Source organism: Stenotrophomonas geniculata, assembly GCF_034508895.1.
Taxonomy (GTDB): domain Bacteria; phylum Pseudomonadota; class Gammaproteobacteria; order Xanthomonadales; family Xanthomonadaceae; genus Stenotrophomonas; species Stenotrophomonas geniculata.
The window spans coordinates 1,962,501-2,020,171 of sequence record NZ_CP140571.1 but is presented as its reverse complement, the minus strand read 5'-3'; the positions used below and the strand labels follow the sequence as shown (position 1 = coordinate 2,020,171).

The window sequence follows — 57,671 nt, the reverse complement described above, 5'->3', positions numbered from 1 at the left end:
CTGCAGCTGCGCATCCACCTCTTCGGCGATGCGGTGGCGATGTACGTCCCAGTAGCGCACCACATGGCGCAGGAAGCGGCGCTGGTCGGCCTCGTCGAGGCTGCACCACAGCGCCTGCCCGTGCGGACGGATGCGGTCCATCACGCCCTGCCACGGCAGGCCATCGGCCTGCGCTTGGCGGGCGAAGCCACGCAGCGCACGCAGGCGCTGGCGCAGGTTCATCGGCAGCAGCGTGGCCGGGTCGAACGTGGGCAGGCCGCCGTGTGCGTGCGGCAGCGGCAGCAGGCCGTGACGCGAGATCACATGCAGCGGGCCGGTGTGACCGGCAGCAACCAGCGCCAGCACGGTGTCGGCCATGCTCAGGCCGGAGCCGACAATGGCCACGGCCTGTTCGCCGGCCAGGGTACGCACACCGTCGTAGTCCCAGGCCTCGATCACATCATCGGCAGGCAGCGCGTCGGCACCGGCCACGGGCAACGGGCGCATGCTGTTGCCGGTGGCCAGCACCGCCTGCGCAGCATGCAGCGTGCTGCCATCGCCGAGTGTCAGCTGGTAGCCATGGTCATCCGGCTGCAGGCCCAGTACCGGCTGCGCGATCACCTGCAGCTGTGCGGGGCTGGCGGCCACGGCCTCCTGCAGGCGCTGCTGCAGGTAGGCAGCAAAGTAATGGCGACACACGTAACGCTCGCCCAGCACCTCGCGCGCCTCGCCCGGGTAGGCGTTGGCGGCCACCAGATAGTCGAGGAAATCGCCGGGCTGGTCGGCAAACGCACTCATCTTTGCCGCCGGTACGTTCAGCAGGTGCTCCGGCCATGGCGTGGCATAGGCGATACCCTGGGCCAGCTGCGAGGCGGGTTCGAAGATGGCCAGCGCCAGCGGCGCGTGGACCTGGCGCAGTACCTGGATCGCCACCAGCACCCCGGCCGCACCACCACCGATGATCGCCAGGTCCAGTTCGCCATTACGCGGTGAATCAGTCATGTGCCGATTGTAGGCCATCGGCGATGACAGGCCGGATTGCCGGAATGGGCGGCCGGCATTGCCTTACATCAACGCATCGGCCAAGCGTGCGATGCCCTCGCGGCTGCGCCGCCAGGCAGGACGCTTGCGCCATTGCTGCAGATCCAGCTGCCGCGATTCACGCAGGTAGCCATCCTCGATCCCGCACAACTGCTTCACCAGCGCATGGTCGTAGCAGATCAGGCCGATCTCAGCATTCAGCGCAAACGAGCGGATATCCATGTTGATCGAGCCGAGTACGGCGATGTCCTCGTCCACGCTCATGTGCTTGGCGTGCAGGAACTGCGGTTCGTACAGCGCGATGCGCACGCCACAGCGCAGCAGCTCGTCGTAGTAGGCCTCCTGCGCCCACGAGGTCAGCCGCTGGTTGTTGCTGGCCGACAGGATCAACTGCACCTGCACGCCGGACAATGCGGCGATACGCAGCGCGCTCAACGTGGCCTCGTCGGGCACGAAATACGGGGTGACCATCACCAGCCGGCGCCGCGCCAGATGAATCAGCGCCGCAACCGCATCGCGCGCGTTGCTGTACGGGTAGGCCGGGCCGCTGGGCAGCAGCTGGGTGGCGATGTCGTCGCCGCATTCGGGAACATCGGTGATCACATCCAGGCGCTGGCCGGTCTCCATGTACCAGTCGCTGGCGAACACCGCTTCCAGATGCGCCACCGCCGGGCCGCGCACGCGCGCCACCAGCTCGCGGTTCGGGTGGCCAGGCACGAACTGCGGGCCGGCCAGATTCTGCGAACCGACATAGGCCACTTCGTTGTCGATCACCGCGATCTTGCGGTGGTTGCGCAGGTCCATGCGGCCGCTGCGGCGCCAGCGCAGGCCACCGGGCAGCATCGCACGCACTTCGATATCGCGAGCTTCCAGGCGTTTGCGATAGGCGCGCAGGCCACGCTTGGCACCCACCGCGTCGAGCAGCACACGGCACTGCACGCCCCGTGCAGCCGCACGCTGCAGGGCCTCGACGATAGCCTCGCCCACCGCGTCGTCGAACATCAGGTAGTACAGCAGGTGCACCCGGTCTTCGGCCTGGTCGATGTCGGCGATCAGCGTGTGCAGCGATTCGTCGTAGTCGGTCAGCAGATCGACGGCGTTGCCGTGCACCGGCATGAAATCGCCCTGGCGCTGCACCAGCGGCACGATCTCGGCGCTTGCGGTATCCGGCTGCGGGGTCCAGCGCAGGCGGTGCTGCAGCGCCTGTTCCTCGCGGATGACCTGCGAGGCCTCGGCCTGGCGGCGGATGCGTTCGCGTGACAGCCACGGGTGGCCAAACAGCAGATACAGCGGCAGGCCCAGCAGCGGCACGAAGCCGACCAGCAGCAGCCAGCTGCGCGCCGCACCCGGCGTGGTGCGGGTGGGAATCCAGCACAGCGCGACCAGCCGGATCAGCCAGTCGATCAGCAGCAGATACGAACCCAGCAACCACTCGAACAGCATCGCGTCGCCCGTCGGGAGGTGATGGGCCATTCTGCCCAGCAGGATTTGTAGAGTCGAGCCATGCTCGACTGCCTTTCGAACCGACGGCAGAGAGCCAGCGTGTCGACCAGGGTCGACAGCTACCGGGTGCGGGGAGAGCGTGCCGACCAACGGTCGGCACCCACCACCTGGATGCCAGGCATGAAAAAACCCGCCACAAGGGCGGGTTTCTTCGCGGGGATCAGCAATCCTTGCGGATTACTTGATCTTGCCTTCCTTGTACAGGACGTGCTTGCGCACGACCGGATCGTACTTCAGGAATTCCATCTTCCCCGGGGTGTTCTTCTTGTTCTTGTCGGTCGTGTAGAAGTGGCCGGTACCGGCCGAGGAAATCATACGGACCTTATCGCGCTTGCCTGCCATGATGCTTTACTCCTCAGACCTTTTCGCCGCGCGCACGCAGCTCAGCCAGAACGGAATCAATGCCGTTCTTGTCGATGGTGCGCAGTGCATGCGCGGAAACACGAAGCTTGACCCAGCGGTTCTCGCTGGCCACCCAGAAACGGCGCTCGTGCAGATTCGGCAGGAAACGACGACGGGTCTTGTTGTTGGCGTGCGAGACGTTGTTACCCGTCTGCACTCGCTTGCCGGAAACCTGGCATACGCGGGACATTGCGCACCTCGATAGTAGTAGTAGTTGTCAGCCCGTAGCCCGGGAGACGGCGGCCTCGATGGTTGCCCACCACACGTCAAGAGAATCAAAGGGTTACGCTGGCGTTGGGCGGCCGGGGACGTGCTCCCGGGGGCGCCGCCCGGTAGAAAACCGGACACAGCGAGCCGCGCATTATGCACGGGTTCAAGCACTTGCGCAAGTTACCCACAGGCCGGGGCTGAACACGACGGCCCCCTGTAGAGCCGGACCGGCTTAACGCAGGTGCGGAATGACCTGGGCCAGCAGATGGGCGTCCTTCAGTGCGCCATGCACGCCACGCGTCCCTGGAATGCGCAGGCGCTGCAGCACGTCGTCCAGCTTGTTGCCCTGACCGGGCCAGCGCCCACGCGCCAGCTTCAGGCTGCAGGTGATGCGGCAATGCTGGGCCAGCGTGCCGGGGATGCCAGCCAGGCGCAGCTCGTTGTCCAGGAAGCCCACGTCGAAGGTGGCGTTGTGCGCGACCATCTCGCTGCCGCGCAGGAAGTCCAGCAGTTCGGCGGCCTTGCTGGAAAACAGTGGCTTGCCCACCAGCATCGCATCGCTGATGCCATGCACGCGCTGTGCGCCCCAATCGACCCTGCGCTGCGGCTGCAGGTAGGTGTGGAACTGGCGACCGGTGAGCTGGCCATCGATCAGTTCGACGGCACCGATTTCGATCACCCGGTGCCCCAGGCGGTGGGAGATGCCGGTGGTTTCGGTATCCAGTGCGACGATGCGACTCATGCGTGAGGCTGTTTCCTGTTGCGTGCTGTGGTGATTTTCGCACGCCCGGTGTGTGTCACCCCAACACCTCCACCACCCAATCAATGAACACCCGCAGCCGCTGGCTCATGTGCCGGTTCGGCGGGAACATCACGTGCATCGGCATCGGTGGCAGCTGCCAGTCCTGCAGCAGCGGCAGCAGCTCGCCACGCGCCACGTGCGGCGCGGCCATGTAGCTGGGCAGCGCGACCACGCCAAGCCCCGCCAACGCAGCGGCCAGATAGGCATTGCCGTCATCGAAGCCAACCGTATAGCGGCCCTGCACTTCTACGCGCTCCTCGCCGCGCTGCGCGCTGAACACTCTCGCCCGGCCACTACGCGGGCTGAGGAAGCCGACCATGTGATGATCAGGCCCTTCCAGCGCGCGCGGGTCGGTCGGCATGCCGAAGCGCTGCACATAGCCTGGACTGGCGTGGAAGCCGATCGGCAGTGCAGTCAGCGGCCGCGCCACCAGCGCCGGGTCGGCCGGCGTGCCACCACGGATCACGCAATCGACGTTGTCGGCGATGACATCGACCTCGCGATCACTCACGCCGACGTCGAGCTGGATCTCCGGGTAGCGCGCCTGGAAATCCGGCAGCACCGGTACCAGCCGCAGCCGCGCGTAGGGCCCTGGCACATCTACGCGCAGGCGGCCACGCGGCTGGGCGGCCGCGTCGCCCAGCCCGCCTTCGACCTCGTCCAGTTCGGCCAGCAGGCGGGCGATGCGCGGGTAATAGGCCGCGCCGTCGGCGGTGACGCTGACCCGCCGGGTGGTGCGGTTGAGCAGGCGCAGCCTTAGGTGCGCCTCCAGCTGCTGCACCAGCTGGGTAACCGTGGTGCGGCTGATCTGCAGGGTGTGCGCGGCGCGGGTGAAGCTGCCGGTTTCCACTACCCGGGCAAAGGCCCGCATCGCCTCGAAACGGTCCATGGCCGGCCGTGATTATTTGGGATTGGCAATCAATCTAGGCCGATCATCGCGGTTTATCCAGACAGCGCTCGCGAGGAGGATCGCGTTCTCTCCCACGGGATCTTCCCCATGTCACAGCGTGATGTCGTTTTCCCCGCCGGGCGCCAGGCCCTGTACGAGCGCAACCGCTACTCGCCGGCGATACGGTCCGATGGCTTCCTGTTCGTTTCCGGCCAGGTCGGCAGCCGCGAGGACGGTTCGCCCGAGCCGGACTTCGAGACGCAGGTGCGCCGCGCCTTCGAGAATCTCAATGCGGTGTTGGCTGCTGCGGGCTGCACGTTCGATGACGTGATCGACGTGACCGTGTTCCTGGTCGATCCGGAAACCAACTTCGAGAAGGCCTGGGCGATCGTGCCCGAGTACTGGGGCGAGGCGCCGCACCCGACCCTGACCGGTATCGGCGTGACCTGGCTGTATGGGTTCCAGTTCGAGATCAAGGTGATCGCGAAGCTGCCGTGACCGAGCCCATGCTCAGCTGGTCGTGCGAAAGCAGCCGAGCGTAGGCTCGGCTCTACAGACGCGCAGCCCGGTGTCCGACCCCACGGGCCGAAAAGCGTGCCGGCCAAGGTCTGCACCCGCCAGGGCAGAAGGCCCCAGGCCGCCCACCTGAACGGGAGGTTCCGACGTATTCCCGAAGCGGCCATTGATATTGTATCCGGCGAAAACCGCTTGCTAGCCTCCCCTTCATGCGCTGGATCACCCGCCACCTCCGTTCGACCCTGCTGATGCTGCTGATGGCGGCATTCGTGGTCGTGCCGGTGGCCGATGCCCTGGCGTGCACGGTGGAACCGCATGCCAGCACGGTGCATGTGGAATCCGCACCGGATGCCGATGGCGATACCGACGGCAAGCATGTCGGTGCCTGTGGCCACAACCACTGCCACCACTCCAACCTGAGCCTGCCGGCGCACACGATCGCCGCCTTCGGGGCGCCACTGCCGGCGCGCTGGATGAGTGCGGGCGATGCGGCGACCTATGCGGTCGCCCAGGATGAATTGACGCGTCCACCCCGGGCGTGAGTTGAGCGCGTCCCGCGATTGCGGGCTCCCGTTTCACTCACAACCGGAATCCCCCTATGTCGATCCTGACACCTCGGTCGCCGCGTGCGGCCGGGCTGGTCGTCGCCGTGTTGCTGGGCCTGGCCCCGGCGGCATCGGTGATGGCGCAAGCCGCCCCCTCCTACGACACCCTGCTTGAACGCCTGGACCAGCTGCCCGGCACTCGTGTGGGCACGGCACTGGCCGAGGCCGCCGATGCGCGCGCCGACCAGGCCCGTGCGCTACCCAATCCCTCCCTTTCCTGGTCGGCCGAAAACGCCTGGGGCTCCGGCACCTACCGCGGCATGGGCAAGGCCGACACCGTACTCACCCTGTCCCAGCCGCTGGAGGTCTGGGGCCAGCGTGGCGCGCGCGTTCGTGCCGCCCGTGCCGAGGCCCAGGCGGCCAACCTGCGTGGCGCGCAGAGTCGCAGCGACGTGGCCAGCCAGCTGGCGGTGGTCTATGCACAGGCGGAAAGTGCACTGCGCCGCTACACCCTGGCCGAGGAAGCACTGTCACTGACCCGCGATGACGCCAACGCCGTCAACGCCATGGTCAAGCAGGGCCGCGAACCACAGCTGCGCGCGGTGCAAGCGCAGAGCGAAGTAGCCAATGCCATGGCGTCGCTGGATGAAGCACAGGCGTTCCGCGATGCCGCGCTGGCCCGCCTGGCCGGCACCGCGCTGCTGGATGCGCCGGTGCAGTCGATCGACAACAGCCTGCTCGACCGCGCACCGCCGCTGCCGCGCGGTGCCACCGATACCGCACTGGCAGTGCGCATTGCCGAAGCCGAAGCCGATGCGGCGGGCAAGCTGGTCGACGTGGAGCGCAAGCGCGCCCTGCCCGACCTCAGCGTCACCGCCGCACAGACCCGCTTCCGCGAAGGCGGCGAGCGTGCCTACAACCTCGGGCTCAGCCTCAGCATCCCGCTGTTCGACCGTAACCGCGGTGGCATCCGCGCCGCCAATGCCGACCAGCGCGCGGCCGAGGCACGCCTGGACCAGCAGCGCCGCGACAGCGAGGCCGCACGCCTGTCCGCCGTGGCCGGGCTAAAGGCGGCCGGCAGCCGCACCCGTGCCGCCGATGAAAGCGTGGTCGCCGCCGAAGAGGCCTACCGCCTTGCACGCATCGGCTTCGACGCCGGACGCATCTCGCAGCTGGAACTGCGCAGCACGCGCAGCGCCCTCATCGCCGCCCGCGGCGCCGCCGTGGATGCGCGCCTGTCGCGCGTCGGCGCGGAAATCGATCTTGCCCGCCTTGAAGGGCGCGCACCTTTTGTGGAGGCCCCATGACTCTCTCCCGTACCTTCCCGCTGATCGGCGGCGTGCTGCTGACCGTGCTGCTGGCCGGCTGCGCAGGCAACGCGCAGACACCTGCAAATGAAGACCCCGCCGCGGCCAAGGCGGGCACCGACGATGGCCATGGCCACGCGACCGACAGCAAGGAAGCCAAGGCGGAAGCCGCCAAGGCGCCGGCTGACGCCGATGAAGGCGTGGTGCCGCTGACCCCGGAGCAGATCAAGGCGTCCGGTATCGAGGTGGTCGCCATCGGCCGCGGTGGCGGTGGCTCGACGCGCCTGTCCGGCCGCGTCGAGCCGTCGGTGGGCGCACGTGCCTCGGTGGCGTCGACCGTGACCGGCCGCGTCGAACGCGTGCTGGTCGCACCGGGCACCGCAGTGAAGCAGAACCAGGCCTTGGCCATCGTGGTCAGTGGCGAAGCGGCGGTGTTCCGCGCCAATGCGCTGGCCGCCTCGGCCGAAGCCGAGGCTGCGCGCCTGGCCTATGGCCGCGACAAGGCGCTGGTCGACCAGGGCGTGGTCGCGCGCCAGGAAATGGAAGCCTCGCGCGCACGCTCGCTCGCGGCACAGGCCCAGGCCGCCGCCGCGCAAGCGCAGGCCGCCGCCAACGGTGCGCCCGATGCCAGTGGCCGCGTGCGCATCACCAGCCCGGTGGCCGGCATCGTCGGCAACGTGCAGGTCACCCCGGGTGGTGTGGTCGCTGCCGGCAGCGCAGTCGCCGATGTCGCCGACCCGTCGATGAACGAGCTGGTGTTCACCGCACCGCCGGCGCTGGCCGCGCAGGTCACGCCGGGCATGAAGCTGGAAGTGAGTGTGCCGGGGGGCAGCTTCACCGCCACCGTCACCGGCTCGGCCGCCGATGTCCGCCAGCAGGGCGGCGTCGCGGTGATCCGCGCCACGCCAGTGGATGCGTCGCTGCCGCCGGCCGGTTCGCCGGTGTCGGCCGTGGTGGTCACCGAAGGTCAGGACGGCTCGCTCAGCGTGCCCGCCGATGCGGTGCAGAACGTCGATGGCAGCAGTGTGGTGTTCGTCGCCGTCGAAGGCGGCTTCAAGGCGCAGCCGGTCCTGGCCGGGCGTCGCGCCGGCGACCGTATCGAGATCCTCGGGGGCCTGACCGGCAACGAACGCATCGTCGGTGCCAACGCCTTCCTGCTCAAGGCCGAACTGGCCAAGGGCGAAGCCGAGCACGGCCACTGAGGAGGCGACCATGTTCAAGCTGATCATTGAAACAGCGGTGCGCCACCGCTGGCTGGTGGTGTTCATGGCCGCGCTGATCGCCGCCGTGGGCCTGTTCCAGCTCGGCAAGCTGCCGATCGACGCGGTGCCGGACATCACCAATCGCCAGGTGCAGATCAACACGGTGGCGCCGGCGCTGACCCCGGAGCAGATCGAGCGGCAGGTGACCTACCCGCTGGAAACCGCGCTGGCCGGCATTCCCGGCCTGACCACCACGCGTTCGCTGTCGCGCAATGGCTTCTCGCAGGTCACCGCGATCTTCACCGATGCCACCGACATCTACTTCGCCCGCCAGCAGGTAGCCGAGCGCATGCGCGAAGCGTCGGAAGACCTGCCCGATGGTGCATCACCGATGCTGTCGCCGGTCACCACCGGCCTCGGTGAAGTGCTGATGTGGACGGTGGACTTCACCACGTTCGACCCAGCCAAGCTGGCCAAGCCCGGTGAAGCCGGCTGGCAGGCCGGTGAGGTCTACCGCACACCGGAAGGCAACCTGCTGCGCACGCCGGAGGAACGCGCGACCTACCTGCGCACCGTGCAGGACTGGATCATCGCGCCGCAGATGCGTTCCAGTCCGGGGCTGGCCGGCGTCGATACGGTTGGCGGCTACGTCAAGGAGTACGGCGTGCATCCGGACAGCGCCAAACTGGCCGCGCACGGCCTCGGCCTGGCCGACCTGGTCACTGCCCTGCAGCGTTCCAACGTGCAGGCCGGTGCCGGTTTCGTGCAGCGTGCCGGCGAGGGCCTGGTGGTACGTGCCGACGGCCTGGCGCTGACCACCGACGACCTGGCGCAGGCGCCGGTGGCCACCCGCAATGGCGTGGTGGTGCGCGTGGCCGATGTGGCCGACGTCGACCTGAGCCGCGCGCCGCGCCTGGGTGCGGCCAGCCGCAATGGCCATGAAGCCGTGCTGGGTACCGCGCTGATGATCGCCGGTGGCAACAGCCGCACCGTGGCGCAGGCAGCTGCGGCGCGCCTGGAACAGGTGAACAAATCGCTGCCGGCCGACATCGTGGCGGCACCGGTGCTGGACCGCAGCGTGCTGGTCAATTCCACCATCAAGACCGTGGCCAGGAACCTCACCGAGGGCGCACTGCTGGTGGTGGTGGTGCTGTTCCTGCTGCTGGGCAACCTGCGTGCGGCGACGATCACCGCGCTGGTGATCCCGCTGTCGTTCCTGTTCGCAGTGATCGGCATGAACCGCTTCGGCATCAGCGGCAACCTGATGAGCCTGGGTGCGCTGGACTTCGGCATCCTGGTGGACGGTGCGGTGATCGTGGTCGAGTCGACCCTGCTGATGCTGGGCCAGCGCCGCGCCGAACTGGGCCGTGCGCTGACCGCGATGGAACGCCTGCGCGTGGCCGCCGATTCGGCGCTGAAGATGGCGCGCCCGGCGGCGTTCGGCCAGCTGATCATCCTGCTGGTGTTCGCGCCGATCCTCACCCTGGAAGGCGTGGAGGGCAAGACGTTCCACCCGATGGCGGCGACCTTCATGCTGGCCCTGGTCGGTGCCTTCCTCTTCTCTTTCACCTTCGTGCCGGCGATGGCCGCACTGCTGGTGCGCGAGCCGAAGCTGAAGGACGGCGAGGCACACAGCGATGATGGCGAGCACGAAACCAAGCTGATCCGTGTACTGCGTGCGCGCATCGAGCCGGTGATCCGCAAGGCCGTGGCGCATCCGCGCACGGTGGTGGCCGGTGCGGTGATGATGGTGGTGGTGGGCATCGGCTCGTTCTCGCTGCTGGGCCGTGAGTTCATGCCGACGCTGGACGAAGGCAACGTGGCGATGCAGGCCCTGCGCGTGCCATCGACGTCGCTGGAGCAGTCACTGGCCATGCAACTGGCGTTGGAGAAGGTGATTGCCAAGCAGCCGGAAGTGGAGACGGTGTTCTCGCGTACCGGTACCGCCGAGGCGGCGATCGATCCGATGCCGACCAACATCTCCGACAGCGTGATCGTGCTGAAGCCGCGCAAGGACTGGCCCGATCCGAAGCTGGACAAGGAAGCCCTGGTGGCACGCTTCGAGAAACTGGCCGGGCAGCAGCTGGGCAACAGCTTCGAGTTCAGCCAGCCGATCGAACTGCGCTTCAACGAGCTGATCTCCGGCGTGCGTACCGACCTGGCGGTGATGATCTTCGGCGATGACTTCAGCCAGCTGCAGAAGGTGGCCGACCAGGTGGCGTTGAAGCTGCGTGCGGTGAACGGCGCGGCCGACGTGCGGGTGGAACAGATCTCCGGCCTGCCTACGCTCAACGTAGCGATCGACCACGTGGCGGCGGCGCAGTACGGGCTGACCGCCGCGGACGTGAGTGATGCGCTGTCCACCGGCATTGGCGGTACTGCGGCCGGCAAGATCTTCGAAGGTGATCGCCGCTTCAACGTGGTGGTGCGCCTGGACGATGCCTCGCGCAACGATCCGGACCAGCTCGCGTCACTGCCGATCGCCACGCCGTCAGGGCTGGTGATTCCGCTGTCGTCGGTGGCGCGCATCACGGTGAGCGAAGGGCCGAACCAGATCAGCCGCAACAACGGCAGCCGCCGTGTGGTGGTGCAGGCCAATGTGCGTGGCCGCGACCTCGGTGGCTTCGTCGGCGAGGCGCAGGCCGCCGTCGCCGACGTGGCACTGCCGCCGGGTGCCTACCTGACCTGGGGTGGCCAGTTCGAGAACCTGCAGCGCGCGGAGCAGCGGCTGGCGACGGTAGTGCCGGTGGTGTTCCTGCTGATCGGCAGCCTGCTGTTCATGGCCCTGCGCAGCGGCAAGGAAGCCATTCTGGTGTTCAGCTGCGTGCCGTTGGCGCTGGTCGGCGGCATCCTCGCGCTGCTGCTGCGTGGCATGCCGTTCTCGGTATCGGCGGCGGTTGGCTTCATCGCCGTCTCCGGCGTGGCGACCTTGAACGGCCTGGTGTTGATGCAGGCGATCCGCGAACGCCTGGATGCCGGCGACCTGCCGCTGCAGGCGGCGATCAACGGTGCCTCCAGCCGCATCCGCGCGGTGTTGACCACGGCGCTGGTGGCGATCGTCGGCTTCATTCCGATGGCGATTGCCAGTGGTTCCGGCGCGGAGGTGCAGAAGCCGCTGGCGACGGTGGTGATCGGTGGCCTGATCACCGCCACCGTGCTGACCCTGCTGGTGCTGCCGACGTTTGCCGCGCGCGTGGCCAAGCCGCGGGCGGTGGGGTGAGGTGAGAGGGGGTCGGAGCCCCGCCCTTCGGGCGGGGCTCTGACCCGATCACACGACGGTCAGGCCTTCTTGCGTTCGGCGATGTAGGCCTGGATCTGCTGTTCCAGCACCGGCAGCGGCACCGAGCCCTGCTTGAGCAGGGTGTCGTGGAAACCCTTGATGTCGAACTTGTCGCCCAGCTCCTTCTCGGCCTGCGCACGCAGGCGCACGATGGCGATCTCGCCCAGCTTGTAGCTCAGCGCCTGGCCCGGCCAGGAAATGTAGCGGTCCACTTCGGTGGTCACTTCATGCTCGCTCAGCGCGGTGTGGTCACGCAGGTAGGCCAACGCCTGCTCGCGGGTCCAGCCCTTGCTGTGCACGCCGGTGTCGATCACCAGGCGCGCAGCACGCCACATCTCGTAGGTCAGGCGGCCGAAATCCTCGTACGGGGTTTCATAGATGCCCATTTCCACGCCCAGCTTCTCGCAGTACAGCGCCCAGCCTTCGCCATAGGCGGAGATGTAGGCGTTGCGGCGGAACTCGGGCAGGTTCTTCTGCTCGGCGGCGATGGCGCCCTGCAACGCGTGGCCCGGATCGGACTCATGCAGGGTCAGTGCCGGCAGGTTGTACAGCGGGCGCGACGGCAGGTTGTAGGTGTTGAGCCAGTAGGTGCCCATGCCACCGCGGCCGGCGGTCCAGAACGGCGCAATGTCCGGCGGCACCGGCACGATGGTGAAGCGGGCGCGTGGCAGCGTCATGTACTTGCCAAGCTGGCCATCGGCGCGCTTGGAGATCCACGCGGCACGCGACAGCAGCTCTTCCGGCGTCTTGGCGTAGAACTGCGGGTCGGTACGCAGGAAGGTCAGGAACTCGGCGAAGCTGCCCTTGAACTTCACCTGCTTGATGATGTCGTTCATTTCCTTCTGGATGCGTGCGACTTCATCCAGGCCGATGCGGTGGATCTCGTCCGGCGACAGGTCCAGCGTGGTGTATTCGTGGATCTGCTGCTTGTAGTACGCCTTGCCGTCGGGCATCGCTTCGGCGGCCAGGGTGGTACGCGCCTGAGGCACGTATTCGTTGACGAAGAAGGTGCGCAGCTGCTGGAACGCGGGCACCACCTTGCCACTGATCGCTTCACGCGCCTGCGCCTGCAGTTTGGCCTGTTCGGCCGCCGGAACGGTGTTGGGCAGCTTCTTGAACGGTGCGTACAGCGGCGACTCGGTCGGGTCCTTCAGTTCGGCGACGGTGGCGATGGAGACCTCGCGGCCATCGAGCACCGCACGCGGCACGCTGAAGCCACGCTTCAGGCCGGCGCGCATGTTGTCGGTCTGCTGGCCGAAGTAGCGCGGCACATCGTTCAGCCGTGCGATGTAGTTCTGGTAGTCCTGCACGGTCTTCATCTCGCGCCGGGCCATGAAGGACAGGTTGGACCAGAACGAGGAGTCGGCGTTGAACGGCATCTCGTAGCCACGCAGGCGCGTCTCTTCGGCCAGGTTGAACACCTGGTCGTGGTAGATCGCGTAGTTGACCTGGTTGTCGGGCGACAGGGTCTTCGGATCGATCTTCTTCAGCGCGGCGAGGGTCTCGTCCCACACCTTCAGGCGCGCCTGCTGCGCGGCCGGGCCGACGTCGGGCATGCGGGTGGCGTTGGCCGGAGCGTCTTCGTCCTCGCTGGCCTCGCCGCCGCCATCCTGGCGCCACTTCCATTCCTTCTCGTACAGCGCGCGGAAGGCGGCATCGGCGGGCGATTCGGTGGCCACGCTGGCCGGTGCGGCGGTGGCGGGCGGCGCGGCCAGGGCCACGGCAGGGGCGGACAGGGCGATCAGCAGGGCAACGGCAAGACGGGTTTTCACGAGCACAGGTTCCCGGGAAGGCAGACCCCGATCATGGCACCGCTCACCGTCCGTGGCATGGGACGAAGGTCCTGCCTGCGCCGCGGACCGGGGCCCCGGTAGCGGCCAACCTGGGTTGGCCCCAAACCCAGCGCCGACCAAGGTCGGCATCTACCGGAGACCTAGTGGCTGGCCTTGTCCCGCTTCCAGCCCCGGTGCTTGATGTCCAGCTGCAGGCTGTACAGCGCGGTGAACGCCGGGAACAGGTTCTGCAGCACGCCCACCGAGTCCTGCTTGGCCGAGAACAGGAAGTAGCTCAGCGTCATCAGGCTGCCGACCACGCTCATGTACCAGAACAGCCGCGGGATCACCGGCTTGCCCGCACGCTTGGACGCGATGAACTGGACCAGCCAGCGGCCACCGAACATCAGCGCGCCGGTATAGCCGATCAGCTTCCAGCCGGTCACATGCAGGCCGGTCCAGTACAGCCAGGTCAGCGGCTGGTCGAGCCAGTGCAGTTCCAGCCCCATCACCGCTCTTCCACCGCAGTGCGCTTGCTGCGGGTGATCAGCCAGGCCACGCCGCGCAGATCACGAATGCCGACCAGCGCGCGGCCCAGATTGTTGTACTTGGACACGCCGGCGGTACGGTGGCGGTGGTTGACCGGCACGCTGGTGGTCTTCCAGCCAGCACGCTGCATCAGCGCCGGCAAGTAGCGGTGCATGTGGTCGAAGTACGGCAGGTCGAGGAACGCGCTGCGCTCGAACAGCTTGATGCCGCAGCCGGTATCGGGCGTATCGTCGCGCAGCATGCGTGCACGGATGGCGTTGGCCCACTTGCTGGCCCAGCGCTTGCTGCCGCTGTCCTGGCGGTTGACACGCCAGCCGGCGAACAGCTTCACCTGCGCCTCGGCGGCATCGCGCGCGGCCAGCAGTTTCGGAATATCGGCCGGATCGTTCTGGCCGTCACCATCGAGGGTGGCGATCCAGGGCGCCCGTGCGTGCTTGACGCCGGTGCGCACGGCGGTGCTCTGCCCGCTCTGGTTCACGTGGTGCAGCACCCGCAGTTCCGGCGTGGTCGCCTTCAGGCCCTGCAGCACAGACAGGGTGTCATCGCGCGAGTGATCGTCGATGTAGACGATCTCGAACGGCAGCCGCCCGCGCAGTGCAGCGGTGATTTCGGCAACCAGCGGGGCGACATTGTCGCGCTCGTTGAATACCGGGACGACAACGGAAAGCTCGGGTTGGCTCATAAGGCACTCGGCCAAAGGGGGACAAAGACCGCGCATTCTCCGAAGCCGAGGTTATCCGAAGATGAATCCGGCTGTGTGAGGATCCCTCCTCAGGCGCGATCACCAAAGTACTCGCGGCACCACTGCACGACGGGGGGCAACCCTTCTTCGATCGGGGTCACCGCATCGAAGCCGAATGCGTCATGGGCGCGCCGGGTGTCGGCCATCGTGCGTACCATGTCGCCGGGCTGCATGGGCTTGTAGACCTTCTGCGCGGGGCGGCCGGCCGCCTGCTCGATCACGCTGATGAAGCGCTCCAGCTCGACCGGCGTATGGTTGCCGAGGTTGAACACCCGGTGCGGTACCGGACCATCGGCCGGATGCGCGAGCGCGCCGAGAATACCCGACACGATGTCGGAGACATGTGTGAAATCGCGCTGCATGCGGCCTTCGTTGAACACGTCGATCGGCCGCCCCGCCAGCACCGCGCGCGAGAACAGCAGCGGCGCCATGTCCGGCCGGCCCCACGGGCCATACACGGTGAAGAAGCGCAGGCCGGTGGCATGCAGGCCGTAAAGCTGCGCGTAGGTGTAGGCCATCAGCTCGTTGGCCGCCTTGGTCGCCGCGTACAGCGAGCGCGGCTGGTCCACGCGCTGGTCCTCGGAGAACGGCGGCGTGGCCGAATCGCCGTAGACCGAACTGCTGGAGGCATAGACCAGGTGTTGCACGCCACGGTGGCGACACAGCTCGAGCATGTTGACGAAGCCGACCAGGTTGCTGTCGACGTAGGCATGCGGGTTTTCCAGCGAATAGCGCACGCCGGCCTGCGCGGCCAGATGGATCACCGCGGTCGGCTTCACTTCGTCGAACAGTGCCGCCAAGCCCTGCTGGTCGGTCAGGTCCAGGGTGCGCAGGTCCAGCGCCGGGCACAGCGCTGCCACACGGTCGCGCTTGATCTGCGGATCGTAGTAGTCGTTGAAGTTGTCCAGGCCGACCACCGGCTGGCCCGCCTCCAGCAGCGCGCGGGCGGTGTAGGCACCGATGAAGCCGGCAGCGCCGGTGAGCAGGATGGTCATGGCAGTTGCCTGGAAATCAATGAGTACAGGTGCAGAGGATACGCTGCGGGCTCAGAACAGCCCGAAACGCTTCTTGGCCACATTGGCGCGGCCGGGTTCGATCACGTCCTGGATCTTCTTCGCATCGAAGCGGTCGAGCAGCGCCTCGGCGCCCTTCTTCAGCTTCAGATCCATCTCTTCCGGATACAGCGGAACCAGGGCCATGAAGCTGATGGTCTTGCCGTCGTCCAGTTCCAGCGTGGCGAAGTCCTCCGGGGTCGTCACCGGCGGCAGCACAATGGCACCGTCGAAGCCCACGCCCTGCGCGTAGGGCTCGCTGGGGTGGCCGTTGGGAATGGTGTGGCCGAAGCCCAGCCAGGTGTCGTACTCGTGCGGCAGCCGCGCCATGCCCTTCAGCAGGCGCACCGGCCAGTAATTGCGTTCGTCCTCGAAGGCATCCTGCGAGATCGGCCAGTCAGCCGGCAGGGTCACCATCAGTTCCATGTAGCGGGGCACGTCCGCGTCCACCTCGGCGGGCACGGTCATCGGCAGGTCGCTCATGCCGGAGGTGACCAGTCGCAGGTACGGACACTGGTCAGTGGCCGGTACCACGTGCACGTCGATGTGCACCAGGTCGGAGATGATCTCGTGGAAGACACCGGACACCGGACCCAGATGGCGCTCGATGTGCGCGCCGATCGCCTCGATGTGTTCTTCGCCCTGTGGCGGGGTGAAGTCCTTCTGGCGGCTGTGCACCATGATCGGGCTGCCGCCCGGGCTGACGTCGTCGAATGTGTTGCTCATGTCCTGCTCCCTGGATGAGGCCACGGACCGGAGAGCGATGCATCCCCCGGCGCGCGCGGCGGTGCGTTCCCTGTCACCTGCAGGACGCGGCAGGAACAGGCCGCATCCCTTGGCGCTGCGCCGGGCTCAGCCGTGGCGCGTACGCAGCTTTTCCAGCACGCCGTCCAGGGTATCCAGGTCGGTGTAGTGGATGATCAGCTTGCCCTTGCCACCCCGGCCGTGGCTGATCGCCACCTTGGCGCCCAGCGTTTCGGACAGTTCGGTTTCCAGCGAGGCGATGTCGGCCTGCTGCACCTTCGGCGTGGCGACCGGGCGATTGCTCGGCACCTTGCCGGCGGCGAAGGCCTGCGCACGGCGCTCGACCTCGCGCACCGACCAGCCTTCATCGGCCGCTTCCTGCGCCAGCTTGCCGGCCAGCTCGGGGGCCAGGGTCAGCAGCGCGCGGGCGTGGCCCATTTCCAGGCGGCGGGTTTCCAGCAGCAGGCGGATCGCCACCGGCAGCTCCAGCAGGCGCAACAGGTTGGACACCGCCGCGCGCGAGCGGCCGACGGCCTCGGCGGCCTCGGCATGGGTCAGGGTGAATTCGCTGATCAGGCGCTGCAGCGCCTCGGCTTCTTCCAGCGGGTTGAGGTCTTCGCGCTGGATGTTCTCGATCAGCGCCATCGCAATGACGGTGCGGTCTTCCAGCTCGCGCACCACCACCGGCACTTCGTCCAGGCCGGCCAGCTGCGATGCGCGCCAGCGGCGCTCACCGGCGACGATTTCGTAGTTGCCGGCGGGCAGCTGGCGCACCAGGATCGGCTGGATCACGCCCTGCGACTTGATCGAGTCGGCCAGCTCGGACAGCTTGCCCTCGTCCATCTCGCGGCGCGGCTGGTACTTGCCCGGCTGCAACTGGCCCACGGCCAGCTTGCGCAGCACTTCACCCGGCAGCGGCTCGATCACCGCGGTGGTGGCCTGCACCTGACTGACCGCGCCTTTCGGGCCCAGCAGCGCATCCAGGCCACGGCCGAGGCCTCGCTTCTTGGCTGCCGGCTTGCTGCTGGTCATCAGACGGTCTCCACGGCCTTGGTGGCCTTGTTGCGTTCGTTGTTGCGGCGGATGATCTCGCCGGCCAGGCCCAGGTAGGCCACGCCACCGCGCGAGGCGCGGTCATAGCCGACGATGCTCTGGCCATGGCTGGGCGCCTCGGCCAGGCGCACGTTGCGCGGCACGATGGTGCGGAACACGCGGTCGCCGAAGTGCTCGGTGAGCTCGGCCGAGACCGCGTTGGCCAGGTTGTTGCGCACGTCGAACATGGTGCGCAGCACGCCTTCGATCTCCAGCGCCGGGTTAAGGTTGGCACGCAGCGCATCGATGGTTTCCACCAGCGCGCTCAGGCCTTCCAGCGCGTAGTACTCACACTGCATCGGCACGATCACCGAATCGGCGGCGGCCAGCGCGTTGAGCGTCAGCAGCGACAGCGCCGGCGGGCAGTCGATCAGGATGTAGTCGTACTCGTCGCGGATTGGTGCCAGCGCGCGCTTCAGCCGCTGCTCGCGCTCGCTCTGCGCCATCAGCTGGATCTCGGCGGCGGTCAGGTCGATGTTGCCGGGCAGCAGGTCGTAGCCTTCGGCGGTCTGCACGCGCACGTCGGCGGCGCTGGACTCGCCCAGCAGCAGATCGTAGGTGGAAGCGGCCAGCTCACGCTTGTCCACGCCACTGCCCATGGTCGCGTTGCCCTGCGAATCCAGGTCGACCAACAGCACGCGCTTGGGTGCGTTGGCCAGGGAAGCGGCCAGGTTGACGGCGGTCGTGGTCTTGCCGACGCCACCCTTCTGGTTGGCGATGGCGATGATGCGGGCCATGCGGGTGTGCCTCGTCGACGTGTGCTGGGACCGGTCATTATGCGTACAACCGGCCCCTTGCGGAAATCGTGAATCGCCAACCCGTTGTTCCACAAAGGGCTGGCGGCGGGAATCAGGGGCCTGTAACCGTGACCAGGTGGCGTTCGCCGGCCAGGCCGGGCACGCTCAACGGGGTCACCTCACGCACCTGCCAGCCAGCCGGCAGGTCCGCGATCTCCTCATGCGGGTAGACGCCCTTCATGGCCAGCAGTACGCCGCCGGGGCGCAGCAGGTGGCCACCAACGCGGACGATACCGGCCAGGGTGTCCATCGCGCGCGCGGTCAGCTGGTCGTAGCGGCCGGCCTCGTCCAGCGCCTCGGCGCGCGATTCGGCCACGCGGGCATTGTCCAGACCCAGCTGGCGCACGGCCTCGCGCATGAAGCGCGCCTTCTTGCCGTTGCTCTCGACCAGGGTGACCTGCAGGCCCGGGCAGGCGATCGCCAGCGGGATGCCAGGCAACCCGGGGCCGGTGCCGAGGTCGGCCAGGCTGCCATCAGCCACGAACCGCTGCATCGCCAGCGAGTCGAGCAGGTGGCGGGTGACCATCTCCTGCGGATCGCGGATGGCGGTGAGGTTGTAGGTGCCGTTCCAGCGGTGCAGCAGGGCCAGGTAGCGCAGCAGCGGCGGCGCCAGTGCGGCGTCCAGGCCCATGCTGGCCAGGCCCTGTTCCAGCGTGGCGGCCACGCTGGCGGGAAGTGGGTGTTCGCTCATGCCGGCATTATCGCCGGTTTTGCGCGCTGATTCCCCGCTTCAGTGCGGATACCAGGCCAATGCCGCACGGAACTGGCCGCTGGCCTGCCACTCGTGCAGGTGCCAGCGCGCGGCCTCGCCCAGTTCCGGGTCGCACCAGCGCAGGTGCAGGGCGCCATCGGCCCCCGGCGCCAGCTGCAGGCGGTGCAGGCCGAACGAGATGCCCTGTCCATGCGCCTTCAGGATGGCCTCCTTGATGCACCACACGCGGAAGAACCAGTGCTCGCGCCCGGCCTCGTCCAGGCTTTCCAGCCAGGCCACCTCCTCGGGGTGGAAGAAGCGCTGCACGATCTCCAGCAGGCGGGCCCGCGGCCGCAGCAGCTCCAGGTCCACGCCCAGCCGCACACCTTCGCCCAGCGCCACCAGCAGCACCTCGCCGCTGTGGCTCCAGCCGGTGCCGTAGTGGGCCAGTGCGCCGCTCAGTTCCGGCCGGCCCTTGTCATCGCGGACCAGCGGCAGCGTCTCCGGGTCGGCACCCAATGCCTGTGCCAGCACCTGCCGCGCCTGCGGTTCACCGCGCTGGCCCGGCACGTGCGGACGCCGCCAGACCGTCACCGGGCCGAAGCGCCACGGGCCATCGAGGGTGGCTGGCAGGCTCATCCGCACGCGCCCGTCACGCAATTGCACGACGGGTTCACAGCCCTGCGCGTCAACTGGTCACAGTTCCCCACCGGAGGTTCGATCATGGGCATCATCATCTGGCTGATCGTCGGCGGCATCGTAGGCTGGCTGGCCAGCATCATCATGAAGCGCGATGCCCAGCAGGGCATCATCCTCAACATCGTGGTCGGCATCGTCGGCGCGCTGATTTCCGGCTGGCTGTTCGGCGGTGGCATCAACGAAGCGATCACCATCCGCACCTTCCTGTTCTCGCTGATCGGTGCGGTGATCCTGCTGGCGATCGTCAACCTGTTCACCCGCAAGAGCATACGGTGATCTGGGGGTAGTGCCGGCCGCTGGCCGGCCGATGTTCCAGAACGGGCCCGGCAATCGCCGGGCCCCGTTCGTTCAACCGATCTGTACCCACGCCGGCGCATGGTCGCTCGGGCGTTCCCAGGTGCGCGGCTCGCGATCGATGCCCGAAGCCACCGCACCGCTCTTCAACGCATCGGAAACCAGGGTCAGGTCGATGCGCAGGCCCAGGTTGCGACGGAAGCCGGCGGCGCGGTAATCCCACCAGCTGAAGGTACCCGCCTCGTCGTTGTGCAGGCGGAAGCCATCGTGCAGGCCCAGCTGCAGCAGCTTGTTCAATGCGCCGCGCTCGGCGGTGGAGGTCAGGATGTGGTTGTCGTTCCACACCGCCGGGTCGTGCACGTCGCGTGCGTCCGGGGCGATGTTGAAGTCGCCCATCACGATCAGCTTCGGGTGGCGCTGCAGCTCTTCGGCGATCCAGGCATGGACCGCTTCCAGCCAGCGCAGCTTGTAGTCGTACTTGTCGGTACCGATGTCCTGGCCGTTGACCACGTACAGGTTGATCACGCGCAGGTCGCCGAAGGTACCGGCGATGACGCGCTTCTGCTCGTCCTCGAAGCCGGGAATGCCGATCTGCACGTCCTGTGCAGGCTCACGCGACAGCAGCGCCACGCCGTTGTAGGTCTTCTGGCCGGCGAACACGCTGCGGTAGCCGGCGGCGATCAGCGCAGAGTCGGGGAACTTGTGGTCCTCCAGCTTGGTTTCCTGGATACCGACGATGTCCGGGCCGAAATCCTTGAGCCACTGCTCCAGGTGCGGCAGGCGGACATTGAGCGAATTGACGTTCCACGAGGCGATCTTCATGGGCGCATTCTACCCGGGTAGGCCTGGGTTGCCTTGTAGAGCCGAGCCCACGCTCGGCTGCGTCTGCCTGGACCAGCCAAGGGCAGCCGAGCGTGGGCTCGGCTCTACAGAAGAATCGGGCGCTGATTCCGTAGAGCAACGCCATGCGTGGCTTCACCGCAGCAACAGCCTCAACAACCCCGCAATCTTCGAGTACGGCGGGCGCAGCCGGTCACTGGTCGCCCAGCGTGACTGCCACAGCACCGGCAGCCGCTTGCTCATCGCGTCGAACCCGGCCCGGCCGTGGTATGCACCCATGCCGCTGGCGCCAACCCCGCCAAACGGCAGCCCATCAGCGGCGAAGTGCAGCAGTGTGTCATTCACGGTCACCCCGCCCGCCACCACCTGGCCGAGGATGCGCTCCACCGTGGCCCGGTCATGGCTGAAGGGATACAGCGCCAGCGGCCGGTCACGCGACAGCACGTCGGCCAATGCGGCATCCAGATCCGGATAGGCGCGCACCGGCAGGATCGGCCCGAAGATCTCCTCGCGCATCAGCTCCAGGTCATCCGGCGGGTCCAGCACCACGGTCGGCACCAGCAGGCGCTCGCGGTCGGCGCGCGCCTCATCCACCTGCGCCAGCGGGATGACCGGCACGCCGCGTTCGCGCGCCTGCGCCAGATAACCCTGCAGGCGCCGGTACTGGCCTTCATTGATGATGCGCGTGTAGTCGTCCGCATCACTGAAATCGCCGTAGCGCTCGCGCACCTGCTGCTGCAGCGCCTGCACGAACTCGCGCTGGCGCGCGGTATCGATCAGCACGTAATCCGGCGCGATGCAGGTCTGGCCCGCGTTGAACCACTTGCCGGTGGCCAGCCGCGCGGCGGCCTTGTCCAGCGGGAAATCCCGACAGACGATGGCCGGCGACTTGCCGCCCAGCTCCAGCGTGACCGGCACCAGATGCTCGGCGGCGGCGGCCATCACCTTGCGGCCCACGGCGGTCGAGCCGGTGAACAGCAGATGGTCCAACGGCAGCGACGACACCGCTGCGGCCACGTCCGCCCCGCCCTGCACCACCGCCACCCGATCCGGCGGGAACACGCTGGCCAGCAGATCGGCCAGGAACGCGCTGGTACGCGGCGTGTGTTCGGACGGCTTCAGCAGCACGTGGTTGCCCGCCGCGATGGCCGTGGCCAGCGGCACCAGGGCCAGCGTGACCGGGTAATTCCATGGAGAGATCACCCCGACCACGCCCAGCGGCGTCGGCCGCAGTTGCGCGCGCGCCGGCCACAGCTTCCAGCCGGCCGATGCGTGCTGCGGCTTCGACCAGCGCCGCAGGTGGCGGCGCAGGTGGTCGATGGCCGACAGCACGCTCATGCCATCGGCCAGCTTCGATTCAACGTGGGCGCGGTGGCCGAAGTCTTCGGCGATGGCCTGGGCCATTTCATCCAGGCGTGGCTTCAGCGCCTCGCGCAGGCGGCGCAGGTCGGCCTCGCGCTGGTCGAGCGTGGGGCGCTGCGACTGCCAGGCGCTGCGCAGGGTGTGCAGGATGGCGGGGAGCTCGGCCGGCGGAATGGTGGTCATGCCGCGACTATACGGCGTGCGGCACGTCTCGATGGGGTCAGAACCCTTTCGCGTGCGAAAGGGTTCTGACCCCGGGCGCGAGATGGCGTGTGGCTTCGGATGCTTGTCAACCGCGATGACGGCATTGAACGCTGTCTGTTCGCGTCTGCGGAATTTTGTGCCGCGCGTAGCGCGGTCGCCGAGCATCGCTCGGCGCTACAGGGAAACGAAAAGGCCGTGGTCTGCACCACGGCCCCTGTAACCCGGTGGGTGCCGACCGTTGGTCGGCACGCCGGTTATTGGGTGATATCCACGTCCTTGGTTTCGCGCAGGAACAGGCCGCCGATCACCACCGACATCAGCGCGATGATGATGGGGTACCACAGGCCGTAGTACAGGTTGCCGGTACCGGCCACCAGCGCGAACGAGATCGCCGGCAGGAAGCCACCGAACCAGCCGTTGCCGATGTGGTACGGCAGCGACATCGAGGTGTAGCGGATGCGGGTCGGGAAGAGTTCGACCAGATAAGCGGCAATCGGACCGTAGACCATGGTCACGTACAGCACCAGCAGCCACAGCATGAAGATGGTGCCGGCGATGTTGATGCGGGCGCCATCGGCCTTGGCCGGGTAGCCGGCGGTGGTCAGGGCGGTCTTCAGCTCCGCACCGAATGCATCGGCCTTGGCCTTGCCTTCTTCCTTGGTCAGGCCGGCGGCCTCATACGAGGTGACGCTGGCGCTGCCCACGTTCACCATCGCCAGCGAACCGGCGGCGGCGGGCTGCACGTCGTACGGCACACCTGCCTTGGTCAGCGCGGCGGTGGCCACGTCGCAGGAGCTGGTGAACTTGCGCAGGCCCACCGGATCGAACTGGAACGAGCAGGTAGCCGGATCGGCCACGACCAGTGCCGGCGAGCTGCTGCGGGCTTCTTCGATGGCCGGGTTGGCGAAGTGGGTCAGGCCCTTGAAGATCGGGATGTAGGTGACGGCGGCCAGCAGGCAGCCGGCCAGGATGATCTTCTTGCGGCCGATGCGGTCGGACAGCCAGCCGAAGAAGATGAAGAACGGCACGCCCAGCGCCAGCGCGGCCGCGATCAGCAGGTAGGAGGTGGTGGCATCGACCTTCAGCATGCTGCTGAGGAAGAACAGCGCGTAGAACTGGCCGCCATACCAGACCACCGCCTGACCCGCCGCCGCACCGAGCAGGACCAGCAGCATCAGCTTCAGGTTGCCGCCCTTCAGGCTGTCACGGAACGGGGTCTTGGAACCCTTGCCCTCGGACTTCATCTGCTGGAACAGCGGCGACTCGCTCAGCTGCAGGCGGATCCACACTGAGACACCCAGCAGCAGGATCGAGACCAGGAACGGAATGCGCCAGCCCCAGGCTTCGAAGGCTTCATTGCCCAGGAAGTAACGGCAGGCCAGGATGATCAGCAGCGACATGAACAGGCCGAGCGTGGCCGTGCACTGGATGAAGCTGGTGTACAGGCCACGTTTGTCGTCCGGCGCGTGCTCGGCCACGTAGGTGGCGGCACCGCCGTACTCGCCGCCCATCGCCAGGCCCTGGGCCAGGCGCAGGATGATCAGGATCACCGGCGCGGCGAAACCGATCGAAGCGTAGTTGGGCAGCACGCCGACCAGGAAGGTCGAGATGCCCATGATCAGAATGGTGACCAGGAAGGTGTACTTGCGGCCGATGCGGTCGCCGAGGCTGCCGAAGAAGGCCGCGCCGAACGGACGCACGAAGAAGCCGGCGGCAAACGCCAGCAGGGCGAAGATCATGCCCGTGGTTTCATTGACGCCACTGAAGAACTGCTTGGCGATGATGGCCGCGAGCGAGCCGTACAGGAAGAAGTCGTACCACTCGAACACCGTGCCGAGGCTCGAGGCGAAGATGACCTTCTTGTGACCCTTGGTCAGGGTGCCCGCTTTGTGTGCGGTACTGGGTGTGCTGGACATGGGGCGTTTTCCCTCGGTAGATGCCGACCTTGGTCGGCACTCAATTCGGTAGGTGCCGGCCGCAGGCCGGCACGCAATCTCTGTAGGTACCGACCTTGGTCGGCACTGCTTTAGAAGCTGTACTTCGTGGTGAACTGCAGCCGGGTGATATCACCCTTGTTGCCGTTCTCCACTTCGCGACGGCCGTACATCAACTCCGCGCCGATATCGACCTTGGGCAGCGGCGAATAGAAGATGTTGCCGCGGATGCTCTGCACGCTCTTGGTCACCAGTGGGCCGAGGATGCTGTCGTTGTCGTAGTCGCTGCGCGCGTAGATCAGGTTGGTGCGCAACTTCGGCGAGAACGCATGCCGCCAGCCCACGTAGCCGGCAAGCACGCCGGTCGGGTTGAGTTCGTCGCGGGCCACGTCATAGGCACTGTCGGCGGTGATGCCCAGGCCGATGTAGCGGGCGATGCCTTCGCCGCCGGTCAGCTGGTAGTGCAGCGAATCGCTGTCACCCATCACCCATTTGCCGCCCAGGGTCAGGCCGCCAGCCACCTTGTCGGCCTTGGCGCCGGTGGCCTGGTTGTCGACCTTCAGCTGACGGACGATGCCGCCGACACCGAAGGTGCCCCAATCACCCTTCCAGCCATAGCGCATGGTCAGATCGGGCAGGCTGCCACGGTCGGAGTTGGCGCTGGCGTTGGTCCATGCCCCGGTGACCGGGTTGCGGGTACCGGTGAGGGTGGTGGTTTCCGGGTTTTCCAGCGCGACGCTGAAGCCACCCTGGGTGTAACGCACCTGGGCCTGGCGCACGAAGATCACGCCATCGGTGGGGCCGACGAAGTCGACCGCCTCGGGCAGTGCGGCCGCGTCCATGAAGTTGGACCAGGTCTGGCCGGCCATCCAGTTGTTCCAGTACATGTAGGCGTGGCGCAGGGTCACACCGTAGGTGTTGGTGGCGGTCTGGTTGCCCAGTGAATTGCCGAAGAAGTCCATCTCGAAGAACGCACCGGCCTTGTTGCCCGATTCGCTCACGTTGTCGATGCCCAGGTTGAAGCGCGAGAACTTGGCGTGGGCATTGAAGTCGGTGCCCGAACGCTTGCCGCTGCCGCCAGCGCCTTCCACCGGGGTCTGGCCCGGCAGGTACAGCGAGCGGCCGGTGGCGTCGTCGGCCAGCTGGCCATCGCTGGTCTGGGTGGCCAGGAAATCGGCCTTGATGAAGCCGCCGATCTTGACCGTGGTGCCCGGCGCCGCGCCCGGGGTGATGGTGGTGACCTGGATGGGCTGCTTGCCGGCCGGCACCTGTGCGACCGGCTTCTGCTCGGCCTGCACCGTGCGGACTTCGGTTACGGCCTGCTGGGTCTGGCTGATCTGGGTCTGTTGTTGTTGCTGCGAAGACAGCAGCAGCTGGACCTGGCGTTCCAGTTCGGCAACGCGTGCTTCCAGCGCCTTCTCTTTGGCGGTCTCTGCGAACGCCATGCCCGGTGCGACCAGGGCGACCAACAGGCAGGCCGCCAAAGGTGTGCGCACGGCTTTCAACGTACGGTGGCTCATGTTGCCCTCTCTCCCAAGTGGCAAGGTGATGCCGCGCGTGGGGCACGGTCGAGCCGAGACTGCGGGGCGATTATGTATAGCGGCTATTCGCCATTGGTCGAACCCGGCCCTGCTGGGCGCTCACTTTCGACCATGGTCTAACCAGAGTGGTGACGCGACCGGGGGTGGATGGGGCAAACTGAGGGGGATCGGTCGCTGCGATGCTGCGACCGCACACACAAAGTCAACGTGCAAGTGAGGGTGCCATGGCTGATATCTACCCCGTCGATCCGCAGTTCGCCGCCAAGGCACGCATCGACAAGACGTCGTACGAACAGCAGTACCAGGCTTCGGTGACCGACCCGGATGGTTTCTGGGGCAAGGCGGCAGAGCGCCTGCAGTGGATGCGCAAGCCGACGAAGATCAGGAACGTCAGCTACGACCTGTCCGACTTCCACATCAAGTGGTTCGAAGATGGCGAACTCAATGCCAGCGTGAACTGCCTGGATCGCCAGCTGGAAACGCGCGGCGACAAGACCGCCCTGCTGTTCGAGCCGGACGGCCCGGATGCACCGGCCCAGCACGTGACCTATCGCGAGCTGTACGAGCGCACCTGCCGCCTCGGCAACGCGCTGCGCAACCTCGGCGTCAAGAAGGGCGACCGCGTCACCATCTACCTGCCGATGATCGTCGACGCCGCCGTGGCCATGCTGGCCTGTGCGCGCATCGGTGCGATCCACTCGGTGGTGTTCGGTGGCTTCGCACCGAACTCGATCGCCGACCGCGTCAGCGACTGCCAGAGCAAGCTGATCATCACCGCCGACGAGGGCCTGCGCGGTGGCCGCAGGATTCCGCTGAAGGCCAACGTCGATGCCGCGCTGAAGCTGCCGGGCACGAACACGGTTGAAACCGTACTGGTGGTGCGCCACACCGGCGGCGCGGTGGACATGCAGGCCCCACGCGACCGCTGGTTCCACGATGTGGTGGACAGCCAGCCGGCCACCTGCGAACCGGAACGCATGAACGCGGAAGACCCGCTGTTCATCCTCTACACCTCCGGTTCCACCGGCAAGCCGAAGGGCGTGCTGCACACCACCGGCGGTTACCTGCTGTACGCGGCCTACACCCATGAAGCGGTGTTCGACCTGCGCGAGGACGACATCTACTGGTGCACCGCCGACGTCGGCTGGGTCACCGGCCACAGCTACATCGTGTACGGTCCGCTGGCCAACGGCGCGACCTCGCTGATGTTCGAAGGCGTGCCGAACTACCCGGATACCTCACGCTTCTGGAACGTCATCGACAAGCACAAGGTGAGCATCTTCTACACCGCCCCGACCGCCATCCGTGCACTGATGCGCGAAGGCGAGGAACCGGTGAAGAAGACCTCGCGCGCGTCGCTGCGCCTGCTCGGCAGCGTGGGCGAGCCGATCAACCCGGAGGCCTGGCGCTGGTACTACGAGGTGGTCGGCGACAGCCGCTGCCCAATCGTCGATACCTGGTGGCAGACCGAGACCGGCGGCATCCTGATCTCGCCGCTGGCCGGTGCGATGGATCTGAAGCCGGGTTCGGCCACCCTGCCCTTCTTCGGCGTGCAGCCGGCGCTGGTCAATGCCGATGGCGAGATCCAGGACGGCCCGACCGAGGGCAACCTGATCATCCGTGACTCCTGGCCGGGCCAGATGCGCACGGTGTACGGCGACCACCAGCGTTTCATCGATACGTATTTCCGCACCTACCCGGGCAGCTACTTCACCGGTGACGGGTGCCGCCGCGACGAAGACGGCTATTACTGGATCACCGGCCGCGTTGACGACGTGATCAATGTGTCCGGCCACCGCATCGGCACCGCCGAAGTGGAAAGCGCGCTGGTCTCGCACCCGAAGGTGGCCGAAGCGGCCGTGGTCGGCTTCCCGCACGACGTGAAGGGCCAGGGCATCTATGCCTACGTGACCCTGGTGGCCGAAGAAGCGCCGAGCGACGAACTGCAGAAGGAACTGGTCGCGTGGGTACGCAAGGAAATCGGCCCGATCGCCACGCCGGACCACCTGCAGTGGGCGCCGGGCCTGCCGAAGACCCGCTCGGGCAAGATCATGCGCCGCATCCTGCGCAAGATCGCCGAGAACGCGCCGGACCAGCTCGGCGACACCTCGACCCTGGCCGATCCGTCGGTGGTGGCGTCGCTGGTGGACGAGCGCAAGGTGCGCTGATGGCGTGACTGCAGGCGCAGGACGCGCCAGGGACGTGGCCGGGAGGAGGGACCCGGCCGCGTCCGACCCGTCCTGCACCTGCCATCACGTCGCTCTTTTTCCTGATCGATAAGCTCGACCCATGACCACCCTCCTGATTGCCGATGACCACCCGCTGTTCCGCGAAGCCCTGCGTGGGGCCGTGCAGCGGGTCATCCCGGGCGTACAACTGTTCGAGGCCGACAGCGTGGAAGCACTGTACGCGCTGGCCGATCAGCACAACGACGCCGACCTGGTCCTGATGGACCTCAACATGCCGGGTGCGCAGGGCTTCAACGCACTCGTGCACATGCGCTCACTGCATCCGCAGCTGCCGGTGGTGGTGGTGTCCGCGCGCGAAGAAGCCACGGTGATGCGCCGCGCGCTCGACCACGGTGCGCTCGGCTTCATTCCCAAATCGGCCGACTCGGACACCATCGGCCATGCACTCGGCACCATCCTCGATGGCGAGACCTGGGCACCGCCGGAGGCGCACAACGTGCCGCCCACCGGCAGCGAAGAACGCGAAGTCGGCCAGCGCCTGCGCGAGCTGACCCCGCAGCAGTTCCGCGTCCTGCAGATGCTCGGCGCCGGCCGCTTGAACAAGCAGATCGCCTACGACCTCAACGTCTCCGAAGCAACGATCAAGGCCCACGTCACCGCCATCCTGCGCAAGCTCGGCGTAACCAACCGCACCCAGGCCGTGCTGATGGCTGGCAAGCTGGCCATCGACGACGACGCCATCGTACTGCCGCCGGAAGAAGATTGATTGTGACCGACTATGGAGCCGAGCATGGGCTCGGCTCTACAGACGTCATGATGCCCCTGTAGAGCCGAGCCCACGCTCGGCTGCTCTTTGCCTCAATACCAATCACTCCTTAAGCGGCCATCGACTCCACCCATAGGGGTATTCCCCGATGCGCGTGGCCAGCCCAGCACGCACCGGATTGGCCGCGATATACACCGCCTGCGTGTGCAGGCATTCATCGCTGCGCAGCGCGTGGTCGTAGTATCCCGGCTGCCAGATCGGCGCGTTGGCATCAGCGCGCCTGCCGATGGAACGCCCGCTCCGTGATTTGAGGATCTGCATGCAGCCGGCAAGCGTGCCGGTACGGAGTTCGAACAGCCAATGCAGATGATCCGGCATCACCACCCAGGCGAGGGAGGAGGTCCGCCCCGTTCGCTCTACGGTGCGCAGTGCTTCGATCAGCAGATCGACGTTGGCCTTGTCGTCGAACCAAGGACGGCGTGCGCGTGTCACAGCCGTGATCGCGTAGACATTGCCGGTCTGCGACCAGCGACCAAAGCGGAGTGCGGGACTGGCCACGCGAAGAGGCTATGGCACGCATGACAGCCCTTCCATCAGTGCAACACCGCAATGCTTGTCAGCCAACACCCTGAGGTAGAGCCGAGCCCATGCTCGGCTGGCGCGCGAAGCAGCCGAGCATGGGCTCGGCTCTACAGGAACAGGCGTTACCCCACGCCGTGCAGGTGTTCGTACAGGATCGTCGCGCCGATGATCACCAGGATCACGCCACCGATGATCTCGGCGCGCTTGCCGACCATGCTGCCCAGCACGCGGCCGAGCATGATGCCGACGGTGACCATGGTCAGCGTGCACAGGCCGATGACTGCGGCCATCACACCGATATGCACGTCCATGAAAGCCAGGCCGATACCCACCGCCATCGCATCGATGCTGGTGGCGAAACCGGTCAGCGCCAGCTTCCAGAAGCCGTGGTGCTGCGAAGGATCTTCGTCTTCCTCGGCGCTGTCCGGACGCAGGCCGTTGTAGATCATGTGGATGCCCAGCGCACCGAGCAGGCCGAAGGCGATCCAGTGGTCGAACGCTTCCACGTACTGCAGGGCGGCACGGCCGAGCAACCAGCCGATGATCGGTGTGATCGCCTCGATGACGCCGAAGATGATGCCGGCGCGCAGCGCATCGCGGAACACCGGCTTGCGCATGGCCGCACCCTTGCCGATCGCCGCGGCGAAGGCATCGGTGGACATGGCAAAGCCGATCAGGAGGATCGAAATGGGGGACATTGGCGGCTGCTGAGGTCGGGCAAGGACGGACGCACGGCTCGCGCTCGCGCCCAACCTGACGTTGCGCGCGCGGGCCGCTGGTCTCGCCAACCATCATGGTTGTCCACGCCACGGCGCACTGGCCGAGTGTGTTGACGTGGACGATTCCTGCGAAGGAATCCGGCTACTCCCCAAGGGGACGCGCAGCTTAGCACCGCGATTCGCGCATGGCGCATTTGCGGCGAAACGCGCAGGCAGGGCTGGTTTGTATAGCGATGGCTATATCAGCCCCGCACTGCGTGCCGGAGCCGAGCGTAGGCTCGGCTCTACAGTTGCCCGTCAGGCATCGTTGTTGCCGGCATCCCGCAGCGCGCCCAGGAAGGCGCGCAGCGAGGCCGGCTTGATCGGCTTGGTCAGCACGCGGTAGCCGCGTTCGCGCGCCATCCGCTTCAACTCGTCGCGACCATCGGCGGTCAGCAGCGCGCCGGGCAACGGGTAGCCCGCAGCCTCGCGAAGTGCCACCAGCGCATCCAGGCCATCCATGCGGTCGTGCAGGTGGTAGTCCACCAGCATCACCTGCGGGCGCTCGGCGATCTTCTCCAGCGCCTGGTCGACGGTGGCAGCGGTGATCACCTGCACCTGCCAACGGCCAAGCAATGCACGCATGCCGTCGAGGATCTCCTCATCGTTGTCCACGCACAGCACGCGCAGGCCGGCCAGCGAATCGCTGCGCACCGGTGCGGCCACCGCCTGTACCGGCGTGGCCAGCTCGGCGTAGCCCGGCAACGGCGCCACACGCGGCAGGATGATCGAGAACATCGAGCCGCTGCCGACGCGGCTGCGCGCATTGAGGCGATGGTCAAGCAGGCGCGAGATGCGCTGGCAGATCGACAGGCCCAGCCCCAGACCCTGCTCGCCCCAGTCGAACGGCTGCTGGTAACGGTGGAACTCATCGAAGATCTGCCGCATGTGGTGCTCGGGAATGCCGGGACCGGTATCCCATACCTGCAGCTCCACTTCGTCGCCACGATGGCGCACCGCCAGCACGATGCGCCCCTGGCGGGTGTAGCGCAACGCGTTGGCCAGGAAATTCTGCAGCACGCGGCGCAGCAGGCGGCGATCACTGCGTACCCACGCCGGGCGCGCGAACAGGTCCAGGCGCAGGCCACGACCGGCGGCGACTGGCGTGTACTGCGCCGCCAGTTCGCGCATCAACGCACTCACGTCGAACTCGCCGATCACCGGGTGCAGGCCACCGGCATCCAGCCGCGATACGTCCAGCAGGCCATCCAGCAGTTCTTCGGCCGCGCGCAGCGACGCATCCACGCGTTCGGCCAGGTGCTTCTGCTCATCGCTCACGTGGTCGCTGTCACGCAACGCCGAAGCGAACAGGCGCGCGGCGTTCAGTGGCTGCAGCACGTCATGGCTGATCGCTGCCAGGAAACGCGTCTTCGACTGCTGCGCGACCTCGGCCTCGTGCGAGCGCTCGGCCACGCGCTGTTCCAGCGTCTCGTTGGCTTCCAGCAGTGCTTTTTCCGCGTGCTTGTAGTCGGTGATGTCGTTGTAGCTGGTCACGTAACCGCCGCCGGGCAGCGCCTGCCCGCGCATCTCGATCACCTTGCCGTCGCTGCGGGTGCGCTCGAACACGTGCGGTGAACCGGCGCGCATGTAGCCGATGCGGCGGTTGATCTGCACTTCGATATCGCCCTCGCCCAGTTCGCCGCGCTCGGCGTTGTAACGGATCAGGTCGGCCACCGGGCGGCCCACGTAGAGCATCCCGTCGGGGTAGCCGAACATGTCCTGGTACCGGCGGTTCCATGCGGTCAGGCGCATGTCCGGATCGACCACGCTGACCCCGGCGCTGATGTTCTCCAGCGTGGTCGACAGGATCTCGCGGTTGAAGCGCAGCTCCTGCCCGGCTTCGTCCAGCACTGCCACCACTTCGCCCAGGTCCATGCCCGAGCCTCGCAGCAGGCTGGTCAGCAACAGGCGTGCGGATGCCACGCCGATCGACGCGGCCAGCAGGCGTTCGGTGAACTGCACCCACGGGCGGTCTGCAGGCGCGGAGGATTGCAGTTCACGGCCCAGCGACTGCGCCTGCTCGAAGAACGAACGCCGCGCATGGCGCTCGCCGACCACGCGCGAGGCCAGTGCCAGCAGATCGCCCACATGCACGTGGCCGGGCCAGCCACCGGCCACCGACGGGCGCTCGGCATAGGGGTCGAGGAACGGCGCGGCGCGCAGCCGCTCGTCCACACCGGGGCGCCAGCGCGCGGACACCAGCATCATCGTCGCCGCGTTGACCAGCAGCGACCAGAACGTGCCGTGGGTCAGCGGATCCCAGCCGGTCATGCCGAACAGCTGCTGCGGACGCAGCCACTCGATGCCGAACGGACCGTGCTGCACCCAGGCGGCATCAACCCAGCCGGCCATGGTCATCGCCGGCAGCAGCAGCGTGTACAGCCATGTCGCGAAGCCGAGCAGCATGCCCATCTCGACGCCACGCCGGCTGGCGCCACGCCAGTACAGGCCGCCGATCAGGCCCGGTGCGAACTGCGCCACTGCAGCGAACGCCATCAGGCCGTACGACGCCAGCGTGCTGTCGTTGCTGCTGGTGCGGTAGTAGCTGTAGGCCATCAGCGCCAGCAGCAGGATCGCCAGGCGGCGGATCCACAGCACGCGCGAGGCGACATCGGCGGCTTCCTGATGGTCGCCACTGCGGCGCAGCAGCACCGGCATCACCAGGTCGTTGCTGACCATGGTGGCCAGCGCGATGGACGACACGATGACCATGCCGGTGGCCGCGGAGAAGCCGCCCACATAGGCGATCAGCGCCAGCGCATTGCGGCCTTCGGCCAGCGGCAGGGCCAGCACCATCGAATCGTCGGCGACGCTGCCGCCGGTGCCGAACAGGGTCACGCCGGCGGTGGCGATTGGCAGCACCATGCCCGAGATCAGCACAAGATAGCCACCGAACATCCAGCGCGCGCGGCGCACATCGCGCACGTCACCACATTCGACCACGGCCACGTGGAACTGGCGCGGCAGGCAGATGATGGCCAGGAAACTCAGCAGCGTCTGCGAGATGAATCCCACCGGCGGCAGGCCGGTGAACAGCGTATGCACCGACTCGACCACCGCGTCGGTGCGGTTGCTCAGCCACAGGTAGGCGAACACGCCCACCGCCACCATCGCCAGCAGCTTGATCACCGATTCGAAGGCGATCGCCAGCATCATGCCGTGGTGGTGCTCGGTGGCATCGACCTGGCGGGTGCCGAACAGGGTGGCGAACAACGCCATCAGCAGCGCCACATACAGCGCCGGATCGGTGAAGAAGCCGGTCGGGCCGGTGTTGCCGGTCAGTACCTGCAGGCTCATCGCCACTGCTTTGTACTGCAGCGCCAGGTACGGAATGATGCCAATCAGCGCGATGATCGCCACCAACGCCGCCAGCCGCCGCGAACGGCCGAAGCGCGAGGAGATGAAATCGGCGATGGAAACCACGTTCTGGCTGCGCGCGATCAGCGCCAGGCGCTCGATGATGCGCCAGCCGAACAGCAGCAGCAGCAGCGGGCCGATGTAGATGGGCAGGTAGCCCACGCCGTTGCGCACGGCGGTGCCGACCGCGCCGTAGAAGGTCCACGACGAGCAGTACACGGCCAGCGCCAGGCTGTAGACCACCGGCCGCAGCCACGGCCGGTCGGGATACATCGGTCGACGGTCACCCCACCACGCCACGCCGAACAGCAGCGCAGCATAGGCAACCGAGACCAGCAGCAGGATCCAGCTGGAGACCACGCGTGCGTTTCCGTCGGAAGAACCCGCAGTGTAGGCCAGGCGTGGCCGGGGGTGCGGGCTCGTTGGGGCAACCACCCCCACCAGGGTGGGGGCCTACGCGGTGCGGGCCACGACCGTTGGTCGTGGCCGGCTCCTTACTGGGCCGGCACGCCCATTTCCTTCAGCAGCTCGGGCGCCGGGTAGACTTTGGCCAGCAGCCAGCGCAGGTAGCGCATGTCTACGTGCACGGCGCGCTTGTAGCGCGGATCGAACCACCAGCTGGCGCTGACCGACTCCCAGTTGCTGTCGAAATTCAGGCCGATCAGTTCGCCCTTGGCGTTGAGCACCGGCGAGCCGGAGTTGCCGCCGGTGGTATCCAGGTTGGTCAGGAAATTGACCGTCTGGGTCTTCAGCGCCGGGTCGGCGGTGCTGCCGAAGTCGCCCTTGGCGATCGCCGCCAGCAGCGGCTTGGGTGCGTCGAACGGATAGGCGTTGGTGTTCTTCTCGACAATGCCGGCCACGGTGGTCACCGGCGAATAGGTCACGCCATCACGCGGGTGCAGCGCCTCGACCTTGCCGTAGCTGATGCGCAGGGTGCGGTTGGCGTCCGGGTACACCGCACGGCCCTGCTTGGCACGCCAGGCGAACAGCGCCTGCATGTACGCCGGGCGCAGGCGCAACTGCTCGCCTTCGCGGGTCTTGCTCTCGTTCTCGATGCGCAGCTGCGCGGCCACCAGCGGGCCGGCCACGGCGATCAGCGGATCGGCGGCAAGTGCCTTGCCCTCGCGTGCGGCAGTGAAGCGCGACAGGCGCTGCGCCTCGTCACCCAGCTGGGTGCCGGCATAGAGGGTGCCCAGCGCCTTGGCCAGCTGCTCCGGGGTACGGCCGAAGGCCGCGTCGAACTCGGCCACGCGCTGCGCGTCCGGCAGCTGCTGGTAGCGGGTCAGCAAGGTGGTCAGCAGGGCCTTCTCGACCTCCGGTGCGTAGCGGCGCTGGACCTGCTTGAGCACGCCTTCGATCATCGCCTGGTCGCGCTGCTGGTAACCGCTCTCGCGCTGCGCGTCCGGCTTGGCCGATTCGATGCGCAGGCGCTCCAGCAGCAGTGCCGAGCGCAGCAACTGGCTCTGCGCAGCCATCTGATCCAGCAGCAGGTCACGCTCGCCCACCGCCGCACCCTGCGACAGGTTGGCCAGCAGCGCCTTGATGTCGCCCTGGTACTTGCGGTCGGTGGCAGCCAGCATCGCCGTCTCGTCGGCGGCACGCTGGGCCTTGGCGTCGCTGCGCAGCAGGCCTTCCAGCTCACCGGCGGCGCGCTTGCGGTTGTTCTTCAGCGACTGCAGCTGCGAGGCGTAGCGGGTACGCGCCTGCGCATCCTTGGCGGTGGCGGCCTCGATGGTGTCGATCATCTGCTGGAACACCGACACGCGGCGCGGCAGCACGGTATCGATCTGGCCGGCGAACTCGGCGGCGGTACGGTGGCGGTAGGTGATGCCCGGGTAACCGGCGAGCATCGCGTAGTCGCCTTCCTTCGGGCCTTCCACCGACATCTGCAGGTGTGCCGGTGCCTGGTAGGGCACGTTGTCCTTGCTGTAGGCGGCCGGCTTACCGTCCTTGCCCACGTAGGCGCGCAGCAGGGTGAAGTCGCCGGTGTGGCGCGGCCACATGAAGTTGTCGATCTCATCGCCGTAGTTGCCGATCGCACGCGGCGGCGCATACACCAGGCGCACGTCGCTCAGTTCCAGCTGGGCGATGCGGTAGAAGTCGGTGCCGTAGTACATGTTGGCCACCGAGCAGCGCACGCTGCCGTCCTTCTCGCACTCGGCCACGATCTGCTTGCTGGCCGCATCCACCGCATCGAAGTAGGCGCGACCGGTCTTGCCACGCGCCTGCGCCAGCACCTGGTCGGTCACCTTGTCGAAGCCGACGGTGACCAGCACGCGGAAGTCCGGGTTGGCCGGACGCTCGTCGGCACGGTCCTTGGCGATGAAGCCACCGTTGATCAGGTCGTGCTCGGGCGAGCTGTTGTACTGGATCACGCCCATCGCCACGTGGTGGTTGGTCAGCAGCAGGCCGTCGGCGGACACGAACGAACCGGTGCCGCCACCGGCGCGCACCACCGCGCTCAGCGGCGGCGCAGTGACGTTGGCCAGGTCGGCCGGATTGCCCTTGAAGCCTGCGGCCTGCAGCGGCTTGGCCAGTTCCGGCAGCTGGGTCGGCATCCACATGCCTTCGTCGGCGTGGGCACCGGCGGCGAGGGTCAGGCCCAGGGCCAGGGCGGTGGGAAGGGCTTTGCGTGGTGACATGAGGCAATCCGGTACGACAGAACAGCCCGGGACCATAGCCGCTGGGGCCGGATGGGGCAACGGCCGATGGTTGGGGGCCTGTCAGGTAGAGCCGAGCCCATGCTCGGCTGCTCTTCCTGCAGGCCGCGCTGCGCGCGTAAGCCGAGCATGGCTCGGCTCTACAGGGATGCCACGGCGGGTTATTTCTCCCGCCGCCAGTTGATCGACCCACGGTTTTCCACCGTGCTCGATTCCACTTCCACGTCGAAGCCGCGACGCAGCAGGTACTTCAGCGTGATCACCGAACCGGCACCGACCAGCGACACGCCGTAGCCGACGTACAGCTTGGGCGAGATGTACTTGCCGACACCGATCACCGAGCCGCCCAGCGCGCGCGACTGGCTCACACCGGCGTCGTCCAGGCCCAGCTTGGCGCCCAGCTGCGAAGCCAGCAGGCCGCTGCCGGCCGAGAGCGCCGCGGAAGCCGCGTTGACCTGCTGGGTCTGGTCGCTGCTGGCACCGGTCAGGCTGCGGCCCAGCACCAGGTAGGCCAGTGCTTCGGACTGCGACATCGCCGGCTCGGACCACACGTCCGCACGCGGCTGCTGCGCACGCCCGGTCACGTCGATGCCGGCGGTGACATCACCGATCCGGCGCTCGGCACGGATGTTGATGCGCGGGTCGGACACCGCGTTGTAGTTCCAGGTGAGGTTGCCACGGGTGATGGTCAGGTCCTGCCCATACGCCTTGTAGCGGCCACTGACTTCCAGCCCGCCATTGGCGGTCATTTCGCGGCCAGGCTTGGCCCAGACCTGCATCTTGCCGGTCAGCGCACCCTTCAGGCCGAAGCCGGTCATCTTCACCTTGTCGCCAAGGCTGACGGTCAGGTCCATGTCCAGCGGCGAGGTGCGCGACTCCTCCGGGTCGGCCGGGTCCAGCACCACCACGTCTTCGGACACCGAGGTGCCACGGTCCAGGCGTTCGAGATCGATGTCGGCCTCGGGCACGTGCACGGTGCCACGCAGCTCCATCGCCGCCTTGGCCAGGGTGAAGTCGAGGTTGGGATTGGCGACGATACGCAGCTCGCTGGTGTTGGACAGCAGCACGTTTTCGCCGTGGATCTTCAGCTGCAGCGGCTGTGCATCGCCAAACCAGGACAGGCCACCATCCACGTACAGCGTGCCCTGACCAGAGTTGGCCTGCGCGGTGATCTTGGCCGAACCGTCGGGCTGCGCCACGAAGCTGCCCTTGCCCTGGTCGAAGGTCAGGCCCAGCGCGGGGAATTCACCCTTGAAGTTGCTCAGCTGCGCGTCGCCACCCAGCGACGGCTGGCCACGCGTACCACGCAGGCTGACGTGGCCCTCGATCAGGCCGGTCGGTCGCACGATGTCCGGCGAGAACAGCTCCAGCCAGTACAGCCGCGACATATTGAGGTAGAGCTCGCCGTTCAGCGGTGCACTGGCTTCCCAGCCGGTCTGCATCCTGGCATCGACGAAGCCGTTGCCCTGGAAGCCCATGCCCAGATAGCCCTTGATGCTGGCCGGGGTCATGTCGAGCTTGAGCGAGAACTGGTCATAGCGCACCAGCTCGCCGCGGGTGGTGTCCCCCACGGTGTTGCGGTTCTCACCCAGGCGCACGCCGCCTTCCTTCGAGCGCACTTCCACATGGCCTTCCCATGCATTGCCGCGCGGGCGGATCTGCGCGTCCAGGCTGACATCGCCACGCAGGTAGATGCGACGGCCGGACTGCGGTGGCAACCACGGCTGCACCAGCGCAAGCGGCAGTGCATCACTGCGCACCACCAGGCCCTCGCGCGGCCAGTTGGCCTGTGCGCACAGTGTGCCGCTGCTGGTCGCGGCCAGGCAGGCTTCGCCCAGGGTGTAGGTGCTGCCGTTGATCGCGAACGCCGCCGGTGCACGCAGCGACCAGGCATCGCCCTTCACCGGTGCGATGCGCAGCGCGGCCAGCTCGCCACGCCACTGCGCGCCCTGCTGGCGGACGCTGCCCTGCAGCTCGATCGCGCCCATCTCGTTGCGGGTCTGCGCGGCCAGGCGCAGGTTGGAGACACTGCCCTGCGCATCCAGGTTCAAGCGTTCCAGCAGCATGCCGGCATTGACCTGCTGGCCCTGGATCGCCAGCGTGCCGCTGTCGCCGCGCCATGGCAGGTGGCCCTTGATGCTCACGCTCTCGGCGCCGTAGCCGTCCCAGTTGAGGTTGTTGCCGACCAGGTCGGCGGTGATGTCCGGCGCATCGCGCGGGCCCTTCACCTGTACCTGGCCACGCAGGCCGCCATCGGCGCCCGGCAGCAGATCGCTCAGCTGCAGTGGCTCAAAGCGTGCATCGATGTCGAGGCGATCACCGACCTTGCCCGACGCGGTCACCCGGCTGCTGCCCAGCGACAGCTTCAGGTCACCCTGGCCCTGCGCGCCCTGCAGCGCGAACTTGCCCTGCGCGTCGAGGTTGCGCTGGCGCAACACGCCCTTCAACCACGGCAGATCGACCGTGGCTTCCAGCGTGCCGGCGGTACCCGGCGGTGCGTTTGCCGGCGGCGGCAGCTGGCGGCCCTTGGAGGCCAGGTTGCCGGACAGGCGGCCATTCCAGCCCGGCACGAAATAGCCGGGGTCGAAATCCTTCAGCGTGGCCTTGGCATCCCAGTCCAGCTGCGGTGCCCACGCCACCTGGCCTTCCACCTGCAGCTGGCCACCCGGCGTCTGCGCCTGCAGCTGGTGGATCGACGCGGCCTGATCGTTGCCGCGCACGTCGAAGTGCAGCTGCGCCTTCTGCGCGTCGCGCTCGACCTCGGCGCGGCCGATCGCCGCCCAGGCCTTCAGGGTACCGGCCAGACCGAAGCGTGCTTCCTTCAGGGTGACCGGCACCGGTGCGCTGCCGGTGGTGTTCGGATCGGGCGCCGGTACGTAGGTCAGATCATGGGCGACCACCGAGAAGTTGAGCTTCTGCTGGTCTTCCTGGCTGAAATCGGCGGTGCCTTCCAGGCGCACCTCACCGCCAAGCCCCTTCACCAGCAGCGGTGAGACCTTCAGCACCTGGTCCTTCAGCGACACCACCGACGGTGCGAGTTCGAGTGCCTGATCGCCCTGCTTCACCTTGCCACGCAGGTTGGCGTTGCCGCCCTTGCCGGCGGCGGTGAAGTCCAGTGCCAGTGGTGCGATCGCCGAGCTGGCCAGTGCCGGCGACAGCAGCGCCAGATCCAGCTCGTCGCTGCGGATGCTGGCGCTCCAGCTCGGATCGGTGCGGCCATCGAACACCAGCATCGCGTGCAGCGGCTTCGGCGCGCGCCCAGCTACGGCCACCTCCATGTGCGACAGGTCGCCACGGGCGACCAGGCCGACGGTGGCGGCCGTGCGGCCACGCGGCGCCGGCAGCACGGCGGTGACGGTCACGTCGGTGTCGTAGTCCTTGGCCGGGATATAGCGGCCCTGGGCAGTGAAATTGCCCATGTCGCTGTCCACCACCAGTTTGTGCGCCTGGAACTCGCCGTTGGCGATCTCGATGCCGCCACGCACGCGGCTGATGTCGATCACCGGCTCGTTGGCCTGGCTGATGCGGAAGCCATCGATGGCGATGGCATCGGCCTGGATCGCCAACGGCATCTCGATCTGCGGCAGCGAATCCGGCCACGACGGCAGCTTGAACGGCTCGTCACTCTTGGCCAGGTTCAGCGTCGCGTTGGTCAGCTCCAGCTTGTCCAGCAGCAGCTTGCGGCCCAGCAGCGGGCGCAGGTCCGGCTCCAGATGCGCACGCTCGGCGTGGAAATGGATGTCGTCGTAGCGGAAGTCGACGTTGTACAGGGTCAGCGGGCCGGCCACCGGGCCGTCCACCTTGTCCCAGGTGAAGCTGGCGCCCACCGGCAGCCGCGCCACCACCTGTGCCAGCAGCACGTCACGGCCGGCTACGGTCTGCAGCAGCCAGTAGACCGCCAGCAGGGCCAGCAGCACCAGGCCCAGCACGCCCACACCCGACCAGGCCCAGAAGCGGCGGCGGCGGTAGAAGCGCACGCGCGGCGGCGTGGTCGGGTTCGGAGTGGGTGCGGGCGTACTCACAGGTCCGCTCCGATGTTGAGGTACAGCTGGAACTGCGAATCGGGGTTGTTCAAGCCATGCGCGATATCCACGCGCACCGGGCCCACCGGCGATTTCCAGCGCACGCCGAAGCCGACGCCGGTGTGCAGATCAATGGTGTTGTCGAAGGCGCTGCCGGTATCGACGAACACCGCCGCACCCCAGGGGCCACCATTGAAATAGTGCTCGTACTCGGCCGAGCCGATCACCAGGTTCTTGGCACCCAGCGCGTATTTGTCCGGTGCAGGGGTCCGCGGGCCCACCTCGCGGTAGGCATAGCCGCGGATGCTGCGGTCACCACCGGCGAAGTAGCGCAGGCTCGGCGGCATCGCCACCAGATCGCTGGTCCAGGTGGTGCCACCCTCGCCGCGCAGGATCAGGCGGTTGCTTTCGCCCACCGGGATGTACCAGCGCAGCACCGCATTGGCCTGCACGAAGCTGGTGTCCGAGCCGGCACCTTCAACGCCGGCACGCATGGTCGCGGTACCGCTGATGCCCTTGCGCGGGAACAGTTCGTCATCGACGTTGACGTAGTCAGCGACCAGCTGCGGGTAGACCAGCGTCGAGGTGTTGTAGACCGCGTCGGTGAATTCGGTGCCGGAGGCATAGCGCCAGCGCTCGCGCAGCGCGTTGATCGAGGCGATCGCGGTCCAGTGTTCGTTGATCTCGCCGCTGCGGCTGGCGATCAGCTTGAAGTTGCGCAGGTCGATGTAGTCGGTCTGCTCGTCGTAGGCGCTGGCAGCGAAGGTGTACCAGCCATCAAGCCAGTTGAAGGCCGGAATGCGGTAGCTGGTGACCAAGCTCTTGCGCTTCTGCGCATAGTCCAGCTGCGTGTTCATCTTGTGGCCGCGGTTGTTCAGCCACCGCCGTTCGATGCCACCGCGCACACCCGGGCCACTCTCGCTGCCGTAGCTCAGACCCGCGGTGTAGATGGTGCGCTTGGCACGGGTCAGCTTCACATCCACTGGCACTTCGCCATTCGCATCGGCCTGGTCGGGCCGCGGCTGGATGTCGATCACGCTGAAATAGTCCAGCTTGGTCAGCGACTCGCGCAGCCGGTCCAGCTTGCCCTCATGGAAATAGCTGCCCTGGTCCCAGTACACCAGCGGGTCGAACAGCTTGTCGACGAAGTAGTCCTGCTCGAAACGCACCGGCCCCATGTTGTAGCGGCGACCGCTGTCCCAGGTCAGGTCGATGTCGGCGGCGTTGTCGGCACGGGTGATCTGCACCTGGCGCTGGGTGTAGTCGGCATCGAAGTAGCCGCGCTCGGCCAGGCGCCGGGTGATGGTGATCTTGCTGGCTTCGTACTGGGTGTGCTCGAAGCGCTGGCCCTTGCGGGGCTTGAAGGCGGCCAGGTCGTCCTGCAGGTACTGGTCGTACATCGCCGGTCCGGTGATGTCGATGTGCTCGCGGCGGACGGTCACCGGGGTGCCCTTGTCGACATGGATCAGCACGCGCACGTGCTCGTCCTCGCGCGGCGCCTCGACCTTGATCACCGGGTTGTAGTACCCGAACGGTTCCAGTGCCTGGCGGGTCTGCCGCTCGGCCTGCGACAGCAGGTACTCCAGGCGCGATTCGCCCTGTTCCTTGCCGATCGTGTCGTACAGCGACAGCGATTCCTGGATGTTCTCGATGATTGCGGCGTCGTCGCCCTTGTCCAATCCCTTGATGTCCACCTTGTCGATGGTGCCGCGCGCGTGGACCACAGAGGTGGCGGCCAGCGACAGGACCATCAGCGGCAGGGCGTATTTCTTTGGCTGCATGCGGCACAGCATACCGACCGAAGGTGACGATGCGAAATGCATCACGTCATTGGGGATCGGTTGTTAAGTGGCGGTCAAAATACGCGCCTTTGTGGCGATCATCGTGATCGCAGGCAAGGATGCCGGCATCGTGCGCGATGCCGGCAATGACCCCGATGGACATCCACCGGCACTACCGGTGGGTGCCAAGCTTGCTTGGCACTACATCTCAGCTCGACAGATGCTCGATCGCCGCGACCTTGCCCAGGCGCTCGCCCAGCATCGTCAGCAGCGCCAGGCGGTTGCCACGCAGCGCCGGATCTTCCGCGTTGACCATCACGCCATCGAAGAACGCGTCGACCTGCGGGCGCAGGCGCGCCAGGCGCGCCAGCACGGCCACGTAATCCTTCTGGTGGAGGCTGGCGCCGGTGTCGTCGATGGCGGCGGTGACCGCTTCGGCCAGCGCGCGCTCGGCGTCTTCCTGCAGCAGCGCCGGGTCGATCTGGCCGGGAATCTCGCCTTCGGCCTTGCGCAGGATGTTGCGGATGCGCTTGTTGGCCGCGGCCAGCGCTTCGGCTTCCGGCAGCGCGGCGAAGGTGCCGATCGCATCCAGGCGGCGGTCAAAGTCATACAGCGAGGCGGGCTTCAGCTCGGCCACGGCGTTGAAGTGCGTGGCCGGCACGCCCTTGTCAGCGTAGTAGCCCTTCAGGCGGTCAAGGATGAAGTCGTACAGTTCGCCGATGTCGGCCTGCACGTTGCGCGCGGCCAGGCCGGCGTTGGCACTGGCCAGCAGCGCGCGCAGGTCCAGCTCGAAGCCGCTTTCGATGATCGTGCGGGCCAGGCCCAGCGCGTTGCGGCGCAGGGCGAACGGGTCCTTGTTGCCGGTCGGCTTCAGGCCTGCGGCGAAACCACCGGCCAGGGTGTCCACGCGTTCAGCAATCGCCAGCACCTTGCCCAGCGGCGACAGCGCGATGTCGTCACCGCCGAAGCGCGGCTGGTAGGCCTCGTCGATGGCCAGCGCCACCTCGGCCGATTCACCGCCGGCCACGGCGTAGTGGCGGCCGGCGATGCCCTGCAGTTCCGGGAATTCGTTGACCATGCGCGACTGCAGGTCGTTCTTGGCCAGCTGCGCGGCGCGCCTGGCCTGCGCGGCGTCAGCACCGACCTGCGGCGCGATCACTTCGGCCAGGGCGGCCACGCGCGCCACCTTGTCGGCCACGCTGCCCAGCTTGGCCTGGTAGGTCACCGTCTTCAGGCCGTCGCCCATCGATACCAGGCCCTGCTTCAGGTCCTCGTCGAAGAAGAACTTGGCATCGGCGAAACGCGGACGGATCACGCGCTCGTAGCCCTTGGCCACTTCGGCCACGTCCCTCGATTCGATGTTGGCGATGCCGATGAACTTCTCGGTCAGCGTGCCGCTGTCATCCAGCACCGGGAAGAACTTCTGGTTGATCTCCATCGTCTCGATCAGCGCTTCCTGCGGCACCGCCAGGAACGCGCGCTCGAAGCTGCACAGCACCGCCGACGGCCACTCGACCAGGTTCACCACCTGCTCCAGGTTGTCGTCGGTGATGCGGGCGCTGCCACCGGCCTTGGCCGCAGCGGCCTCGACCTCGGCGACGATGCGCGCACGGCGCTCGCTCGGATCGACCAGCACGAACGCAGCGCGCAGGGCTTCAACGTAGTCCTGCGGCTGCGCCAGCGACACGGTCTGGTCGTGGTGGAAGCGGTGGCCACGGCTGACGCGGCCAGCCTGCAGGCCGAACAGTTCGGCTTCGACCACGTTGGCGCCGTGCAACAGCACCAGCCAGTGCGCCGGGCGCGCGAAGCCCCAGGCGTGGTCGCCCCAGCGCATCGGCTTGGGAATCGGCATTGCCGCGATCGCCTCGCGCAGGATCTCCGGCAGCAGGCTGGCGGTGCTCGCGCCCGGGGTCACCGCGCGGTGCACGAAGCGCTCACCCTTGTTGTCGGTGGTCTTCTCCAGCGCGGTCCAGTCGATCCCGGCCTTGGCGGCGAAGCCCTGCAGGGCCTTGGTCGGCTGGCCTTCGGCGTCCAGCGCGATGTTCAGGTACGGGCCCAGCACTTCGCTGTGCTGCTCAGGCTGTTCCAGGCCGACGCCCGGCAGCAGCACGGCCAGTCGGCGCGGGGTCGACAGCGGGCGCGCATCGCCCAGTTCCAGCGCGACGCCGCGCTTGCGCAGGCCTTCGACGACTCCGTCGAAGAACGCCTGGGCCAGGCCCGGCAGCGCCTTGACCGGCAACTCCTCGGTGCCCAGTTCGATCAGCAGGGGGGACAGTTGGCTCATCGGTTCGATCCTGTGATGGGGGCGCAGCGCGCAACGCGTCCGGCGCCCCGGAAGTTGAGAGAGGGAGGGAGCGGCCGTCAGGCCTTCTTCGCGCCCGGGAAGCCCAGCTTCTCGCGCTGCTCGTAGTACGCCTTGGCCACCGCCTGGGCCAGCGCGCGCACGCGCAGGATGTAGCGCTGGCGCTCGGTCACGCTGATCGCACGGCGTGCATCGAGCAGGTTGAAGGTGTGGCTGGCCTTCATCACCTGCTCGTAGGCCGGCAGCGGCAGGTTCACTTCCACCAGCTTCTGCGCTTCACGCTCGCAGGCGTCGAAACGGTGGAACAGCTCTTCCACGTCGGCGTATTCGAAGTTGTAGGTGCTCTGCTCCACCTCGTTCTGGTGGTAGACGTCACCGTAGGTCACCGGCTGGCCGTCAGGGCCGTAGGTCCAGACCAGGTCGTAGACGTTGTCGCAGTTCTGCAGGTACATGCACAGGCGCTCGAGACCGTAGGTGATCTCGCCCAGCACCGGGCGGCATTCCAGGCCACCGGCCTGCTGGAAGTAGGTGAACTGGGTCACTTCCATGCCATTGAGCCAGACTTCCCAGCCCAGGCCCCAGGCGCCCAGGGTCGGCGATTCCCAGTTGTCTTCCACGAAGCGCAGGTCGTGCACCAGCGGATCGATGCCCAGTGCCTTCAGCGAATCCAGGTACAGCTGCTGGATGTTGTCCGGCGCCGGCTTCATCGCCACCTGGTACTGGTAGTAGCGCTGCAGGCGGTTCGGGTTCTCGCCGTAACGGCCGTCGGTCGGGCGTCGCGACGGCTGCACGTAGGCCGCGTTCCAGCTTTCCGGCCCGATCGCACGCAGGAAGGTGGCCGGGTGGAAGGTACCGGCACCCACCTCCAGGTCGAGCGGCTGGATGAGCACGCAGCCCTGCTGGGCCCAGAACTGGTTCAGGGTCTGGATCAGGCCCTGGAAGGTGATCGGAACGGTCGGGGTCGCGGACATGCGTACGAGTCTTGGCCGGCAAGGGGGTGCGCTAGTATAACGGCCGACCTGCGGGGCATTCCGTACCCGGGAGGAGCAGGCAGATGGAACATCGGCTGCCGGCAGGCACGCCCGGCGAGGCGGGCGGCGTCCCGCTGCCCTGGGGACGGCTGCATTTCGAGCAGATTGCCGCGGCCCTGGTCGCCGATGACCTGGTGGCCGAGCAGGACCGCGAGCGCATGCGGTTTTCCGCGCAGGGCGCACGCAACGCCAGTGAAGTGCATCCGCTGGTACTGCTGTCCAACCTCAAGCTGGCCGCCACCGGCGGCGGCGAACTGACCCTGGAGCGCCTCACCGAGTGGCTGGCCCGGCGTACCGGCAGCCGCTACCTGCGCATCGACCCGACCCGGGTCGACGTCGCTGCGGTGACCGCGCTGGTCTCCCACGCCTACGCGCGCCGCCACCGTTTCCTGCCGCTGGCGGTGGATGCCGAGCGCGTGCTGGTGGCCACCAGTGAGCCACTGGTGCAGGAATGGCGCCGCGACCTGCAGCACCTGACCCGCCGCCGCATCGAACTGGCGGTGGTCAACCCGCTGGACCTGCACCGCTACACCATGGAGTTCTACGGAGTGACCCGCTCGGTGCGCGGCGCCCGTGGCGACGTGCGTGGCGAGGCCAACACCACCCTGCCCAGCCTCGAGCAGCTGGTGGAGCTGGGCCGCACCGGCGACGTCAATGCCGACGACCAGCACATCGTGCACATCGTCGACTGGCTGCTGCAGTACGCCTACGAACAGCGCGCCTCGGACATCCACCTGGAGCCACGCCGCGAGATGGGGCGCATGCGCTTCCGCATCGACGGCGTGCTGCACAAGGTGTTCGAGGTACCGCCGGCGGTGATGACCGCCGTGGTCAGCCGCATCAAGGTGCTCGGCCGCATGGACCTGGCCGAGCGCCGGCGCCCACAGGACGGCCGCATCAAGACCCGCTCGCCGGGCGGCCGCGAAGTCGAGATGCGCCTGTCGACCATGCCCACCGCCTTCGGCGAGAAGTGCGTGATGCGCATCTTCGACCCCGATGCTGCCTTCAAGAGCATCGACCAGCTCGGTTTCAGCCCGCAGGAAGCGGCCGGCTGGAATGCGCTGGTCGAGCGCCCGCACGGCATCGTGCTGGTGACCGGCCCGACCGGCTCGGGCAAGACCACCACCCTGTATTCCACGCTGAAGCGGCTGGCGACGCCGGACGTGAACGTCTGCACAGTAGAGGACCCGATCGAGATGATCGCGCCCGAATTCAACCAGATGCAGGTGCAGACCAACATCGACCTGGACTTTGCCAGCGGCGTGCGCACCCTGCTGCGGCAGGACCCGGACATCATCATGATCGGCGAGATCCGCGACCTGGAAACGGCGCAGATGGCGGTGCAGGCCTCGCTGACCGGCCACCTGGTGCTGTCCACCCTGCATACCAACGATGCGCCGTCGGCGGTCACCCGCCTGCTCGACCTGGGCGTGCCGCATTACCTGCTGGCCAGCACCCTCAACGGCATCCTCGCCCAGCGCCTGGTGCGCACGCTGTGCCCGCACTGCAAGCAGCCGCACAGCCTCGGCGCCGCAGATTGGGCGGTGCTGGCTGATAGCCATGCTGCATATCCAGATGCCGCCACGCCCTGTCGGCCGGTCGGTTGCCTGGAGTGCCGGCGCACCGGATTCCTTGGCCGCATTGGGCTGTATGAGTTGCTGCCATTGGGCTCGCGGCTGCGCGGGCAGATCCGTGCCGACATGGATCTGGCCGGTTTCAGCCGGGCCGCACGGGCTGAAGGGCTGCGAACCCTGCGCCAGGCCGGGCTTGAAAAGGTGGCGCAGGGGCTGACTACAATCGAGGAAGTCCTGTCAGTCCTGCCGCCCCCGGATGAACCCAGCCCCGTTCCTGATCCTTGAAACCGGCCGCCCGGTACCGTCGCTGCGCCGCTACGGGCGCTTTCCGCACTGGATCCGGGTCGCCGCCGGGCTGGAAGAACACGAAACGGTGGTGGTCGATGTCGAACACGGTGGCGCTCTGCCCGACCCACATGCGTTCGCTGGCGTGCTGGTGACCGGCTCGGCCGCCTTCGTCACCGACCACGCCGAATGGAGCGAGCGCAGCGCCGCATGGCTGCGCCAGACCGCCCACGACGATCTGCCGGTGTTCGGCATCTGCTACGGCCACCAGCTGCTGGCACACGCGCTGGGTGGGGAAGTGGCCTACAACCCGGCCGGGCGGGAATCGGGCACGATCGAGCTGGAACTGCAGCCGCAGGCGGCGCAGGACCCGCTGTTCCAGGGCCTGCCGCAGCATTTCGCCGCCCATGCCACCCATCTGCAGACCGTGCTGCGCGCACCTGATGGCGCCGAAGTGCTGGCACGCTCACCACTGGACGGCTGCCATGCCTTCCGCTGGGGCCGCCAGGCCTGGGGCGTGCAGTTCCATCCGGAATTCGCCACCCACCACATGCGTGGCTACGTGCGCGCCCGTGCCGACTGCATCGGTCGCCACGGCGGTTGTGCCCGCAGCATCGAGCGTGCGGTCAGCGCCGCGCCGCTGGCCCGCCAGCTGTTGCGCCGCTTCGTCCGCCAGGCGCGGCTGTCTTCAGCCCAGCCGGCGGCAAAACAGGGATAATCGGCGGCACGGGCAGCCGCCCGGCCCCCTCCTGTCCTTCCCGGATGTCCATGAAAGAGATTCGCAAGCTGCCGGCTTCGGCGGGCGCCCAGTGGTTGCTGGATACGTTCTCGCTGTACCGGCGTGCGCCGCTGCAGCTGGCCCGGATCGGCCTGACCTGGCTGCTGGTGAGCTGGGTGGTGACCTTGCTGTCGACGCTGATTCCCGGCGCCGCCGGCATGGCCGTACAGCTGATGACCCTGGCCATCTCGCCGATCATGTTCGGCGGCATGCTGTATGCCGTGGGCGAGATCGACGAAGGCCGCCCGGGCGTGGCCTCGCACCTGCTGCAGCCGATCCGCGACCACCGCGTCAGCCACCTGCTGGTGCCGCTGGCGATCCAGGTGCTGGCGGTGCTGCTGCTGGGCGCGCTGTTGTTCCTGATGATCGGCCGCGAGGGCTTCACCGCCTTCAGCGAGGTCATGACCAAGATGGAAGAGATCAGCCGCAGTGGCCAGCAGATCAAGCCGGACGATGCAGCGGCGCTGGTCGCCAACCTGCCGGCCAAGCGCATCGCGCTGTGGATGCTGCTGGTGTTCCTGAGCGCGGTGGCGCTGTCGCTGGCGATGTTCACCCAGCCGGCGCTGGTCGTGTTCGACAAGCAGAGCGGCATGCATGCGCTGCGCCTGAGCCTGCAGGGCTGCATCGAGAACATCGGCGCGATGTTCGTGTTCGCCGCACTCGGCCTGATCGCCGCGTTCTGCATGTACATCCTGTTCGTGATCGTGATCCAGATCGCGATGCTGATCGGTGGCCCGCTGGCCGCGGCCTTCATCGCCCAGCTGGTGCTGACCACGGTGCTGATGCCGCTGTATGTCGGCGCGGTCTACGCCGCGTGGAAGCAGATGTTCGTGCACCGCGGCAGCCGCGCGGCGCCGCCGATTCCGACCACGCCGACCTCGAGCGACGTGTTCCACGCCTGACCGGCCCCACCGGTAGCGCCGGGCCATGCCCGGCGGTGGCATCACATCGAACCCGGCACGCCGGGCATGGCCCGGCGCTACCGCATCAGGCGGCGGGTTTCTTCACTACCGACGACGGCACCAGCCAGCGTGCGGCGTGGATGCCCAGCTCGTACAGCAGGCACATCGGGATCGCCAGCATCAGCTGCGACACCACGTCCGGCGGGGTCAGCACCGCCGCCACCACGAAGATGCCGACGATCGCGTAACCGCGGCCTTCCTTGAACTGCTGCGGCGTCACCCAGCCGAGCAGCACCAGGATCACCATCGCCACCGGCAGTTCGAAACTGCCGCCGAAAGCGAAGAAGATCGCCAGCACGAAATCCAGGTAGGCATTCGCATCCGGAGTGATCGCAATCACGTCCGGGCTGAAGGTGGTCAGAAAATGGAACACCGCCGGCAGCACCAGGAAGTAGGCGAAGGCGCAGCCGGTGTAGAACAGCAGTACCGACGACACCAGCAACGGCACCGCCAGGCGCTTCTCACGCGCATACAGGCCCGGGGCAACGAACGCCCACAGCTGGTACAGCAGCCAAGGCACCGCCACGAACAGGGCCACGAAGAAGGTCAGCTTCAACGGTGCGAAGAAGGCACCGGCCGGGTTGGTGGCGATCATCGTCTGCCCGTTCGGCAGCTGCGACACCAGCGGTTCGGCCAGCGCGTTGTACAGCTTCTGGGTAAACGGCAGCAGGGCCAGCAGCACCACGCCCAGGCCCAGCAGTGCGCGCACCAGGCGGCCGCGCAGTTCCACCAGATGTTCGACCAGCGAGCTTTCGCCGAAATCCTGTTCACTCATGGCTGGCGCTCCGTGCTCTGCGGCGGCGCCGCACCGGCTTCAGGGGGTGTCGCCGGCGTCGGCTCGGGAGCAACGTTCTCCTGTGCCGGCGCATCGGCATCGGGCGCAGCGCTCATATGCGGCGGCAGATCCGCAGGCGCCGGTGCGCGAACCTCCTGCGCCAGCGTATCGCCCTGCTGCTGGGCCTCCTGCGCTTCGCGACGGATCGCTTCACCGCTGGCGCGCAGCTGGTTCTCGGTGTCCTGCATGCCCTGGCGCACGTCCTGCATCTGCCGCTTGATGTCCTCGGCCTGCAGTTCGCGCTCCAGTTCCTGTTTCACCGAATCCCACTGATTGCGGGCACGACGCACCCACAGGCCGGCGAAGCGGGCCGCCTTGGGCAGGCGCTCGGGACCGAGCACCACCAGGGCGACCACTGCAATCACCAGCAGTTCGCTGAAGCCGATATCGAACACCGCAACCGCTCCGGATCAGCGAGCGTTACGGTCGTGCTCGTCCTGCGCAGTGCGCGAGGCGTCCTGGCTGCGCGACTCATCGCCCAGCTGCGCGTTCGGCTTGTCTTCGTCGCGCATGCCCTTCTTGAATTCCTTGACCGCCGAACCGAGATCCTTGGCGCCGCTGGTCAGGCGCTTGGTGCCGAACACCAGCAGGACGATGGCCAGCACGACCAACCAATGCCAGATGCTGAAACTGCCCATAAAGACGCTCGTTACGTTAGTGATCAGGCTGTCGAGCATAGCGCACCGGGTGTTAGCCGGCGCGCGTGACGAAAGTCAGTTTCCGCCCAGCGTTTCCGTGCGGATTTCGCCGTCGTTGACCGGCTGGAATCCCTGCTGCTGCGGCGGCGGGTTCTGCGGCACGTTCTGCAGCGGCGCGGTGGTGGCCTCGGCTGGGGCGGCCGGCGCTGCCTGAACAGGCGCCGGAGCAACCGCGGGGACCGCTGCCGGACGCGGGGCGCTGCCGCCGTTGCCGCTGCGGTTGTTGCGCGCGGCGTAGGTGGCCTCTTCCAGGCGATCGCGGAAGGCGACCACATCCATCGACGGCGAACCGGCGGCGCGGCCTTCGAAGATCATGCGCGGCGTGGTGTTGCTGCCGTATGCATCCAGATTGGCGGCATCATCGATCTGCAGCACCGCACCATCCAGCGCGACACCGGCGAACAGGCCGCGTGCGCGCGACCAGGACCAGATCTCGGCCTTCAGCTGGCCGTCGGTGGCAGCGGCGGCATTGCGGCCGACCGGGCCGGCGGCGACACCGGCATCGGCGCCCAGCGTGAACTTGCCGTTGACCAGATTGTCCAGGCTGCGGTCGTTGCGGAACACCAGCACCACATCGGAGGACTGCACACCGGCCTGGAAGCCGATGCTGCCGCCAGTGAGCTTCACGAACACCGGATTGGACCAGGCGCCGTTGGGCATGCGCACCGACATCAGGCCGTGGCCACGGCGACCGCCAATGACCAGACCGGCCTTGATCGTGTCGGGAATGACGATGACCGCGCGGCCTTCGTCGAGCAATTTGTCCGGAATGCCCTGTTCAGGGATTTCCTGGATTTCAGCCAGCACGCGCACGGCATTGCGGGCACGCTGGTCTTCCTGCGGTCCGGCCATGGCCTGGCTGGACAGCAGGCTGGCGGCGATCAGCAGGGCTTGGATCGGGCGACGCATGGCAGGCTCCAGAAGTCAGTCCATAGGAAGATATAGCAAGTGACTGAAATTAGTAGTGTTGTCATGAATCTCCAATGAGCGTTCCCAGCTCACATTGACGCGCGCTATGCCTGCAATCCGAACCCTGCATCCCGGCACGGCGCCGGATCGGCGACAATACCGCCCATGCTCGACGCACCCGATACCGCCGTGCTGGCGGTCAACCTAGGCACGCCCGAGACGCCGACGGCCCCAGCCGTACGCCGTTACCTGGCTGAATTCCTGTCCGACCCCCGCGTGGTCTCGATCCCGGCACTGCTGTGGCAGCCGCTGCTGCGCGGGTTGATCCTGCCGCTGCGCAGCGGCCGTTCGGCGGCCAAGTACGCCCAGGTCTGGCTGCCCGACGGCTCACCGCTGATGGTGCACACCCGGCAGCTGGCGCAGGCGATGCAGGCCCTGCTGCCGACCCTGAAGGTTCGCCATGCGATGCGCTATGGCGAACCCGCCCTGGCCAGCGAGCTCGACCGCCTCGCCGCCGAAGGCGCGCGTCGCATCGTCGTGCTGCCGTTGTACCCGCAGTACTCCACCACCACCACCGCCTCGGTCGAAGACCGCGTCGATGCGTGGCAGCGCCGCAACCCGGGCGTAACCGTCAGCCTGGTGCGCGACTACTCGGTCGATCCGGGCTGGGTCGAGGCCGTGGCCGGCTCGATCCGCCGCTACTGGGAACAGCACGGTCGCGGCCAGAAGCTGATGTTCTCCTTCCACGGCATCCCGCAGCGCCTGGCCGATGCAGGCGATCCGTATCCGCAGCGCTGCGAGGCCAGTGCACAGGCCATCGCCAGGGCACTGGAACTGGGCAGGGACGAGTGGCAGATGGGTTACCAGTCGCGGTTTGGCCGCGAGCGCTGGCTGCAGCCCTATGCCGAACCCAGCCTGTGGGCGCTGGCCGAATCCGGCGTGAAGCAGATCGACGTTGTCTGCCCGGGCTTTGCCACCGATTGCCTGGAAACGCTGGAGGAAGTGGCGCTGGGGTTCACCGAGACGCTGGCCGAGCGCGGCGCGACGATGCGCTACATCCCGTGCCTCAACGCCGATCCGGAACACGCTCGCGCCCTGGCGCGGCTGGCCGTGGCCTCGCTGGCATGAGTCTGCAGCCGTTTGAACTGGAGGTCGGTGGCGCGCGCGTCGCCGGCCTGCGCAACCACGGCGACGGCCCGCGCGTGTTGGCCCTGCATGGCTGGCTCGACAACGCGGCCAGCTTCGTGCCGCTGGCGCCGCATCTGTCGTCGCTGCAATTGGTGGCGATCGACCTGCCCGGTCACGGCCACAGCGCGCATCTGCCGGCGGGTGCCAGCTACACCACGGCCGCCGCGATCTGCCACGTACTCGATGTCGCCGATGCACTGGGCTGGGACCGCTTCAACCTGCTCGGCCATTCGATGGGCGCCGGCATCGCCAGCCTCACCGCCTCGGTCAGTGATCGGGTCGAACGGCTGGTGGCGATCGAAGCACTCGGCGGCCTGCGTGGTCCCGAGGAAGAAACCGCCAACCGCCTGCGCGAGCATGTGAATGCCACGCGTGGGCTGGCACGAAAGCAGTTGCGCGTGTTCCCCGACCTGGCCGCGCCGATCCGCGCGCGGATGATGACCAACCAGCTCAGCGAGCGCTGTGCACGCCTGCTGGTCGAACGCGGCGTGGAGCCGGTCGAGGGTGGCTATCGCTGGTGCAGCGATCCGCGCCTGATGCTGCCGACCGCGATCCGCCTCAGCGAAGGGCAGATCGACAACCTGCTGCAGGCCATCGCCTGCCCGACGCAGGTGATCTATGCCACACCGGCACAGTCGTACTATCCCGAACCGATGCGCAGTGATCGCCTGCAACACCTGCGCAATGGCCGTCTGGCGGTGTTTGCCGGCAACCATCACCTGCACATGGAAGATCCGGAACAGATCGCAGATGTGATCCTGCACTTCTTCAACAACGACAACGGCGGCTGAGCGCAGGCACCGGCGCGCTTCACTCTGCGCGTCTGCGGCCGATACATCAGTTGCGGGCCCTTGCGTCCGCAGCACGCAGGTCCGGTCGGGCCTGCGGCGTGTGTCTGGTTCTGCAAGGAAGTCCGCATGCCCGCTCCATTGCACCGCCACCCACAGGATGTGGTCACGGTGTCCCGTCTCCGCGTCGCTGATCGCGTCGCATTCCCCGAATTCCCGGCTCGCGCCCTGGTCACGCACTCCTGCGTGCGCCGCGGCGTGGCCGTTGTCGTTTGCTGATCCAGGAGTCGCCGATGTCCGTTGCATCCTCCCGTCCCCCCGATACCGCCCGACTGCCGCATCTGCAGCAGCTCGCCCGCCGCGCTGACCGCCGCCTGCTGATCGGCAGCGCGGTCCTGGCCCTGGCTGGCCTGGTGCTGGCCCTGCGTGGTCCGCAGCTGCAGGCCGCCGCGTTGGTGGCCGTCGCCGTGCTGCCAGCCGCGTGGTTCGGCGGACCGCAGGCGGGCCGGGCCGTCGCCCGCAACGGCTTGGCATTGCTGTTGTCGCTGCAGCTGGCCGTGTTGTGCGCGATCGCCGGCCTGTCACCGGCGTTGCCGATTGCCCTGCTGCTGGGCGTGCTGCTGGGCCACCGCGATCGCCTTCCGGTGTGGCTGGCCGGTGGCGTCGGCACGCTCGCGCTGCTGGCACCGCTGCAGGCGGGCGCTGCCGCGTGGCCAACGCTGCTGCAGGCCGGCATGTTCGCGGGCCTGACCTTGTTCCTCGGCCAGGTCGCACTGCGCCTTCGGCAGCAGACCGAGGCCCTTGGCCATGGCCCGCATCGGCTTGCCGCGCTGGCACGTGACATCGCCACCGGTGCCGATCTTGGTGCACATGCCGACACCAGCGCCTATGCACCGGGTTCACTCGCCCACGCCCTGGCCGACACCGCACGCCACGTGCAGGCACAGCGTGGACGCGAGGCGGCGGCGCATGCGGAGAACGCGCAGATCCGCCAGGCGCTGGATGCCTCGCGCACCGCGATGATGATCGCTGACAACGACCACGTGATCCGCTATGTGAACCGCTCGGTGGTAGCCCTGCTGCGCAACCAGCAGGCGACGCTGCGACAGGCCTTCCCCGATTTCGACGCCGAACGCCTGGTCGGCAGCAGCATCCATCGTTTCCATGCCAACCCGGACCGTATCCGCGTCATCCTCAACGGCCTGCAGGTCACGCACAACGGCAAGGTGCAGATCGGACCCGTGCACTTCGCCCAGGTGGTCACCCCGGTGTTCGACGCGCAGGGCATGCGCCTGGGCTTCGCCGTGGAGTGGCATGACCGCACCCATGAGCTCGCGCTGGAGAACGCCGTGGCCGGCATCGTTGCAGCGGCAGCGGCCGGTGACCTCGACCAGCGCCTGCAGGCCACTGAAGGTGCCAGCTTCCTCGATGGCCTGACCGGTGGCATCAACCAGCTGCTCGATACGCTCGGCAGCACCGTCAACGAAGTGCGGCAGATGCTCTCGGCATTGACCAACGGTGATCTGGATCGGCGCATGCACGGCGAGTATCACGGCGCTTTCGCTGCGATCCAGCGCGATGCCAATGCCACGGCCGGGCAGTTGGCACGTATGGTCGGTCGCATCCAGGAATGTGCGGCGTCGATCAGTACCGCCGCCAGCGAGATTGCCGCCGGCAACGGCGCATTGTCCGAGCGCAGTGAGCGCCAGGCCGCGCACCTGCAGGAGACTGCAGCATCGATGGAGGAACTCACCGCCACCGTGCGCCAGAACGCCGCCCATGCGCGTGAGGCCAGTGCGTTGGCCGCCTCCACGCAGAGCGCTGCCAGTGACGGCAACACGGCCATGCAGCGGGTGGTGGATACCATGCAGGCCATCGAAGGTGCCTCGAAGCGGATCGGCGACATCACCGGCGTCATCGACGGCATTGCCTTCCAGACCAATATCCTGGCGTTGAACGCAGCGGTGGAGGCGGCACGCGCCGGCGAGCAGGGCCGAGGCTTTGCCGTGGTGGCCAGCGAGGTGCGCGTGCTGGCACAGCGTTCGGCGGCGGCCGCACAGGAGATCAAGAAGCTGATCGACGAAGCAGGCCGGCAGGTGGGCGAAGGTGCCCAGCTGGTGGCCGACGCCGGCCAACGCATGCAGGGCATTGTGGGCGGCGTGGAGGATGTCAGCCACCTGATGCGCGAGATTTCCGCAGCGTCGCAGGAGCAGTCGATCGGTATCGAGCAGATCAACCAGACCGTGGTGCAGATGGATCAGGCCACGCAGCAGAACGCGGCGCTGGTGGAAGAAGCCACCGCTGCCGCACGTGAGCTGCAGTCGCAGGCGGGGACGCTGACTGAGGCGGTCTCGGTGTTCCGCCAGCAGGAAGCACATGAGGAGGCTCTGGTCGCCTGATCCCGTTTTTCAGGTGATCCCGATGAAGACGGCGCCCGCGGGGCGCCGTTTTTTTTGCGTGTTGTGCGTGATGGGTCACGCCGGTAGCGGCCCGCACTGGTTGGCGCCGTGGTTTCTCGCGGAGAGCATCCACGCGCGGCGTGGACCTATTCGGCAAACGATTGCGGCGCGGGCCTGCTGTGGGTTAGTTGGCAACCTTGGTTGGCGCCTGGGTTCCTCGCGGAGAGCATCCACGCATGGCGTGGATCTACCGCTGATCCCTCTGCCATCGGTAGTCGCCAACCTTGGTTGGCGCCGCCGCTCGCGGCGGTTCCATCAACGCGTCTGCCGGCCAGTGGCCGGCATTACCCGGAATTTCCTGCGCACAAAGAAAAACCCCGCTGCGCAAGCAGCGGGGTTTTGGGTGTAAACCCTGGCGATGACCTACTCTCGCATGGCTTGAGCCACACTACCATCGGCGCAGCTGCGTTTCACTTCCGAGTTCGGGATGGGATCGGGTGGTTCCACAGCGCTAATTTCACCAGGGAGGCGGTTGGAGCGTCGCCATCCAATACAGCCGGATAAGGCGCCTGCCTCTCGTAGTTCTTGTGACGTAGCGTGCACTTGGATGCTCTTACGACGCTGTCGTAAAGCCAAGGCAACTTGAGGTTATATGGTCAAGCCTCTCGGATCATTAGTATCAGTTAGCTCAATACATTGCTGTACTTACACACCTGACCTATCAACCACGTAGTCTACATGGTTCCTTCAGGGGGCTTGTGCCCCGGGAGATCTCATCTTGAGGCGCGCTTCCCGCTTAGATGCTTTCAGCGGTTATCGCTTCCGAACATAGCTACCCGGCAATGCCACTGGCGTGACAACCGGAACACCAGAGGTTCGTCCACTCCGGTCCTCTCGTACTAGGAGCAGCCCCTCTCAAATCTCCAACGCCCATGGCAGATAGGGACCGAACTGTCTCACGACGTTCTGAACCCAGCTCGCGTACCACTTTAAATGGCGAACAGCCATACCCTTGGGACCGACTACAGCCCCAGGATGTGATGAGCCGACATCGAGGTGCCAAACACCGCCGTCGATATGAACTCTTGGGCGGTATCAGCCTGTTATCCCCGGAGTACCTTTTATCCGTTGAGCGATGGCCCTTCCATACAGAACCACCGGATCACTAAGTCCTAGTTTCCTACCTGCTTGATCCGTCGATCTTGCAGTCAAGCACGCTTATGCCTTTGCACACAGTGCGCGATGTCCGACCGCGCTGAGCGTACCTTCGAGCTCCTCCGTTACTCTTTAGGAGGAGACCGCCCCAGTCAAACTACCCACCATACACGGTCCCCGACCCAGATAATGGGCCCAGGTTAGAACGTCAAGCACGACAGGGTGGTATTTCAAGGATGGCTCCGCCACAGCTAGCGCCATGGTTTCATAGCCTCCCACCTATCCTACACAGACGAACTCAACGTTCAGTGTAAAGCTATAGTAAAGGTTCACGGGGTCTTTCCGTCTTGCCACGGGAACGCTGCATCTTCACAGCGATTTCAATTTCACTGAGTCTCGGGTGGAGACAGCGCCGCTGTCGTTACGCCATTCGTGCAGGTCGGAACTTACCCGACAAGGAATTTCGCTACCTTAGGACCGTTATAGTTACGGCCGCCGTTTACTGGGGCTTCGATCAAGAGCTTCGCCTTGCGGCTGACCCCATCAATTAACCTTCCAGCACCGGGCAGGCGTCACACCCTATACGTCCACTTTCGTGTTTGCAGAGTGCTGTGTTTTTGATAAACAGTCGCAGCGGCCTGGTTACTGCGACCCTCTTCAGCT

The 57,671-nt window shown here is 67.1% G+C and carries 45 protein-coding genes and 2 rRNA genes (2 of these 47 cut by a window edge); 14 read left to right on the top strand and 33 right to left on the bottom strand.

Going from position 1 to position 57,671, the window contains the following annotated elements; genetic code table 11:
* From RI032_RS09370 to RI032_RS09345, 6 genes are all read right to left on the bottom strand, one after another.
* Positions 1–999, bottom strand: the 5' portion of a protein-coding gene (locus RI032_RS09370) for an FAD/NAD(P)-binding protein (protein ID WP_322548177.1). 426 nt of this gene lie to the left of the window's left edge; the window shows 999 of its 1,425 coding nt (coding positions 1–999); it begins with the start codon at positions 997–999; its stop codon lies off the left edge, out of view.
* 45 nt (positions 1,000–1,044) lie between these two features.
* Entirely contained in the window at positions 1,045–2,463 is a 1,419-nt protein-coding gene (cls, locus tag RI032_RS09365; protein WP_010482360.1) for a cardiolipin synthase, read from the bottom strand.
* Between the two features lie 237 nt (positions 2,464–2,700).
* Positions 2,701–2,868 carry a 50S ribosomal protein L33 gene (gene rpmG / locus RI032_RS09360; protein ID WP_169411268.1) on the bottom strand — a complete coding sequence of 56 codons (168 nt, stop codon included), beginning with the start codon at positions 2,866–2,868 and terminating at the stop codon, positions 2,701–2,703.
* Positions 2,869–2,878: 10 nt separating this feature from the next.
* Positions 2,879–3,115 carry a 50S ribosomal protein L28 gene (gene rpmB / locus RI032_RS09355; protein WP_005411638.1) on the bottom strand — a complete coding sequence of 79 codons (237 nt, stop codon included), beginning with the start codon at positions 3,113–3,115 and terminating at the stop codon, positions 2,879–2,881.
* A gap of 252 nt (positions 3,116–3,367) precedes the next feature.
* Positions 3,368–3,877, bottom strand: coding sequence for a DNA polymerase III subunit epsilon (gene dnaQ / locus RI032_RS09350; RefSeq protein WP_134959035.1), 510 nt, complete (start codon positions 3,875–3,877; stop codon positions 3,368–3,370).
* 55 nt (positions 3,878–3,932) lie between these two features.
* On the bottom strand, positions 3,933–4,826 hold the full coding sequence (locus tag RI032_RS09345) for a LysR family transcriptional regulator (RefSeq protein WP_134959036.1): 894 nt from the start codon (positions 4,824–4,826) through the stop codon (positions 3,933–3,935).
* A 108-nt stretch (positions 4,827–4,934) separates the two neighbouring features.
* Here RI032_RS09345 and RI032_RS09340 point away from each other — a divergent pair, with 108 nt between their 5' ends.
* The 5 genes from RI032_RS09340 (at position 4,935) to RI032_RS09320 (ending at position 11,616) form a co-directional block, all read left to right on the top strand.
* On the top strand, positions 4,935–5,324 hold the full coding sequence (locus tag RI032_RS09340; RefSeq protein ID WP_010482367.1) for a RidA family protein: 390 nt from the start codon (positions 4,935–4,937) through the stop codon (positions 5,322–5,324).
* Positions 5,325–5,551: 227 nt separating this feature from the next.
* Positions 5,552–5,884 carry a hypothetical protein gene (locus RI032_RS09335; protein WP_019337929.1) on the top strand — a complete coding sequence of 111 codons (333 nt, stop codon included), beginning with the start codon at positions 5,552–5,554 and terminating at the stop codon, positions 5,882–5,884.
* A 56-nt stretch (positions 5,885–5,940) separates the two neighbouring features.
* On the top strand, positions 5,941–7,194 hold the full coding sequence (locus tag RI032_RS09330) for a TolC family protein (protein WP_010482369.1): 1,254 nt from the start codon (positions 5,941–5,943) through the stop codon (positions 7,192–7,194).
* Complete coding sequence (locus tag RI032_RS09325) at positions 7,191–8,396, top strand: efflux RND transporter periplasmic adaptor subunit (RefSeq protein WP_049454203.1); 1,206 nt, start codon at positions 7,191–7,193, stop codon at positions 8,394–8,396. Before RI032_RS09330 ends, RI032_RS09325 begins: the two co-directional genes overlap by 4 nt.
* A 10-nt stretch (positions 8,397–8,406) precedes the next feature.
* Positions 8,407–11,616 (top strand): efflux RND transporter permease subunit, encoded by a 3,210-nt coding sequence (locus RI032_RS09320; protein WP_322548176.1) that lies wholly within the window; start codon positions 8,407–8,409, stop codon positions 11,614–11,616.
* 59 nt (positions 11,617–11,675) lie between these two features.
* On the opposite strand, the gene RI032_RS09315 is transcribed toward RI032_RS09320, so the two are convergent.
* The 9 genes from RI032_RS09315 to RI032_RS09275 all read right to left on the bottom strand — a co-directional run bounded on the left by RI032_RS09315 (position 11,676) and on the right by RI032_RS09275 (position 19,754).
* Complete coding sequence (locus tag RI032_RS09315) at positions 11,676–13,448, bottom strand: DUF885 domain-containing protein (RefSeq protein ID WP_197654876.1); 1,773 nt, start codon at positions 13,446–13,448, stop codon at positions 11,676–11,678.
* A 161-nt stretch (positions 13,449–13,609) separates the two neighbouring features.
* The gene (locus RI032_RS09310; protein ID WP_043399630.1) at positions 13,610–13,957 is read right to left on the bottom strand and encodes a lipid-A-disaccharide synthase N-terminal domain-containing protein; all 348 of its coding nucleotides are present in this window, start codon (positions 13,955–13,957) and stop codon (positions 13,610–13,612) included.
* On the bottom strand, positions 13,957–14,679 hold the full coding sequence (locus tag RI032_RS09305; RefSeq protein WP_019338305.1) for a glycosyltransferase family 2 protein: 723 nt from the start codon (positions 14,677–14,679) through the stop codon (positions 13,957–13,959). The genes RI032_RS09310 and RI032_RS09305 overlap by 1 nt, the downstream gene beginning before the upstream one ends.
* Before the next feature lie 89 nt (positions 14,680–14,768).
* Entirely contained in the window at positions 14,769–15,734 is a 966-nt protein-coding gene (locus RI032_RS09300) for an NAD-dependent epimerase/dehydratase family protein (protein WP_005411650.1), read from the bottom strand.
* Positions 15,735–15,785: 51 nt separating this feature from the next.
* On the bottom strand, positions 15,786–16,517 hold the full coding sequence (locus RI032_RS09295; protein WP_057503012.1) for a suppressor of fused domain protein: 732 nt from the start codon (positions 16,515–16,517) through the stop codon (positions 15,786–15,788).
* Positions 16,518–16,643: 126 nt separating this feature from the next.
* Positions 16,644–17,567: a ParB/RepB/Spo0J family partition protein gene (locus tag RI032_RS09290; RefSeq protein WP_312250776.1), complete on the bottom strand. Its 924-nt coding sequence runs from the start codon at positions 17,565–17,567 to the stop codon at positions 16,644–16,646.
* Complete coding sequence (locus tag RI032_RS09285; protein WP_010482381.1) at positions 17,567–18,364, bottom strand: ParA family protein; 798 nt, start codon at positions 18,362–18,364, stop codon at positions 17,567–17,569. The genes RI032_RS09290 and RI032_RS09285 overlap by 1 nt, the downstream gene beginning before the upstream one ends.
* Before the next feature lie 112 nt (positions 18,365–18,476).
* Entirely contained in the window at positions 18,477–19,115 is a 639-nt protein-coding gene (gene rsmG / locus RI032_RS09280) for a 16S rRNA (guanine(527)-N(7))-methyltransferase RsmG (RefSeq protein ID WP_057503013.1), read from the bottom strand.
* 39 nt (positions 19,116–19,154) lie between these two features.
* Complete coding sequence (locus tag RI032_RS09275) at positions 19,155–19,754, bottom strand: 4'-phosphopantetheinyl transferase family protein (RefSeq protein WP_043399636.1); 600 nt, start codon at positions 19,752–19,754, stop codon at positions 19,155–19,157.
* 84 nt (positions 19,755–19,838) lie between these two features.
* Here RI032_RS09275 and RI032_RS09270 point away from each other — a divergent pair, with 84 nt between their 5' ends.
* Positions 19,839–20,090 carry a GlsB/YeaQ/YmgE family stress response membrane protein gene (locus tag RI032_RS09270; protein WP_005411656.1) on the top strand — a complete coding sequence of 84 codons (252 nt, stop codon included), beginning with the start codon at positions 19,839–19,841 and terminating at the stop codon, positions 20,088–20,090.
* Positions 20,091–20,162: 72 nt separating this feature from the next.
* On the opposite strand, the gene xth is transcribed toward RI032_RS09270, so the two are convergent.
* The 4 genes from xth to RI032_RS09250 form a co-directional block, all read right to left on the bottom strand.
* Complete coding sequence (gene xth, locus RI032_RS09265; protein ID WP_322548175.1) at positions 20,163–20,930, bottom strand: exodeoxyribonuclease III; 768 nt, start codon at positions 20,928–20,930, stop codon at positions 20,163–20,165.
* A 153-nt stretch (positions 20,931–21,083) separates the two neighbouring features.
* Positions 21,084–22,493, bottom strand: a complete 1,410-nt coding sequence (locus tag RI032_RS09260) for a coniferyl aldehyde dehydrogenase (RefSeq protein WP_322548174.1) — start codon at positions 22,491–22,493, stop codon at positions 21,084–21,086.
* Positions 22,494–22,768: 275 nt separating this feature from the next.
* A complete protein-coding gene (locus RI032_RS09255; RefSeq protein ID WP_257472305.1) occupies positions 22,769–24,430 on the bottom strand; it encodes an MFS transporter in 1,662 nt (553 codons plus the stop codon).
* A gap of 110 nt (positions 24,431–24,540) precedes the next feature.
* Complete coding sequence (locus tag RI032_RS09250; protein ID WP_019337935.1) at positions 24,541–25,968, bottom strand: DcaP family trimeric outer membrane transporter; 1,428 nt, start codon at positions 25,966–25,968, stop codon at positions 24,541–24,543.
* Positions 25,969–26,213: 245 nt separating this feature from the next.
* Here RI032_RS09250 and acs point away from each other — a divergent pair, with 245 nt between their 5' ends.
* The gene (gene acs / locus RI032_RS09245) at positions 26,214–28,157 is read left to right on the top strand and encodes an acetate--CoA ligase (RefSeq protein WP_049413195.1); all 1,944 of its coding nucleotides are present in this window, start codon (positions 26,214–26,216) and stop codon (positions 28,155–28,157) included.
* A gap of 121 nt (positions 28,158–28,278) precedes the next feature.
* On the top strand, positions 28,279–28,944 hold the full coding sequence (locus tag RI032_RS09240) for a response regulator transcription factor (protein ID WP_005420420.1): 666 nt from the start codon (positions 28,279–28,281) through the stop codon (positions 28,942–28,944).
* Positions 28,945–29,046: 102 nt separating this feature from the next.
* On the opposite strand, the gene RI032_RS09235 is transcribed toward RI032_RS09240, so the two are convergent.
* The 8 genes from RI032_RS09235 to glyQ all read right to left on the bottom strand — a co-directional run bounded on the left by RI032_RS09235 (position 29,047) and on the right by glyQ (position 45,377).
* Entirely contained in the window at positions 29,047–29,502 is a 456-nt protein-coding gene (locus RI032_RS09235; protein WP_322548173.1) for an REP-associated tyrosine transposase, read from the bottom strand.
* A 146-nt stretch (positions 29,503–29,648) separates the two neighbouring features.
* On the bottom strand, positions 29,649–30,224 hold the full coding sequence (locus tag RI032_RS09230; RefSeq protein WP_010482394.1) for a manganese efflux pump MntP: 576 nt from the start codon (positions 30,222–30,224) through the stop codon (positions 29,649–29,651).
* Positions 30,225–30,542: 318 nt separating this feature from the next.
* Entirely contained in the window at positions 30,543–34,001 is a 3,459-nt protein-coding gene (locus RI032_RS09225) for a hybrid sensor histidine kinase/response regulator (RefSeq protein ID WP_322548172.1), read from the bottom strand.
* A 134-nt stretch (positions 34,002–34,135) separates the two neighbouring features.
* Positions 34,136–36,283, bottom strand: coding sequence for a S46 family peptidase (locus RI032_RS09220; protein WP_019337940.1), 2,148 nt, complete (start codon positions 36,281–36,283; stop codon positions 34,136–34,138).
* 179 nt (positions 36,284–36,462) lie between these two features.
* Positions 36,463–40,323: a translocation/assembly module TamB domain-containing protein gene (locus RI032_RS09215; protein ID WP_164194168.1), complete on the bottom strand. Its 3,861-nt coding sequence runs from the start codon at positions 40,321–40,323 to the stop codon at positions 36,463–36,465.
* Complete coding sequence (locus RI032_RS09210; RefSeq protein WP_322548265.1) at positions 40,320–42,116, bottom strand: autotransporter assembly complex protein TamA; 1,797 nt, start codon at positions 42,114–42,116, stop codon at positions 40,320–40,322. Before RI032_RS09210 ends, RI032_RS09215 begins: the two co-directional genes overlap by 4 nt.
* 196 nt (positions 42,117–42,312) lie before the next feature.
* Positions 42,313–44,388 (bottom strand): glycine--tRNA ligase subunit beta, encoded by a 2,076-nt coding sequence (glyS, locus tag RI032_RS09205; RefSeq protein ID WP_057503026.1) that lies wholly within the window; start codon positions 44,386–44,388, stop codon positions 42,313–42,315.
* A gap of 77 nt (positions 44,389–44,465) precedes the next feature.
* Entirely contained in the window at positions 44,466–45,377 is a 912-nt protein-coding gene (gene glyQ, locus RI032_RS09200; protein ID WP_019337946.1) for a glycine--tRNA ligase subunit alpha, read from the bottom strand.
* Between the two features lie 83 nt (positions 45,378–45,460).
* Here glyQ and RI032_RS09195 point away from each other — a divergent pair, with 83 nt between their 5' ends.
* Genes RI032_RS09195 through RI032_RS09185 form a run of 3 tightly spaced genes read left to right on the top strand, consistent with a single transcriptional unit; the run spans position 45,461 to position 48,976 of the window.
* Positions 45,461–47,296, top strand: a complete 1,836-nt coding sequence (locus RI032_RS09195) for a GspE/PulE family protein (RefSeq protein WP_322548171.1) — start codon at positions 45,461–45,463, stop codon at positions 47,294–47,296.
* Positions 47,268–48,014 (top strand): glutamine amidotransferase, encoded by a 747-nt coding sequence (locus RI032_RS09190; protein ID WP_010482408.1) that lies wholly within the window; start codon positions 47,268–47,270, stop codon positions 48,012–48,014. Before RI032_RS09195 ends, RI032_RS09190 begins: the two co-directional genes overlap by 29 nt.
* A gap of 50 nt (positions 48,015–48,064) precedes the next feature.
* Positions 48,065–48,976 (top strand): BPSS1780 family membrane protein, encoded by a 912-nt coding sequence (locus tag RI032_RS09185; RefSeq protein WP_019337948.1) that lies wholly within the window; start codon positions 48,065–48,067, stop codon positions 48,974–48,976.
* Positions 48,977–49,061: 85 nt separating this feature from the next.
* On the opposite strand, the gene tatC is transcribed toward RI032_RS09185, so the two are convergent.
* The 4 genes from tatC to RI032_RS09165 all read right to left on the bottom strand — a co-directional run bounded on the left by tatC (position 49,062) and on the right by RI032_RS09165 (position 51,478).
* Positions 49,062–49,811: a twin-arginine translocase subunit TatC gene (gene tatC, locus RI032_RS09180; RefSeq protein ID WP_010482410.1), complete on the bottom strand. Its 750-nt coding sequence runs from the start codon at positions 49,809–49,811 to the stop codon at positions 49,062–49,064.
* Positions 49,808–50,266 carry a Sec-independent protein translocase protein TatB gene (gene tatB / locus RI032_RS09175; RefSeq protein WP_322548170.1) on the bottom strand — a complete coding sequence of 153 codons (459 nt, stop codon included), beginning with the start codon at positions 50,264–50,266 and terminating at the stop codon, positions 49,808–49,810. The genes tatC and tatB overlap by 4 nt, the downstream gene beginning before the upstream one ends.
* A 15-nt stretch (positions 50,267–50,281) precedes the next feature.
* Positions 50,282–50,509: a Sec-independent protein translocase subunit TatA gene (gene tatA / locus RI032_RS09170; protein WP_005420453.1), complete on the bottom strand. Its 228-nt coding sequence runs from the start codon at positions 50,507–50,509 to the stop codon at positions 50,282–50,284.
* Between the two features lie 75 nt (positions 50,510–50,584).
* Positions 50,585–51,478, bottom strand: coding sequence for a lipid-binding SYLF domain-containing protein (locus RI032_RS09165; RefSeq protein WP_322548169.1), 894 nt, complete (start codon positions 51,476–51,478; stop codon positions 50,585–50,587).
* 165 nt (positions 51,479–51,643) lie between these two features.
* Between RI032_RS09165 and hemH the strand changes: the two genes are divergently transcribed.
* From hemH to RI032_RS09150, 3 genes are all read left to right on the top strand, one after another.
* The gene (hemH, locus tag RI032_RS09160) at positions 51,644–52,606 is read left to right on the top strand and encodes a ferrochelatase (protein ID WP_019337950.1); all 963 of its coding nucleotides are present in this window, start codon (positions 51,644–51,646) and stop codon (positions 52,604–52,606) included.
* On the top strand, positions 52,603–53,457 hold the full coding sequence (locus tag RI032_RS09155) for an alpha/beta fold hydrolase (protein ID WP_010482418.1): 855 nt from the start codon (positions 52,603–52,605) through the stop codon (positions 53,455–53,457). Before hemH ends, RI032_RS09155 begins: the two co-directional genes overlap by 4 nt.
* A 290-nt stretch (positions 53,458–53,747) precedes the next feature.
* Positions 53,748–55,853 carry a methyl-accepting chemotaxis protein gene (locus RI032_RS09150; RefSeq protein ID WP_322548168.1) on the top strand — a complete coding sequence of 702 codons (2,106 nt, stop codon included), beginning with the start codon at positions 53,748–53,750 and terminating at the stop codon, positions 55,851–55,853.
* 410 nt (positions 55,854–56,263) lie between these two features.
* On the opposite strand, the gene rrf is transcribed toward RI032_RS09150, so the two are convergent.
* Positions 56,264–56,378: ribosomal RNA gene (rrf, locus tag RI032_RS09145) — 5S ribosomal RNA — on the bottom strand.
* Between the two features lie 127 nt (positions 56,379–56,505).
* Positions 56,506–57,671, bottom strand: a 23S ribosomal RNA gene (locus RI032_RS09140); it runs 1,714 nt beyond the window's last position.

What these genes read in the sequence shown, in the direction of transcription:
- cls (WP_010482360.1), bottom strand. Translation starts at nt 2,463, where the DNA reads ATGCTGTTCGAGTGGTTGCTGGGTTCGTATCTGCTGCTGATCGACTGG.
- rpmB (WP_005411638.1), bottom strand. Translation starts at nt 3,115, where the DNA reads ATGTCCCGCGTATGCCAGGTTTCCGGCAAGCGAGTGCAGACGGGTAAC.
- dnaQ (WP_134959035.1), bottom strand. Translation starts at nt 3,877, where the DNA reads ATGAGTCGCATCGTCGCACTGGATACCGAAACCACCGGCATCTCCCAC.
- RI032_RS09345 (WP_134959036.1), bottom strand. Translation starts at nt 4,826, where the DNA reads ATGGACCGTTTCGAGGCGATGCGGGCCTTTGCCCGGGTAGTGGAAACC.
- RI032_RS09340 (WP_010482367.1), top strand. Translation starts at nt 4,935, where the DNA reads ATGTCACAGCGTGATGTCGTTTTCCCCGCCGGGCGCCAGGCCCTGTAC.
- RI032_RS09335 (WP_019337929.1), top strand. Translation starts at nt 5,552, where the DNA reads ATGCGCTGGATCACCCGCCACCTCCGTTCGACCCTGCTGATGCTGCTG.
- RI032_RS09330 (WP_010482369.1), top strand. Translation starts at nt 5,941, where the DNA reads ATGTCGATCCTGACACCTCGGTCGCCGCGTGCGGCCGGGCTGGTCGTC.
- RI032_RS09325 (WP_049454203.1), top strand. Translation starts at nt 7,191, where the DNA reads ATGACTCTCTCCCGTACCTTCCCGCTGATCGGCGGCGTGCTGCTGACC.
- RI032_RS09320 (WP_322548176.1), top strand. Translation starts at nt 8,407, where the DNA reads ATGTTCAAGCTGATCATTGAAACAGCGGTGCGCCACCGCTGGCTGGTG.
- RI032_RS09310 (WP_043399630.1), bottom strand. Translation starts at nt 13,957, where the DNA reads ATGGGGCTGGAACTGCACTGGCTCGACCAGCCGCTGACCTGGCTGTAC.
- RI032_RS09305 (WP_019338305.1), bottom strand. Translation starts at nt 14,679, where the DNA reads ATGAGCCAACCCGAGCTTTCCGTTGTCGTCCCGGTATTCAACGAGCGC.
- RI032_RS09300 (WP_005411650.1), bottom strand. Translation starts at nt 15,734, where the DNA reads ATGACCATCCTGCTCACCGGCGCTGCCGGCTTCATCGGTGCCTACACC.
- RI032_RS09295 (WP_057503012.1), bottom strand. Translation starts at nt 16,517, where the DNA reads ATGAGCAACACATTCGACGACGTCAGCCCGGGCGGCAGCCCGATCATG.
- RI032_RS09290 (WP_312250776.1), bottom strand. Translation starts at nt 17,567, where the DNA reads ATGACCAGCAGCAAGCCGGCAGCCAAGAAGCGAGGCCTCGGCCGTGGC.
- RI032_RS09285 (WP_010482381.1), bottom strand. Translation starts at nt 18,364, where the DNA reads ATGGCCCGCATCATCGCCATCGCCAACCAGAAGGGTGGCGTCGGCAAG.
- rsmG (WP_057503013.1), bottom strand. Translation starts at nt 19,115, where the DNA reads ATGAGCGAACACCCACTTCCCGCCAGCGTGGCCGCCACGCTGGAACAG.
- RI032_RS09275 (WP_043399636.1), bottom strand. Translation starts at nt 19,754, where the DNA reads ATGAGCCTGCCAGCCACCCTCGATGGCCCGTGGCGCTTCGGCCCGGTG.
- RI032_RS09270 (WP_005411656.1), top strand. Translation starts at nt 19,839, where the DNA reads ATGGGCATCATCATCTGGCTGATCGTCGGCGGCATCGTAGGCTGGCTG.
- xth (WP_322548175.1), bottom strand. Translation starts at nt 20,930, where the DNA reads ATGAAGATCGCCTCGTGGAACGTCAATTCGCTCAATGTCCGCCTGCCG.
- RI032_RS09260 (WP_322548174.1), bottom strand. Translation starts at nt 22,493, where the DNA reads ATGACCACCATTCCGCCGGCCGAGCTCCCCGCCATCCTGCACACCCTG.
- RI032_RS09255 (WP_257472305.1), bottom strand. Translation starts at nt 24,430, where the DNA reads ATGTCCAGCACACCCAGTACCGCACACAAAGCGGGCACCCTGACCAAG.
- RI032_RS09250 (WP_019337935.1), bottom strand. Translation starts at nt 25,968, where the DNA reads ATGAGCCACCGTACGTTGAAAGCCGTGCGCACACCTTTGGCGGCCTGC.
- acs (WP_049413195.1), top strand. Translation starts at nt 26,214, where the DNA reads ATGGCTGATATCTACCCCGTCGATCCGCAGTTCGCCGCCAAGGCACGC.
- RI032_RS09240 (WP_005420420.1), top strand. Translation starts at nt 28,279, where the DNA reads ATGACCACCCTCCTGATTGCCGATGACCACCCGCTGTTCCGCGAAGCC.
- RI032_RS09230 (WP_010482394.1), bottom strand. Translation starts at nt 30,224, where the DNA reads ATGTCCCCCATTTCGATCCTCCTGATCGGCTTTGCCATGTCCACCGAT.
- RI032_RS09220 (WP_019337940.1), bottom strand. Translation starts at nt 36,283, where the DNA reads ATGTCACCACGCAAAGCCCTTCCCACCGCCCTGGCCCTGGGCCTGACC.
- RI032_RS09210 (WP_322548265.1), bottom strand. Translation starts at nt 42,116, where the DNA reads ATGCTGTGCCGCATGCAGCCAAAGAAATACGCCCTGCCGCTGATGGTC.
- glyS (WP_057503026.1), bottom strand. Translation starts at nt 44,388, where the DNA reads ATGAGCCAACTGTCCCCCCTGCTGATCGAACTGGGCACCGAGGAGTTG.
- glyQ (WP_019337946.1), bottom strand. Translation starts at nt 45,377, where the DNA reads ATGTCCGCGACCCCGACCGTTCCGATCACCTTCCAGGGCCTGATCCAG.
- RI032_RS09195 (WP_322548171.1), top strand. Translation starts at nt 45,461, where the DNA reads ATGGAACATCGGCTGCCGGCAGGCACGCCCGGCGAGGCGGGCGGCGTC.
- RI032_RS09190 (WP_010482408.1), top strand. Translation starts at nt 47,268, where the DNA reads ATGAACCCAGCCCCGTTCCTGATCCTTGAAACCGGCCGCCCGGTACCG.
- RI032_RS09185 (WP_019337948.1), top strand. Translation starts at nt 48,065, where the DNA reads ATGAAAGAGATTCGCAAGCTGCCGGCTTCGGCGGGCGCCCAGTGGTTG.
- tatC (WP_010482410.1), bottom strand. Translation starts at nt 49,811, where the DNA reads ATGAGTGAACAGGATTTCGGCGAAAGCTCGCTGGTCGAACATCTGGTG.
- tatA (WP_005420453.1), bottom strand. Translation starts at nt 50,509, where the DNA reads ATGGGCAGTTTCAGCATCTGGCATTGGTTGGTCGTGCTGGCCATCGTC.
- RI032_RS09165 (WP_322548169.1), bottom strand. Translation starts at nt 51,478, where the DNA reads ATGCGTCGCCCGATCCAAGCCCTGCTGATCGCCGCCAGCCTGCTGTCC.
- hemH (WP_019337950.1), top strand. Translation starts at nt 51,644, where the DNA reads ATGCTCGACGCACCCGATACCGCCGTGCTGGCGGTCAACCTAGGCACG.
- RI032_RS09155 (WP_010482418.1), top strand. Translation starts at nt 52,603, where the DNA reads ATGAGTCTGCAGCCGTTTGAACTGGAGGTCGGTGGCGCGCGCGTCGCC.
- RI032_RS09150 (WP_322548168.1), top strand. Translation starts at nt 53,748, where the DNA reads ATGTCCGTTGCATCCTCCCGTCCCCCCGATACCGCCCGACTGCCGCAT.